This window comes from Mycobacterium sp. 852002-40037_SCH5390672, assembly GCF_001665875.1.
Lineage (GTDB): Bacteria > Actinomycetota > Actinomycetes > Mycobacteriales > Mycobacteriaceae > Mycobacterium.
In genome coordinates, this window is record NZ_LZTA01000140.1 from 1 (window position 1) to 57,671 (window position 57,671).

Consider the following 57,671-nt stretch of genomic DNA (forward strand, 5'->3'; position numbering starts at 1 on the left):
TCATCGCCACCCTGCTGTCGCGCTGCGGGCTCCCCGACTCCGGGGTCGGTTTGACCCAGTTCGTGGCCGCCGGCCCCCGCGTCACCGACATTGAGAGGCCGCCGGTAGAAGCTCTTGACCAGGTGAACGCCGTCGCCGGTGAGCAGCGGGCCTACCAGCCACGGCACGAACATCGGGTGCGGGTTGATCAGGTCGGAGTCGACGAACACCACGATGTCGCCGCAAGTGGCGGCCAGCGAGCGCCACAACGCCTCGCCTTTGCCGGGCCGGATCGGCACCTCGGGCAACGCCTGCTCGCGGCTGACGACGCGGGCGCCTGCGGCGACGGCCCGAATCTCGGTGTCGTCGGTGGAGCCGGAGTCCAGCACGATCAGCTCATCGACCAAGCCGTCGACCAGCGGTGAGATGCTCTCGATCACCGACTCGACGGTCTCTTCCTCGTCGAGGGCCGGCAGCACCACCGAGATGGTCCGCCCCGCCTTCGCCGCCTCCAACTCGGCGATGGTCCAGCTCGGCCGGTTCCAGCTGCGGTTGGCCAGCCAGGTGTCGCCGGGCCGGGCGGCGAGCATGCCGTCGTGGGCGAGATCGCCGGCGACCAGGTCCGATGTCGTCATGCCAACCCCCTCACCGTGCGCGTCGGCGGGCGGGTTCCCTGGATCGAGGCCACCATTTCCAGCACCCGGCGGGTGGCCGCGACCTGGTGTACGCGAAACATCCGGGCACCCGCGGCCGCCGCCAGCGCGGTGGCCGCCAACGTTCCCTCGAGCCGCTCGGTCAATTCCACACCCAGAGTCTCCCCGACGAAGTCCTTGTTACTCAAAGCCATCAGCACGGGCCACCCGGTATTAACAAGATCGTCCACGTGGCGCAACAGCAGCAGCCCATGGAAGGTGTTCTTGCCGAAGTCGTGGGTCGGATCGATCAGCACCCGGTCCCGCGCCACCCCGCACGCCACCGCCCGCTGGGCGGCCGTCGTGACCTGGGCGATGACGTCATCGACCACTGCGTGCGTGGTGGTTCCGTAGTTCACCCGAAACGGGCGAGTGCGCGGCAGCGCGTTGCCGGTGTGCGAACACACCAGGCCCGCCCCGAACTCCGCGGCCACCTCCGGCAGCGCCGGATCGATGCCGCCCCAGGTGTCGTTGATCAGGTCCGCACCGGCCGCACAGGCCACCTTGGCGACCTCGGAGCGCCAGGTATCGGCGCTGATCAGCTGGTCTGGGTAGGTATCGCGCAGCCACTCGATGAACGGCACCAGCCGGGCGATCTCGGTGTCGGCATCGACCTCTTGCCCGGGGCCGGCCTTGACGCCACCGACGTCGATCACATCGGCACCCTCGGCGACGGCCCGGTGCACCGCCGCCCTGGCAGCCTCGTCGCTGAAGGTCGCACCCTTGTCGTAGAACGAGTCCGGGGTGCGGTTGACGATCGCCATGATCAGCGCACGATCGCCTGCGACCGGGCGGCCGCACAGCGTCGAACGGCCGGCTGACGCCGGCGGTGTCGAACGGCCGGCTGACGCCGGCGGTGTCGAACGGCCGGCTGACGCCGGCGGTGTCGATTGCACACGTATATGGTGCCCGGTCGCCGCCACTCACGCGGCTTGGGGACCCTCGCGCACGCGAGTGCGCGGCCAGCCGCACACCTGAGGCCGAACATGCGGCCGCCGCGCACTCGGCGAAGCGACGCCGACTGGCCTTACGGGCGTTTGCCCTCGGCTACCTCGGCGGGGTACTCGTCGTAGAACGGCACGTAGCCCTCGTCGCGCCCGGCCAGCACATACAGCGGGTCCTTCACCTCGGGGCCGTAAGCCTGCTCACGCAGCTCCACCTTGCGGCTCTTGAAGGTCGTGGTCTGCTCGATCGACTCCACCACCCGCACGAACAGCGGCAGTGCATAGGCGGGGAGCTGGTCGTACACGGCACGGGACAACGATTGCCCGTCGAATTCGGCGCCGCCGCGCAGTTTGACCGCGGCCATTCCGGCGCGGCCACCGGTGCGCGGAACCTCGACCCCGAAGACCGTGCAGTCCTCGACGGAGTCGTCGGACGACAGCGCCGCCTCGACCTGTGTGGTGGCCACGTTCTCGCCCTTCCAGCGGAAGGTGTCGCCGAGCCGGTCGACGAACGCGGCGTGGCCCAGCCCCTGCGGGCTCATCACGTCGCCGGTGTTGAACCAGCAGTCACCCTCACGAAAAGCGTTGCGCACCAACTTCTTTTCGCTCGACTCCTGGTCGGTGTAGCCGTCGAAGGGCTGCAGCCGATTGACTGGGGTGAGCAACAAACCCGGCTCCCCCGCCGGCACGCGGCGCACCCGCCCGTTGTCGTCGCGCAGCGGGGCGCCGGTGTCGGGGTCGTACTCGACGTAGGCCAGCGGCATAGGAAAGACGCCGGTGGAGCGGGGCACGTTGAACACGTTGATGAACGCGGCGTTGCCTTCGCTGGAGGCGTAGAACTCGCAGACGCGGGCGATGCCGAATCGCTTGGTGAACTCGTCCCAGATCTCCGGGCGCAGGCCGTTGCCGGCGATCACCCGCACCTTGTGTGCGCGGTCGGTCGGCTTGGCCGGCTGGTTGAGCAGGTAGCGGCAGACCTCGCCGATGTAGATGAACGCCGTGGCGTCGTTGGCGATCACTTCGTCCCAGAACTTCGACGCCGAGAACGACTTGCCCAGCGCCAGCGTCGCCCCCGAATTGATCACCGACGACAGCGCCACCGTCAGCGCGTTGTTGTGGTACAGCGGCAGGCAGCAGTAGAGGGTGTCGGAACTCTTGAGCCGCAACCCGATTCCACCGAACGCCGCGAGCGCCTTCAGCCACCGCAGGTGCGTCATGACACTGGCCTTGGGGAATCCCGTTGTGCCCGAAGTGAAGATGTAGAACGCGGTATCCCTGGCATGCACGGCCGATGCCGTGGCGGGGTTGGTGGCCGGGGCGCTGACCGCGAACCGCTCCAGGTCCTCGACGGTCAAGGTCTCGGTGCTGCCCGAGCCGCCGCACTCGGCCACCGCGCTGACCAGATCGGCCTCGGCGATCAGCACCTTGGCGTCCAGCAGGCCGAGGCTGTGCGCGAGCACCTCGCCGCGCTGGTGGTAGTTGAGCATGCCGGCGACCGCGCCGCATTTGACCGCGGCGAGCATGGCCAGCACGGTGTTGGGCGAGTTACGCAGCATGATGGCCACCACGTCGCCCTGGCCGACGCCGCGCGCGGCCAGCACGGCGGCGTATCTATTGGCGGCGGCGTTGGCGTCGCGGTAGGTCAGTTGCTGATCGCCGAAGCGCAAGAAGATCCGGTCGCCATAGCGGGCGGCCCTGTCCTGGAACACCGTGCCGATCGATTTCTTGGAGCCCGGCTGGGCCAGCAACCCGGTCATCGCGCCGCGCACGATCACCGGCAGGTCGGCCAGCAGGGCCGGAGCCCGAAATGCGACATCGGTCAGTTTGACCGCCGTGCGCGCTCCCCCGTCACGATCGGACACGTGATCCCCTCGATTCGTTTCCAAAGTCAAGTTCGGCGGACAGCCTAGTAGGGCGGCAAACCCGGCGGCCTCAGGCGGGTGCGCACGCTTCCAGCGCCGCACTCACCTTGTCGACCAGCACCAGCCGGTCCATCGCCACCTGGGAGACGTAACCGCTGTCCAGCAGCCCGCACAACCAGGTCCACAGCCCTTCATAGTGGCCCAGCGGGTCCAGCAGCACGATCGGTTTGCCGTGCAACCCGAGGAAACCCGTCGTCCATGCGTCAAGCAACTCGTCGAGGGTGCCGATGCCGCCCGGCAACGCGATGAACGCGTCGGCGCGGTCTTCCATGATCTGCTTGCGCTCATGCATGGTGTCGCTGACGATCAGCTCGTCGGCGTCCGAGTCGGCGATCTCGCTGCGCATCAGGATCTTGGGGATGACGCCGACGGTGCGGCCCCCGCGGGCCCGCGCCGCGCCGGCCACCGCGCCCATCGCCGACACCCGGCCACCCCCCCACACCAGCGTCCAGCCGCGCTCGGCGATCCCCTCGCCGAGTTCTGCAGCGACACCGAGTAATTCGGGATGCTGTGGGCCGGATGCGCAGTACACACACACCGACCACTCGCCTGATGAATCGCGTTCGCCGGGCATATCCGCCAAAGGTAGACCAACCGCCTACGGCCCGTCATATCTGGGGCTTTCGCCCTGCCGCGCGCCTCGCGCACCATAAAATTCGGCAGTGCCGATTCGATGGAACGTCCCGCAACATGCGACGGCCTCAGAACGGCTGGAGGCGGCTTTGGCCGACGGCGCCCGGGGAGCGGTGGTGTTGGGACCCGACGGCGTCGGCAAATCCACGCTGGCTCGGGCGGCCGCCGAGCGTTTTGCCGAGCAGCACCCCCACACGCTGATCCGCTGGGTCACCGGGACCCCGACCGAACGCGCGGTCCCGTTCGGGGCGTTCAGCCATCTGGTGGAGATCGGCGACATCGGCAAGCCGGCCGCCCTGTTGCGGGCCGCCCGGGCATCGCTGGGCGGTGACGACCTGCTGCTCGTCGTCGACGACGCCCAACACCTGGACGTGCTGTCGGCCACGCTGGTCTACCAGCTGGCGCGGGACGGCGCGGGACGGCTCATCGTCACCGCCCGCGCCGACTCCCGGCCCGAGGCGATCGCGGCGCTGTGGAGCGATGGCCTGCTCACCCGGATCGACATCGACCCGTCCGGCGGTGCGACCGCGCCGGGAGGGATTGACACCTTCCTTTCCGAGCTACCCGCGGTGGCGCGGACGGTGCTGGAGTATCTCGCCGTCGCCGAGCCGCTGTCGGTCGCCGATCTGGCCGCGCTCGCCGGCGACGGCGCGGTCGCCGAGGCCGTGAAATGGGGTGCGGCCGAGACCCGGTCGCGGGGCGGGTCCTCCGACGACCCGGTCGTCTATACGGCCCACCCGCTGTTCGCCGAGCGGACGCGGGCCGCGCTCGATCCCGACGACGCCCGACAACGACGCACCGACCTGGTCAAGCTGCTGTCGCAGCGTCCGTGCGAACATCTCAGCGACCGGTTGCGGCTGGTGTCGCTGGCGTTGGACAGCGACGCTCCCCCGCGGGTTACCGACGTCGTCGCCGCCGCCCAGCAGGCGCTGCGGCTGGGCGACTTGGGGCTGGGTGAACGGCTCGCCCGATCGGCGCTGCAGCGGTCCGGCGGGTTGGCGGCGCGGCTCGCCGTGGCGCACGCGCTGGCGTGGCAGGGCCGTGGCCGCGAGGCCGACTCGGTGCTGGCCGACGTCGACTCCACCGCGTTGACCGAACCGGCACTGATGGACTGGGCTCTGCTGCGGGCGGCGAACCAGTTCTGGATGTTGAGCGAACCGGAGCGCGCCACCGCCTTCCTGCGGACCGTGCGTAGTCGCGTCACCGATACCGGCCCACGGACCACCCTGGACGCACTGAGCGCAACGTTCGCGATGAACGCGGGCAACGTCGGGCACGCGGTGAAGGTCGCGGGCGAAGTCCTCGCGTCGCCGGCGGCCGACGACCAGGCGGTGGCCTGGGCGGCCAGCGCTGCCGCATTGTGCTCGGCGCGCCAGGGCCGATTCGATGACGTCGAGCCGCTGGCGCAGCGCGCCTTGGGCGCCGAACATCCCGGGCTGCTGCGCTTCACGATCGGACTGGGCCAAACCACCGCGCTATTGATGGCCGGCCGGCCCGACCAAGCCCGCGAGCTCGCTCAGCAGTTCACCGACTTCGCCGAGCTGCAACAGCCGGGTCGCGCCATCGGCGAGGTGCTGCTGGCGCATGTGCTGCTGGCCGGTGGCGAATTTGCCTCTGCAGCAGCATTATTGGTCCCGGCGGCCGCCACCCTGGAGCGCACCGGTTACTCGTGGGGGCCGTTGTCGCTGACGCTGCTGGCCACCGCGCTGGCCCAGCAGGGTGACACCGCCGCCGCGGCAAAAGCGTTGAGCAGGGCCGAATCCCGGCACGGCACCAAGTCGGCACTGTTCGCGCCCGAGCTCGGTGTGGCGCGGGCATGGCGGCTGGCCTTGGTGCGTGAAACGCACGGCGCGGTGTCCGCCGCTCGCGACGCCGCCCGGATGGCCGAACGCGGCGGACAGCGGGGCGTGGCGCTGCGGGTCTGGCACGAGGCCGTGCGGCTGGGCGACATCCGGGCCGGGGACCCCCTGACCCGGCTCTGTGACGAGATCGACTGCGTCGCAGGCAGACTCGCACTGGCTCATGCCCGCGCACTGGCCGCCGGCGATGACGCGGCGCTGCGGACGGTTTCGGACGAGTTGACGTCGATCGGCATGCACGCGGCCGCCGCCGACGCCGCCGCGCAGGCGCAACGGTGCGGGGCCGGCAAGGCTTAGCCGCTCAGGTAGCCGCGCAGCACGTCCACGGCGGCGGTGATGTCGGCGACCGCGACCCGCTCGTCGCGCTTGTGCGCCAGATTGGGGTCACCGGGTCCGAAGTTGACCGCCGGTATGCCCAGGGCGGCGAAGCGTGCCACGTCGGTCCAGCCGTACTTGGCCCGGACATTGCCGCCGGCCGCCTCGACCAGGGCCTTGGCGGCGGGCTGGGACAGTCCGGGTAACGCGCCCGCCGCCGCGTCGGTCTGTTCGATGTGCACGTCGAGTCCGGCGAGCACGTCGTGCACGTGTTGCAGGGCGTCGGGCAGCGACCGGTCGGGGGCGAAACGGAAGTTGACCGTCACCGCGGCCGCGTCGGGAATGACGTTGCCCGCCACACCGCCGTCGATGCGCACGGCCGACAACCCCTCACGGTAGACGCAGCCGTCGATATCCACGCTGCGCGCCCGGTACGCGGCCAGCCGCTCCAGCACGGCACCGAGTTTGTGAATCGCGTTGTCTCCCAACCAAGATCGCGCCGAATGGGCACGCGTCCCGGTGGCGCTGACCACCACACGCAGGGTGCCCTGGCAGCCGGCTTCGATGTAGCCGCCGGTGGGCTCGCCCAAAATGGCCACGTCGGCGGACAGCCAGTCCGACAGCTCGCGCTCGATGCGGCCCAAGCCGTTTGCCGCGGCGTCGATCTCCTCGCAGTCGTACATCACCAGCGTGAGATCGTGCACCGGAGCGGCCACGGTGGCAGCGAGATGCAGAAAGACCGCGTCCCCGGATTTCATGTCCGCCGTGCCGCAGCCGTACAGGTCGCCGCCGTCGCGGCGACTGGGCAGGTTTCCGGCCACGGGCACGGTGTCCAGGTGCCCGGCCAGCAGTACCCGCGACGGCCGCTGGTGGTGTGTGCGTGCCAGCACGGCGTTCCCGTGGCGAATGATCTCGAACCCCGACGTCTGAGCCCGCAGCGCGGCCTCGACCTCGTCGGCCAGCCGCGCTTCGTCCCGCGATTCGCTGGGGATGTCCACCAGCGCCGCGGTGAGCGCGATCGGATCCCCGCGTAAGTCCAGCACGATCTCAGGGTAGTGGCGATCGCCAGCGCGGCGGAGCCGGGCGCAGCGGGTCGCCACCATCTGGCCCGCGATCGCCAGCGCGGCGGAGCCGGGCGCAGCGGGTCGCCACCATCTGACCCGCGATCGCCAGCGCGGCGGAGCCGGGTGCAGCGGGTCGCCACCATCTGGCCCGCGCTCACCGATCAAGGTGAGCCGCGCGGGGCACAGCTTGGGCTAGACGAGCAACCGCGTGGGCATCACCTTGGGCTTGACGCCGTAACGCGGTCCCATGCCGTAACCGCCCCGCCCCGCCGAGGCGACGGCCGGCATGCCGGACGCCCACGTGGTGTGCGCGTCTTCGGCGGGGGCGGTCCACCCCGTGCCCGCGACGGTCGTGGTGGGGACCCGGGGTGTGGCCGCCGACCACGCGGCGGGCGTTGACAATCCGCCGACCGGGGACGCCGAGCCCATGCTCGCCAGTACCGGTGCGGCACCGACGCCCGCGGCGCTGACCGGGGCCGCGGCGCTCACCAGGGCGCCGGAGCTGACCCCGCTGCCCAAATCGCCGGCCAGGCCGGCGGAAGCCGCCGTGTCGAGGGTGTGGTTATAGAGGATGTTGGACACGATGGTGTTGAACACATTCCACGACACCACGTCGAAACCGGCATTACCGACGTTGGACACCACGGGGTCGCCGAGCACGCTGTCCAATGCGCTCCCCGCCGCGCCCGCGCCCGGCAATGCGGCCGGCGCGGCGGCCGGTGCGGCGAACGACTGCACGGCGTTGGGCACGTTGGAGACAACTCCGCGGAGCCCGCTCGTCTGCGCAGCCGTGGCCGCCGTCTGCACGCCCGACCCGCCCGGGCTGTTGGTAGGCGCCGGTGACGTCAACGGGCTCAGCCGGGCCGCGGCGGCGGACGCCGCGGCGTAGCCGTACATCGCCGCGGCGTCCTGGGCCCACATCTCGCCGTACTGCGCCTCGGTGGCCGCGATGGCCGCGGTGTTCTGGCCCAGGACGTTGGTGGCCACCAGGGCCGCGAGCTGGGCCCGGTTGGCCGCGATCAGCGGCGGCGGCACCGTCATCGCGAAGGCCGCCTCATAGGCGGCGGCCGACGCCATGGCCTGGGCCGCGGCCTGTTGCAGCTGCCCGGCGGTGGTGTGCATCCACAGCACATACGGCTCGACGGCGGTGGCCATCGCGACCGAGGAGGGACCCATCCACTCCTCGCCGGTCAGATTCGAGATGGCCGACTGGCTGCCCGATGCGGTGGTACTCAGTTCGTCGGCCAGGCTGCTGAATGCCGCCGCCGCGGCCATCATCGGCCCGGCGCCTGCTCCGGTGTACATGCGGATGGAGTTGATCTCTGGCGGAAGTGCTCCGAAGTCGAAAGTCATTGCCTCGCTCCTGTTCTCTGGCGGCTGTTCGGGGTATTAGATGGCGGGCCTGGGCATCACGGTCGGCTTGACGCCATAGCGCGGGGCGCCAAGCCCGTAGCCGCCGCGTCCGGTGGTGGCCATTGAGGGCACGCCCCCCGGAATGGTGCTCACCGATGCGGTCTGGGGCGCGGCGCTGGTGAAGCCCGCGCCGACCAGCTGTGCCGGAGCGGGATTCACCACGGGCACACCGCTTGCCGCCCAACTGGGTGGCACCGACAATGCGCCGACCGAGGGCCCCCGGCCCATGCTGGCCAGCATCGGTGCCCCACCCACGGCCGCGGGCGCGGCCGGGGCGGGCGCGCTCGCCACGGTTGCCGCACCGACGTCACCCGTCAAATTCGGGATCCCGGCCGCGCCGGGGACGGGAGCGAATTGCCCCTCGCCCAAGGTGATGAAGTCGGACGCGGCCGAGCCGACGTTCTGACCCCACTCGATGGAGGTGCCGAGGGCGGCGTCCCCGGGCGGTGGGTCAGCCGCGGCCAGCGGTGCCGCTGCGGGCAACGCCGCGGCGCTGGTGGTCACCTGGTTGGCCGCTTCCGTCGTGCCATACGAACCGGCGTTGCTGTCCAAGTTGCTCACCAGTGTTTGATGAATCGCCTTCGCCTGTGCGCTGACCTGCTGATACCACGCGCCGTAGGCCGAGAATTGCGCGGCCTGCAGCGCGGAGACCTCATCGGCGGCCGCGGGAGCGATGCTCGTCGTGGGCGCTGCGGCGGCGGCATCCTGGGCGGCCATAGAAGTGCCGAGCCCTTCGAGTGTGCGCGCCGCGGCCAGCAGCGCCTCGGGCCGTGTGGTGACAAAGGACATGTTTTTTCTCCTCCGGCAATCAAGCGGCCGCTACGGACCGGTGACAACAAACCCCGCGACAAGGCCGGAAAGGACCTGCGGACCCCCGGAAGCTACGTACCCGAATCGGCGAAATTCACGCCGCTGACCTGCTAGGACCGGTCACCCGGCATCCTGCCGAACACCACGAATGCGCTAAACGCGCCCGGCAAGACGAATTGCGTTGCCCGCGTGGGTCTTTGAACATCAGACGGCCTGCCGGTTTCCGGTCCCCAGCAGGGCGGGCGGATCCGAGCCCAGCCCACGAAGTAACCTGACCGCCGTGACTGGAGCTGCAGGTATCGGGCTGGCAACGCTGGCCGCTGACGGATCGATCCTCGACACGTGGTTTCCCGCACCGGAACTGACCGAATCCGGCACCAGCGCGACGTCGCGGCTGGCGCTGTCCGACATCCCCCCCGAACTGACCGCGCTGATCGGCCGGGACGACGACCGCGGCACCGAGACCGTTGCCGTGCGCACGGTCATCGGCTCGCTGGACGACGTGGCCGCCGACGCCTACGACGCCTACCTGCGATTGCATCTGCTCTCGCACCGGCTGGTGGCGCCGCACGGACTGAACGCCGGCGGCTTATTCGGGGTGTTGACCAACGTGGTCTGGACTAATCGCGGACCGTGCGCCGTCGAAGGATTCGAGGCGGTCCGGGCCCGGCTGCGCCGCCACGGACCGGTGACGGTCTACGGCGTCGACAAGTTCCCGCGGATGGTCGACTACGTCCTGCCGACCGGGGTGCGCATCGCCGACGCCGACCGGGTACGTCTCGGCGCGCACCTGGCCGCGGGCACGACGGTGATGCATGAGGGCTTCGTCAACTACAACGCCGGCACCCTGGGGGCCTCGATGGTGGAGGGACGCATCTCCGCCGGCGTGGTGGTGGACGACGGCTCCGATATCGGCGGTGGAGCCTCGATCATGGGCACGCTGTCCGGCGGTGGCACGGAGGTCATTTCGATCGGCAAGCGCTGCCTGCTCGGCGCCAACGCGGGCCTGGGCATCTCACTGGGCGACGACTGCGTCGTCGAAGCGGGCCTCTATGTCACCGCGGGCACCAAAGTCATTACTCCCGAAGGCAAGACGATGAAGGCCCTCGAGCTGTCCGGTGGCAACAACCTGTTGTTCCGCCGCAATTCGGTGAGCGGGGCGGTCGAAGTGGTGGCCCACGGCGGTCAGGGCATCGCCCTCAACCAGGATCTGCACGCCAACTGAGGCGTGCACCTATGAGTCGATGGGGACCTTCTCGGCGGCCGGGGCGGCGCGAAGCGCGGTTCCCCTGGTTTCGGGCAGCAGGTAGACGGACACGAAACTGGCGACGACAAGGGTCGACATCATGAGCCCGATCGCCCAGCTGCCGTAGGTCGCCAGCAAGGTGCCCGCCAGCAGCGGCGGCACGGCGGCGCCGAGGATCCCGGCCAGATTCATCGCCACCGCGGCGCCGCTGTACCGGTAGCGCGTGGCGAACAATTCGGGAACGAAGGCCCCGGTGGGGCCGTTGGCCACCGCCGCGCAGGCGAACATGCCGAGGACTGCGACGGCGTACATGACGGGGTTGCCGGTATCCATCAACGGGATGACCACGAACGACCAGGGCAGACATGCGGCCAGCCCGCACAGCATCACTCGGCGACGCCCGACTCGATCGGACAGCCATGCCCCGAACGAGACGAACGCGATACTCGTAAGCCCGGCCAGCGCGCCGACGCCCCAGATGAAGCTGCGCGAATAGCCCAAATGGGAGTGGGCGTACATGACGAGGAATGTGTTGCCCAGGTAGACGAACCCCATGCCGCCCAGGAAACAGCCCGCGACCAGCACGATCTCCCGCCGCTGCAACCGCACCAGCTCGGCCAGCGGCGCTTTGGGCACCAGGTTGCGGGCCTTCTCCTCCACGAACAGCGGGGTCTCGTCGATGTTCAGCCGCACATAGAGGGCGATGGCGATCAGTCCGCTGCTGATCAGAAACGGCACCCGCCATCCCCATTCCATGAACGCGGGGCTGCTCTCGCCCATGGTGAGGCTGACGGCGAGGAAGGTCAGGCTGGCCAGAATCCCCGCCGTCCCGCCGCCCAGCGAGGTGAACATGCCGTACCAGCCACGTTTGCCGTCGGGGGCGTATTCGGCGCTCAGCAGGACGGACCCCGCCCATTCGCCGCCCACGGCGAACCCTTGTAGCAACCGCAGGACGATAAGGATCAACGGCGCGGCCATCCCGATCGACGCCGTGTTGGGGACCAGGCCCACGCTCACGGTCGAGGCGCCCATGATCAGCAGCGTGGCGACCAGCGTCTTTTTGCGGCCCAGCCGGTCCCCGAAGTATCCGAAGACCGCCGCCCCCAGCGGGCGAGACAGGAACGCCGTCGCGAACGTCGCCATCGAGGCGATGGTGGCCACCGTCGGGCCCAGGTGCGGGAAGAACACCGTGGGAAACACCAGTGCTGCCGCCGTCCCGTAGATCAGGAAGTCGTAGAACTCGATGGCCGAGCCCACCAGACACGCGAGCGCAATTCGTCGCATCGGGGTCGGCGCGGCAGGAGCCGGGGTCACGGCGACGGTGCCGACGGACCGAGCGGGCTCACCCACGTTGGCCGCTCACTGTCGGGCTGCTTCGATACACGGTTACGACGGTAGGTGAAGGTTCGCGGCCACGCTCGGCGCTGAAGCTGGCAAGTTGCTGCGTGTCTCGGCGCCCGGCTGACCGGGTGCTTACCGTGTTGAGCGGCGGCTCAGCCGTCGGTCAACAGCTGCTTTTTGAGGACCTTGCCCATGGCGTTGCGCGGCAGGGCGTCCACGATGCGCACCTCACGGGGCCGCTTGTGCACCGAAAGCTCTTGGGCGACATAGTCGATCAATTCGTCGCCGGCGGCCGATCCGACGACGAACGCGACGATGCGCTGGCCGAGGTCGGCATCGGGCATCCCGACGACCGCCGCCTCTTGGACGCCCGGATGTCCGAGTAGCACCGTTTCGATCTCTCCGGCGCCGACGCGGTATCCGCCGGACTTGATCAGGTCGACGGACTCGCGTCCGACGATGCGGTGCATCCCGTCGGCGTCGATCACCGCGACATCGCCGGTGCGATACCAGCCGTCGGCGTCGAAGGCGTCAGCGGTGGCTTCCGGCCGGTTCAAATAGCCGTCGAACATCATCGGCCCACGCACGTGCAGCTTTCCCACGGTCTCCCCGTCGTGCGGCACCAGGCCGCCGTCGTCGTCGAGCACCCGGGTCTGCACACCGGTGAGCGGCAGGCCCACCCACCCCGGACGGCGCTCGCCGTCGGCCCGCGTGGACAGGGTGATCAGGGATTCCGAGGCGCCGTAGCGTTCGATGGGCTGATGTCCGGTGAGTCCGTCCAGTCGGTCGAACACCGGCACCGGCAGCGGCGCGCTTCCGGAGACCAGTAGCCGCGCCGGGCGCAGCGCACGGGCGGCCGTCTCGTCGGCCACCACTCGCGACCACACCGTGGGCACCCCGAAAAACAGCGTGCCCCCGAAGTCGGTACCGGCCTGCGCGTAGCCCTGCGGCGTCGGTTTTCCGGTGTGGATGAAGCGATTCCCGATCCGCAAAGAGCCGAGCAGGCCCAGCACCAGGCCGTGCACGTGAAAGAGCGGCAAGCCGTGCACCAAGACGTCGTCGGCGCTCCACTGCCAGGCTTGCGCGAGGGCATCGAGGTCGGCCGCGATCGCCCGCCGGCTCAGCACCACGCCCTTGGGCAGCCCGGTGGTGCCCGAGGTGTAGATGATCATCGCGGTCGCGTCGGGCGACGGCTCGGCATAGCGGTGCCAGGAGCGGGCATGCAACCGCACCGGAATGTGCGGCAGCCCTTCGGGCTCGTCCGGCACCGGTCCGAGCCAGGCTTGCGCGCCGGAGTCGGTGAGCATGTGGCGGCGCTCGGCCGCGCCGACGTCGGAGGGCACCGGGACGAAGGGCACCCCGGCGATCAGGCACCCGGTGACGGCCAGCACCGTCGCGGCGGTCGGCGCGGCCAGGATCGCAACGCGGCCCGCGCCGCCCACCCGTTCGGCCACCGAGGTGGCGGCACCGACCAGGTCGCTGCGGCTGAGCACGGTGCCGTCGATGCGCACCGCGTCGGCGATATCGGTGGCGGTGAGGGCCGAGGGATCCAGCGACGTCAGCAGCACGTCAGCAGGCTACCCGCCGCCGGAAAACGTCAGTTTCGCTCGTCCCAGATCTTCATCAGGGTGGACAGGATCTCCTCGCCGCGGCCCAGCCCGGCGAGGTGACTTTCGCCGGGCAGCACGACCAGCTCGCAGTCGGGCAGCAGGGACACCACGTGCTCGCCGTGCGCGAACGGCACGATGTGGTCACTGTCGCCGTGCCACCAGCGGACCGGAACCTTGACCTCGTCGAGCCGGAATCCCCAGTCCTGGGTGAACAGAATGATGTCGTTGAAGGGCGCAGCCAGCTGCTTGCGGCTGCCGTTGAGCAGGTCGTCGAGGAACATGGCCCCGAACTCGGGCCGGGTGAGCAGGCGCCGATCGGCTTCGGGCGATACCGCGGCGTACAGGTACAGCGCGGTGTTCGCGACCGGACGGATGGCCCGGACCACCAGGCTCGCGCCGATCCGCAGTGGGTCACCGCCCAGCCGCAGCAGCGGCGCCATCCGCTTGCCCAGGTTCATCAGACCGCTGGTGATCCCCTCGTCGCCGAGGAATGGCGCGACGCCGCCGAGCACGCCGGCGGCGACGACACGATCGGACAGCACCGCCGCGGACGCGAGCGCGTACGGACCGCCTCCGGACAGGCCGATGACGGCCATTTTGCCGATGCCGAGCGTGTCCGCGATGTTCCGCAGGTCGTCGGCGAACGCCCTGATGTTCTCGTACCGATGCGGCGTCGACGAGCCGATCCCCGGCCGGTCCAGCCCGATCAGCCGGATCTTGTTGTTCTCGGCGTAGAGGCGGGCTTCGGTGGGAATCTGGCGGCGGGCGCCGGGGGTACCGTGCAGCCAGAAGACCGCCCGACCCTGCGGATCACCGAATTCGGCGAAGCCGATCTGGCGGTCCTCGCCGACGGCGACGTTTCCTTCGAGTTTGGGGCGGGCGATCTCGATGACCATGTCCAGAGCTTGGCATGTCAGGCGCGGTTACCAAAGGCCGGGCCAGGCGCTTCTCGCCCCCGCCGCCGGCGACTATGCGTTGAGGACCCGCTCACCGATGACCCGCTCGGTCCGCAGACTCGCGACCTCGGCCAGGGACAGGCCCAGCTCGCGCAGGATCTCGTCGTTGTGCTGGCCGAGGGTCGGCGGGACGGTGCGGTGGTGGCGCTGCGGCCCGGGCGTGATGCGAAAAGGCCAGCCGGGATAACGATGCGGTCCGGTGATCCGGTGTTCGAGTTCCTCGTAGTATCCGCGCGCGTCGAGCTGGGCTCCGATGAATGCGGGGTCATACATCTGGTCCCCGGTGATCACCCGCTCCGCCGCGATCCCCTGCGCCTGAAGGGTTTCGACGACCGCCGCGGCGGTCTGTGTGCGGGTCCAGGCGGTGACGAGCTCGTCGAACACGTCATGGTCGATCGGCTGATCGGGCACGGACAGCGCCACCCAGTGCTCCTCCTCGGAAGTCGGGTAGACGCCTTGCAGGTACCCGCGCCGGCGGTTGCCCTCGCGCGGGCGCACCACACCGTTCATCGAGTACTCGATTACCGGTTCGGCGGTCACCGCGGCGGCGACCTCGATCTGGGCTATCTCGATGAGTTGGCCGGCACCGGTGCGGTGCCGGTGCTCGAGCGCGGCCAGCAGCGCGATCCCGGCATGCACACCGACGATCGGATCGGCGGGGCCCTGCGGGTTGCACGGCGGGCCGTCGGCGTATCCGGTGGCCGCCGACATGCCCGACGTCTGCTCGAAGTTCAGCGCCCAGCCGACATAGTCACGCCATGGCCCGTGCAGGCCGTATCCGGGCATCCGCACCACGATCACGTCGGGCTTCAGCGCTACCAAGGAGTCGTAATCCAGACCGAACTGCTCGACCACCCGCGGCGAGAAGTTCTCCACCACCACGTCGGCTTGCGCGGCCAGCCGCCGGGCGATGCCGAGGCCGGGCCGCGAAGTCAGGTCGAGAGTGAGGTCGCGCTTGTTGAGGTTGGTGCCCTGCCAGATGGGGCTGCGCTCATACCAGTCGTCGCCCTCATAGGCGAAGGCTCCCGAATAGCGGTGCCCGTCGGGCCGCTGGATCGACTCGACCTTGACGATGTCGGCGCCGAACGCCCCGAGGTAGCAGGTCAGATACGCCCCGGCCCAAAACGTGGTCAAGTCCAGCACCCGCAGACCGGTGAACGGCAGCGGCCCTGCCGAATGCGCAAGCGATTTGCCGTCACTGGCCCACCGCGCGGTTCGCGTTCCCCGGGCGGGAGACGGGGTATGTTGTGCCACAGGTGTTTTCGAGAACCGGAAGGCCGGTCCGGGACGCCGAAACGACCATCCGGGGCCGCCGGCCGAGTGAAAGAACCCTCGCGTGGCGTATTGCGGACAATCGAGCACCGTGGCGCCGTCGTTGACCGGCGCGGCCGGAATGCGCAGAGCCTGAGCGAGTTCCACGATTTCGGCGACGGTCTGGCCGGCCAGCACGGGCTCGGCCTTGGCGAAGAAGTCGTCGCGCTCCGGCCCGCCCATCATGATCGCGATCTGATGCTCGCCGAACTCGGGCAGGCCGAGCATCGCGCAGACGTCGAGCCAGTGCTGACCCGTGAGGCAGTTGATGCCCACCCAGCCGTCGGCGGCCGGGACGACACCCAGCATGGGAGCCGATCGCAGATTGGCCGGCAAGCCGAGCCGTCGCATCCGCTGGGCCATCAACATCGGATAGGGCAACGTCGACAGCAACGATTCCAGCTGCGAGACATCCACTTCCGTGACCCGGCCGGCAACCCGCGACCGCAGGGCGGTGAGCGCGCCCAGCGCACCGTAGGCACCCGCGACGTACTCGGCGATCCGGGCGCCGACTTGAACCGGCGGGCGCTGCGGATCCCGGGAGCTGATCCAGCCCGATGCCGCCTGCATCGTCAGCGGCGTGGTCTGTCGATGACGCCACGGACCGCACCGACCGAACGCAGAGATGCGTAGCAGCACCAGGTTTGGGTTGATCCGCTGCAGGTCATCGAGCCCGAGACCCCATCCCTGCAGCGTTGCGGGTGCGAAATCCTCCACCAGCAGGTGTGCCTTCGTGATGAGCTCGCGCGCGATCGCCCGGTCGCGTGCGTCCGAGAGATCAAGTGTGGCACCGTCTTTGCTGGCGTTGAGGTACTCGAACAGACCGCAACGATCCGGGTCGACGACACCGGAGGGGAACGGCCCCCAGCGCCGCAGCGGATCTCCGGTCGGCGGCTCGATCTTGATGACCTCGGCGCCCAGGTCGACCAGAAGCTTCGCCGCGTAGGGACCGGAGATCTCGCTTGCGATTTCGACGACGTGCAGCCCCGTAAGGGGTCCCGTCACGCGGGAACCCCGATGGCCATCGGTTCCATGTACTGGTGCAACCCGCCGATTCCACCGCCCTCACGGCCCAGGCCGCTGAGCTTGAAGCCGCCGAACGGCGCGCCACCCGGGCTGATGCCGTTGACCGCGATCTGACCGGTACGGATCCGCCGGGCAACACCGACGGCGCGGTCCACATCCCCACCCCACACCGCACCGGACAGCCCGTATTGCGAGTTGTTCGCGATGGTGACCGCGTCGTCGTCGTCGCGGTAGCGCAGTACCGTCAACACCGGTCCGAACACTTCCTCTTGCGCGATAGTCGAATTCGGCTCCACGCCGGACAGGATCGTCGGCTCGAAGTAGAACCCGACGTCCAAACCGGCCGGCCGGCCGCCACCGGTCACCAACTTCGCCCCGTCGCTGCGCGCGCCGGCGACGTGCGCCTGGACCCGGTCTCGTTGCGCCGCACTGATCAGCGGACCCATCTGCACCTCGGGATCGGTCGGGTCGCCGACCTTGACCTCGCGGGCCAAGGTGGCGAGCCGATCCACGACGTCGTCGTGCAGCGAATCGGGCAGCAGCAGCCGGCTGTGCAGGATGCAAGCCTGTCCGGCGTGCAGTGAACAGGATTCGAAGAGCATCTGCCGCAGCATGTCGTCGGTGACTTGCGCGTCGTCGAGGACGATGCTGGCCGACTTGCCGCCCAGCTCGAGCAGGATCCGCTTCATCGTGTCCCCGGCGGCGGACATGACCTGGCGGCCGACCACCGAGCTGCCGGTGAAGCTCACCATGTCGATGCGCGGATCGGTGGTCAGCAACTTGGCCGCCTCGACACCCGAGGGCGTGACGACGTTGACGACCCCGGGCGGGATTTCGGTGTGCTCGTCGATGAGCCGCGCCAACGCCAGCCCTGCCAACGGTGTCAACGGAGAGGGCTTGAGCACGACGGTATTTCCCGCGGCCAGAGCATGATTCAGCTTCATGACGTTGAGGCAGTGCGGGAAGTTCCACGGCGTCAGCACCGATACGACCCCCAGCGGCGCATGCCGCAGCAACGTGGTTCCCGCGCTGATGCCCGTGACCTCCTGGTCGACCAGCTGGGTGGCGAGCTGGGCGGCATGCATGGACATGAACCCGGCGCCGTCGATCTGCATGATGCGCTCGTTGGCGATGCACCCCCACTCCGCCTGGGACAGCGCGAAGAAGTCGTCGGCGTGCTTGGTCAGCGCCTCGCCCAGCTGGTTCAAGCACCCGGCGCGCTGCTCGGCGGTCATCGTGCCCCACGGTCCGGTGTCGAAGGCGCGCCGCGCGGCCGCGATCGCCTCGGCAACCTGGGCCACGCTGGCGTCGGGCGCGGTGGCGATGACGGCCTCGGTGGAGGGGGACACGTCGTCGTAGCGGCCATCCTGCGGCTCGACCCAGTTTCCGTCGATGTAGAGCTGATACGCCTGGACAAGGGCGGGTGAATCGGCCATGTGCATCCTTCGGTCATCTGATCACTTGGTGTACACCTCTGTGCGTCCCTCGTCAATCACTAATTGAGTGAATACCATGGTGTTCCAATATTTTGGTGTCATATTGACAGCACACGACGGCACGGAGTAGACACAGTCCGCAAGACAGATTGCACGAATCTGTCGGATCGGGCGTCCTGCGAGAGGGGCTAGCCGTGCAGATCCATCCGCCGCTGCGCTCGCCGAGCTTCCCGCTGCACTCCCCCGACTTCTACGCGGGCGACCCCTATCCCGCCTACCGGGAGCTGCGCGCGACGGCGCCGGTGTGCTGGAACGACGTCACCAATTTCTGGGCGTTGTTGAAGTACGAGGACATCCGCTTCGTCTCGGGCAACCCGGCACTGTTCTCGTCGACGAAGGGCATCACGATTCCTGATCCGGCGATGCCGAGCCCCGTGCAGGAGGGCAACCTGATCTTCAGCGACCCGCCCCGGCACCGGCAGTTGCGCCAGCTGATCAACGCGGGCTTCACCAAGCGGCGGGTGGCCGTGCTCGAGCCGAAAATCCGCGAGATTGTGGGCGGAATTCTCGACGGCATCGAACCCGGCTCGGTGCACGAGTTCGCCGAGGAGATCGCCGCGCCGCTGCCCACCCGGATGATCGCCGAACTGATCGGCGCCCCGCCCGACGACTGGGAACAGTTCCGTGCCTGGTCGGATGCGGCCACCGGGAACGCCGACCCCGAAATCGAACTCGACTCGGTGGTGGCGATGGGCCAGCTGTTCGAGTACTTCCAGAAGCTGATCGCCGCACGCCGCGTGCAACCGCGCGACGACTTGTTGTCGGTCCTGGCCGAGGCCGAGATCGACGAACACCGACTCACCGATGACGACCTGCTCAACTTCGCCTTCCTGCTGCTGGTGGCCGGCAACGAAACCACCCGCAACCTCATCGCGCTGGGAACGTGCGCGTTGATCGCGCATCCCGACCAGTGCCGCCTGCTCGTCGAGGATCCCGCCCGCATCCCGCTCGCCGTCGAGGAGATGTTGCGGTGGAACAGTCCCGTGGTGCACATGGCCCGCACCGCGACCGCCGACGTCGAGATCCGCGGTCAGCGGATCCGGGCCGGCGAGGTGGTGGTGATGCTCTACGGGTCGGCCAACCGGGACGAGGACGTGTTCGGTCCCGACTCCGAGGAGTTCAACGTGACGCGGCACCCGAATCCGCACATCGCCTTCGGCTGCGGCGAACATTCCTGCGTAGGTGCGCAATTGGCGCGCCTGGAGGCGACGGTGCTCTTCGATGAGCTGTTGCGCCGCTTCCCCAGCATGGAGCTGGTGGGCGACGTCGACAGGATGCGGGCCACCATGGTGCCCGGGGTGAAGCGCATGCCGGTGCGGATGGGGGTCTGAGTCGATGGACCTCGAATACACGCCATCCCAAGAGCGGCTGCGCGCCGAGATGCGCGCGACATTGGAAACCGTGATGACGCCGGAACGCGTCGCCGCGGTAAGCGAGCGGATGGAGGGTGGGCCCGCGGTGCGCGAATGCGTCCGCGCCCTGGCCGCGGCCAATCTACTGGGCGTCGGCTGGCCTAAACAATATGGTGGGCAGGGGTTTTCGGCCATCGAGCAGTTCATTTTCTCCGAAGAGGCGCGCCGGGTCGGCGCGCCCATTCCGCTGGTGACGCTCAACACTGTCGGGCCGACGCTGATGCACTACGGCACCGACGAGCAGAAGCAGCAGTTTCTGCCGGCGATCTTGGATGGCACCGTGGAGTTCGCCATCGGCTACTCCGAGCCCGGCGCGGGCAGCGATCTGGCCTCGGTACGCACCACCGCGGTGCGCGACGGCGACGAATATGTGATCAACGGCCAAAAGATGTTCACCAGCGGTGCGGCCTACGCCGATTACATCTGGCTGGCCGTTCGCACCGACCCGGAAGCCAAGAAGCACAAGGGCATTTCCATCCTCATCGTGCCGACCTCGTCGCCCGGATTCTCCTGGCAGCCGCTGCACACCATGCCCGGCATCTCGACGTTCTACACGTTCTACGACGACGTCCGGGTGCCGGTCAGCGCGCTGGTGGGCGCGGAGAACCAGGGTTGGCAGCTGATCACCACGCAGTTGAACTTCGAACGCGCGGCCCTGGGCAACCTCGGCGCGCTCGAGCCGCTGTTCGAAAAGACCCTGGACTGGGCCGTCAGCACCGAACTCGACGGTGGCCGCGTCATCGATCAGCCCTGGGTGCAGCAGGCCCTGGCGCGGGTCGAAGCCCAAGTCGCCGCATACAAACTCGTCAATTCGCGGGTGAACGCGGCGATGACGAAGGGTGTGCTCAGCATGGGTGAAGCGTCAGCGGCCAAGGTGTTCGGCACCGAGCTCACGCAGCAGGTCGCCCGGGAACTGCTCGAGGTACTGGACGGCAACGGGGTGCGGCGCGGTACCGACGCGCCGCTTCGCGGCGCGCTGGAATCCGCCTACCGGCAGGCGGTCATCAATACCTTCGGGGGCGGAGCCAACGAGATTCAGCGTGACATCATCGCCATGGCCGGGTTGGGTATGCCCCGCGCCCCCCGCGACCTTCGGGCCGCGAAATAGTCAGGAGGACAGAACTCAGTGACCGATTCAGAAACCGTCAGCGCCAAGGTGCGGGCCCTCGTGGGCCAGCCGACCGGCGGCACCGGAAAGCCCTCACTGGCACCTGACCCGGTGAACCAGCCGATGATCCGGCACTGGGCGTACGCGATGGCCGACATGAACCCCGTCTACATCGACCCGGAGTTCGCCGCGTCGTCACGGTTCGGCGGCATCGTGTCACCGCCGGTGATGCTGCAGACCTGGACGATGCCGTCGCCGAAGCTGGAGGGAATCGGCGAGCGGGGTGGGGCGCCCGTCGAGATCACCGGCAACCCAACGGCATTCCTCGATGAGGCCGGCTACACCAGCACGGTGGCGACGAATTCGGAGTTCGAGATCGAGCGGTACCCGAGGCTGGGCGACGTGATCAGCGCGACGACGGTCTACGAGTCGGTCTCCGACGAGAAGAAGACGGCGCTGGGCACGGGATTCTTTCTGACCTGGCTCACGACCTACACCGATCAGAACGGCGAGGTGTTGGGGCGGCAGCGATTCCGGGTGCTGCGATTCAGGCCGGCGAGCTGATGGCGGCCCGGCTGGCTCCGGCGATCACCGGCGACACCGAATTCTTCTGGAACGGATTGCGGGAGAATAAGCTTCTGATCCAGCGGTGCAGTGGCTGTGGGCAGCTGCGCCACCCGCCCCGCCCGATGTGCCCGCACTGCCGCTCCCTGGAGTGGGAGGCGATCGAGGCGTCGGGCCGTGGCACCGTTTACAGCTACGTGATGCCGCACGAGCCGAAGTTTCCGTTCTTCGAGTACCCCTACGTCGTCGTCCTGGTGGAACTCGAGGAGGGGGTGCGGCTGGTGTCCAACCTGACCGGCATCGACCCGGCCGAGGTGACACCCGGGATGCCGGTCGAGGTCTACTACCAAGCTTTCGATAACGACCTGGTGTTGCACCAGTTCCGGCCGAGCGCATAGGCCTCTCATGGACTTCACCTTCACCGAAGAGCAGGAGACAATCGCCAAGCTGGCGCGCGATCTGTTCGAGCGCCGCGCCACGCCGGAGCGGCTGACCGAGCTGGAAGCCGGCGATGCGCGGTACGACGACTCGCTGTGGAAGGAGCTCGCGACGGCCGACCTGCTGGGCACCGCTCTGCCGGAATCGGTGGGCGGCAACGGCGGTGGCTTCGTGGAACTCGGCGTGCTGCTGGCCGAGGTCGGCTACAGCGTCGCCCCGGTGCCCGCCTACGCCACCCTGGTGCTGGGCGCCGACCCGATCGTCCGGCACGGCAACAACGAACAGCAACAACGGTTCCTGCCGGGCGTGGTCAGCGGATCCCGCATCCTGACAACGGGATTGACCGAGCCCGGCCGCTCGGATCCGACCAACCCGGTTACCACCGCACGCCGCGACGGCCCGAACTGGCGCCTCGATGGCGCCAAGGAGTTGGTGCCGGCGGCGCAACTCGCCGACACGGTGCTGATTCCCGCCTCTACGGATGACGGCGACGTGGACCTGTTCCTGCTGGCCAGCCACGCCACGGGCGTCGAGATCCGCCCGGTGTCCACCACCAACCGCGAACCACACGCGGACGTATTCCTGGACGGCGCAATCGCTTCCGCGCAGGACAGGATCGCCGGCGACGGGCTGGTCGAGTCGCTCTACATCCGCGCCCTGGTGGCGCTGTGCGCGATCCAGCTCGGTGTCACCGAACGGGCGCTGCGCATCGCCGCCGAATACACCACGGGGCGCGAGCAATTCGGGCGCCCGATCGGCAGCTTCCAGGCGGTGCAACAGCGCATGGCCGACGCCTTCATCGACGTCGAGGCGATCCGGTGGACCACCTGGCAGGCCGCCTGGCTGATCGCGCACGGGCGTCCCGCCGACCGGGCGGCGCGCATCGCGAAGTTCTGGGCCGCCGAGGCCGGCGGCCGTGTTGCCGCCACCGCCCAGCACGTCCACGGCGGCATCGGCATCGACGTCACCTATCCCCTGCACCGCTATTTCCTGTGGGCCAAGCACAACGAGCTGGCCCTCGGTCCGGCTTCGGCACAGCTGGCCCACCTCGGCGCAACCTATTCGGAAGGACCCGCATGACGACTACCGCGAGTCGCACCACGACCCTGCAATGGCGGGATATTTCGGTCGGCGACGAGGTCACGCCGCTCGAAATACCGATCACCACAACGATGATCGTCGCCGGCGCCATCGCCACCCGCGACTTCATGCCGGTGCACCACGACCGCGACTACGCCAAGCAGCAGGGCTCGCCCAACCTGTTCATGAACATCCTGACCACCAACGGCTACTGCGTGCGCTACCTCACCGACTGGGCCGGACCCGAAGCGATGGTGAAGAACCTGTCCATCCGTCTTGGGGTGCCATGCTTTCCGGACGACCCGTTGCGGTTCACCGGCAGCGTCACCGGCAAGACCGAAGGTTCGGGAGGCGAGAACTTTGTCGAGGTGACCTTCGCGGGGGCCAACAGCCTGGGCGACCATGTCTCGGGCACCGCCGTGCTCAGCCTGCTCGACGGGTCCTGCGAGACGAGGCAAGCATGAGCCGGACGCTGCCGGGCGCCGCGGCCATCGTCGGGATCGGCCAGACGGAGTTCTCGAAGGAATCCGGGCGCAGCGAGCTGCAATTGGCGTGCGAGGCGGTCAGCGCGGCACTCGACGACGCCGGACTGGCACCCAGCGACGTCGACGGCATGGTCACGTTCACCATGGATTCCAGCGACGAGATCGACATCGCGCGCAACGTGGGCATCGGCGATCTGAGCTTCTTTTCCCGCGTGCACCACGGCGGCGGCGCGGCCGCCGGAACCGTCGTACACGCGGCGATGGCCGTCGCCACCGGCGTCGCCGATGTCGTGGTGTGCTGGCGTGCCTTCAACGAACGGTCCGGCTTCCGGTTCGGCGGCAGCGGCCGCAGCATGGCCGAAACACCATTGTTCATGGCGCATTACGCTCCGTTCGGACTGCTCACTCCCGCGGCCTGGGTCGCGGTGCACGCCCAGCGTTACATGTCGACGTACGGCGTCACCAACGAGGACTTCGGCAGGATCGCGGTGGTCGACCGCAAACATGCGGCGACCAATCCCGAGGCTTGGTTCTACCAGCGCCCGATCACCCTGGAAGACCATCAGAATTCGCGTTGGATCGTCGAACCCGTGCTGCGCCTGCTGGATTGCTGCCAGGAGAGCGACGGCGGGGTCGCGCTGGTCATCACCAACGCGGAGCGCGCCCGAGACTTGCGGCAGCCACCGGCCATCATCACCGCGGCCGCCCAGGGCGCGGCCCATAACGGGGAGATGATGACCAGCTATTACCGCGACGAGATCACCGGGCTGCCCGAGATGGGCGTGGTGGGCCGGCAGCTGTGGCGCGATTCCGGCCTCAAGCCGCAAGACATCCAAACCGCCTTCATCTACGACCATTTCACACCGTTCGTGTTCGCCCAGCTCGAGGAGCTCGGGTTCTGCGGGCGCGGGGAGGCTAAGGACTTCGCGACCGTCGAGCGGCTGTCGCTGGGTGGCGAGTTTCCAATCAACACCAACGGCGGCCTGCTCGGCGAGGCCTACATCCACGGCATGAACGGCATCACCGAAGGGGTGCGCCAGGTGCGCGGCACGTCGCACAACCAGGTCGACAACGTCGAACACGTGCTGGTCACATCCGGTACCGGCGTGCCCACCAGTGGCCTGATTCTCGCACCGGCCGGCTGAGGGGACCGTCATGCCGAAGCTCGCGCTCCTGACCGCCCACGGCGGCCCCATCGAGCTGGCCGAATTCCCCTTGACCACACCGGCGCCGGGCACCGCGGCGCTGCGGCTGCGGATGGCCGGCATCTGCGGTTCCGACCTGCACATCTTCCGCGGCGAGCTGCCGCTGCCCTGCCCGTTCGCCATGGGTCACGAAATGGTCGGCGAGATAGCCGAACTCGGCAACGGCTTGACCTCCGACGCGACCGGTAAGCCGCTGGCCGTCGGTGATCGCGTGGTGGCGCCGTACTTTTGGTTCTGCGGCAGTTGTCACGCGTGTGCGCGGGGGCGGTCATATGCCTGCCAGAACCTGATGGCCGGCGAATACCGTACGCACGAACAGGCGCCGCACTTCGTCGCCGCCTACGGCGAGTACTACTACACCAGCCGCCGGCAACCGTTGTACAAAGTGCCCGCAGACCTGCCCGACGAGGCCGTCGCGCCGCTGAATTGCGCCCTCGCGCAAGTGCTCTTCGCGCTGCGCGACGTGCGGCTCGGCGACACCGTTGTCATTCAGGGCGCCGGCGGGCTGGGCATCAACGCCGCGGCCGTCGCTCGGACAGCGGGGGCCGCCGCGGTGATCGTCATCGACAAGATCGCCGAACGACTCGCTGTCGCCGCCGACTTCGGCGCCACCCACTGCATCGACGCCAGCGGGATCTCGGCCGCCGAGGTCACCGAGCAGGTGCATAAGCACACCGAGGGTATCGGCGCGGACTGGGTCCTCGAGGTTGTCGGTGTGCCCGGCGTCATCTTGGCGGGGATCGGTTTTCTCAATAACGGCGGAACCTTGCTCGAAGTCGGCAACGTCGGGATGGGACGCACCTTCGAGCTCGACCCCAGCGCGTTGGTCTACGGCAATAAATCCATGCGCGGCGTGATGCTGTACGACCCGGTCACCCTGGCCGCGGGCCTATCGTTCTTGCAGCACACCAGTTTTCCGTTCGAGCGGCTGATGCCCAAGCCTTACCATCTGGCCGACGTCAACGCCGCGTTCGCCTCGGCCGATGCCGGGCTCGTCCCTCGAGGGGCATTGATTCCGTGACGACTCAGGCTTCCGCCTTCAATCAGGCGACCGATACCCGCGAGCTCATCGTGGAGTCCGCGATCGCGTGTTTTGGCAAGCAGGGATTGCAGAAGGCAACCATCGTCGACATCGCCAAGCGGGCCGGCGTATCCCGCAGCACCATCTACGAATACTTTTCCGACAAGGCCTCGATCGTCGAGGCGTGCGCCGAACACGCGTCCGAGCGGTTCTACCGCGAGATGACCACGGCCATGGACCGTGGCGGCACGCTGGAAGACAAGCTATGTTCGGCAGCGGTGTTCGTCACCCAGGCGCGGCGGGTCATCGCGTCCGAGAAGTACTTCGACGAGGATGCCATCAGCCTGCTGCTGACCAAGGATGCCGCCGTGCTGCTGCGCGAATGCGTCGAATTCTTCGCCCCCTACCTGGCGGCCGCCCGGCTCACGGGTGAGGTGCGCAAGGACCTCGACATCGAGGCCGCCGGTGAATGGTTCGCGCGCATCCTGTTCTCGCTTTTCAGCACGCCGTCCTCGACGCTGGACATGGACGATCCCGACGTGGCAGCGGAGTTCGTTCGCGCCCACGTGGTGCGCGGCTTTGCCGCCGATCGACCGCGGCCGCGACGCGCTCAATGACGGCGTGCGCCCACGGCCTCGAGTGTGCGTCCACGTCGGGATTTGTGCGTTCACGGCGCCGTCAGCGCACACTCAACGGCGCTGCGCCAAAGCCCGCAGGAAAAACCCCAAATTCGCCGGCCGCTCGGCGATCCGCCGCATGAAGTAGCCGTACCACTGGGTGCCGAACGGCACGTATACCCGCAGCTGGTTTCCGGCCGCGACCAGACGCCGCTGCTCGTCGTCGCGAATGCCATACAGCATCTGGTATTCGAATTCACCGATGCCACGGCCTGATTCGCGCGCCATAGCGGGCACCGCGCTGATGATCTCCGGATCGTGGGAGGCCACCATCGGGTAGCCGGACCCGGTCATCAGCACCCGAAGGCAAGCCAGATAGGAGTCGGTGACCTCGGCGGGTTCCCGGTAGGCCACCGAGGCGGGTTCGTCGTAGGCGCCCTTGCACAGCCTGACCCGGGCACCGGAGCCGGCGAATTCCTCGCAATCATCCAGCGTGCGCCGCAGGTAAGCCTGCAAAACCAGGCCCAGCCAAGGAAACTCGGCCCGCAGGTCGCGCACGATGCGCAGCGTCGAATCGGTGGTGGTGTGGTGCTCGGCGTCCACCGTCACCCATACACCCGCCCGCCGGGCGGCGTCGCAAATCGACCACGCGTTCTCCCGCGCGATCTTGTGCCCGTCGCGCTCCAGCGACTGACCCAGCGCCGACAGCTTGACCGAGACTTCCAGCGGCCGCACAGCGTCGCCCGCACCATCGAGGCCGCCCAATGTGTCGATCAGATCCAGGTAGGTCCGCACGGCCGCTTCGGCGTCGTCAATATCGGCGACGTCCTCGCCCAGATGGTCGACGCTGACGAAGCGGCCCGACAAACGAAGGGAAGCAACACTATTGCAGACGGAACCGATCGTCTCCCCGGGGACGAAGCGCCGCACCACCTTGCGGGTGACCGACAGCCGTTCGGCGGTGCGGCGCAACCCTTCGCGCCGGCCGGCGGCCATGATCGCCGGGCGCAGCGTGGCGGCGAACAGTCCGGCCATCAGTCGGCGCCCATATGCGGGTACGTGTGATCGGTTGCCGGGATGAACGTCTCCTTGATGGTGCGAGCCGACGTCCAGCGCAACATGTTCAGCATCGATCCGGCCTTGTCGTTGGTGCCCGAGCCTCGGGATCCCCCGAACGGCTGGCGCCCGACGACCGCGCCGGTCGGTTTGTCGTTGATGTAGAAGTTCCCGGCGGCGAACCGCAGCCGATGCTGGGCGGTCAGCACGGCGGCGCGGTCGTCGGCGATGACCGCGCCGGTCAGCGCGTACCGGGATCCGGTGTCGACGACGTCGAGGATCCGCTCGTAATCGTCGTCGGGATACACGTGCACCGACAGCAGCGGGCCGAAGTATTCCGTCGCGAATGACTCGTCGAACGGGTCGTCGGACAGCAGCACCGTAGGTCGCACGAAATAGCCCTCGCTGTCGTCGTATTCACCACCGACGGCGATGGTGACGCGCGCCGCGCCCTTCGCCCGCTCGATGGCGTCCACGTTCTTGATGAAGGCGCGCCGGTCGATCAGTGCTCCCCCGTAATTGGTCAGATCGGTGACGTCGCCGTAGCGCAGCGCGGCGGACTTCCCCAGGAAGTCGTCACCCATGCGGCGCCACACCGACTGCGCAATGAACGCCCGCGAGGCGGCCGAGCATTTCTGGCCCTGGTAGTCGAATGCGCCGCGAATCAGCGCCGTGCACAACACGTCCGGCCGCGCCGAGGCATGCGCGACGACGAAGTCCTTACCACCGGTCTCGCCGACCAGCCGCGGATAGCTCTGGTAGCGGCCGATGTTGGCACCCACCCGTTGCCACAAATGCTGGAAGGTGGCCGTCGACCCGGTGAAGTGGATCCCGGCGAGCCGCGGGTCGGCCAGTGCCACATCGGAGACCGCGAGGCCGTCGCCGGTCACCAGGTTGATCACCCCTGGTGGCAACCCCGCTGCCTCGAGCAATTGCATGGTCAGATACGCCGACAGTGTTTGGGTGATCGACGGCTTCCACACCACGGTGTTGCCCATCAGCGCCGGCGCGGTCGGCAGATTGCCGGCAATGGAGGTGAAGTTGAACGGCGTGATCGCGTACACGAAGCCGTCCAGCGGCCGGTATTCGCTGCGGTTCCACTCGCCGGGCCCGCTGATCGGCTGCTGCGCCAGGATCTGTTGCGCGAACGCCACGTTGAATCGCCAGAAGTCGATCTGCTCACACGGCGAATCGATCTCGGCCTGGTAGACCGACTTGGATTGGCCGAGCATCGTCGCGGCGGCGATTTTCTCGCGCCACGGCCCGGCCAGCAGGTCGGCGGCGCGCAGGAAGATCGCCGCCCGATCGTCGAACGGCAGTCCCGCCCAAGCGTTTTTTGCGGCCATCGCAGCTTCGATCGCCGCCACCGCGTCCGTGTGCCCCGCGTTGGTCAGGGTGCCCAGCTTTGCGGAGTGCCGGTGCGGCTGGACGACGTCGATGCGCTCACCGTCGCCCATCCGGTGGGTAGCGCCGATGACGTGCGGGAGGTCGATCGGATGATCGGCCAGCGCGGCCAGCGCGGTGACAAGGCGGGCGCGCTCCGGAGAGTGCGGCGCGTAGTCGTGGGCCGGCTCGTTGACCGGCAGCGGGACCTGGGTTATCGCGTCCATGCTGCCAAGGGTCCTCGCGATCCTCCCGCATAGAATTAGCCGATCGGACAATACCGGATGGTGTTCGTAGTAACATCGAACAACATGGCCGGTGTGGGGCTGGGGCAGCTGCTGCTGGCGCTGGACGCGACCCTGGTGAGCCTGGTCGACGCGCCTCGGGGCCTGGACCTGCCGGTGGCGTCGACGGCGCTGATCGACTCCGACGACGTGCGGTTGGGGCTGGCGGCCGCGGCGGGCTCCGCCGACGTCTTCTTCCTGTTGGGGATCGCCGACGACGAGGCGCTGCGGTGGATGGACAAGCAGGCGCGCGACCGTGTGCCGGTGGCCATCTTCGTCAAAGGGCCGTCGACTGCCTTGGTGGCCACGGCCGTTGCGGCCGGCTCGGCCATGGTGGCCGTCGACCCACGGGCCCGCTGGGAGCGGCTCTATCAGCTGGTGAACCACGTGCTGGAGCATCACGGGGACCGCGCGGATGCGATGGATGATTCGGGCACCGACCTGTTCGGGTTGGCGCAGTCGCTCGCCGACCGCATCCACGGCATGGTCAGCATCGAAAACGCTCAATCACACGTCTTGGCCTATTCGGCCTCCAACGATGAAGCCGACGAGCTGCGCCGCCTTTCCATCCTGGGCAGGGCCGGCCCGCCCGAGCATCTCGAGTGGATCGGCCAATGGGGCATCTTCGACGCGTTGCGGTCGGGCGGCGAGGTGGTCCGCGTCGCCGAGCGGCCCGAGTTAGGGCTGCGTCCGCGACTGGCCGTCGGGGTGTACCAGCCCGCGCCCGATGCGCGGCGACCGCCGGTGTTCGCCGGAACCATCTGGGTACAGCAAGGCTCGCAACCACTGGCCGACGATGCCGAGGAGATGCTGCGGGGCGCCGCCGTGCTGGCCGCCCGGATCATGTCGCGGCTGGCGGCCCGGCCCTCCGGCCACACCCGGCGGGTGCAGCAACTTCTCGGCCTCGCTGACGCGGAAACCCTCGCGCACGTCGACGTGGCCGCTGTTGCCCGCGAACTCGGCATTGCCGCCGACGGTGACGCGGCTTTGATCGGTTGGGACGCGGTGGACGGTTCACCCCGTCACGCTCGTCTCGCCGATGTCATTGCCCTGAGCGCCAGCGCTTTTCGTCGCGACGCCCAGGTCGCCTCGGCCGGCTCGCGAACGTATGTGCTTGTCCCCCAGACCCATAACCGGTCGGTCACCTCGTGGGTGCGCGGCACCATCGGCGCCATGCGTGCCGAACTCGGAGTGCGGCTACGGGCGGCCATCGCCGCGCCGGTCGCGGGCCTTGCCGGGGTCGCCGCGGCGCGCATCGAAGTGGATCGCGTGCTGGACAGCGCTGAGCGGCACCCGATTTCGTTCGGTCAGGTGACGTCGCTAGCCGAAGCGCGTACCACCGTGCTGCTCGACGAAATCGTGGCCCTGGTCGGCAGCGACGAGCGCTTGATCGATCCGCGGATGGTGGCGCTGCGCGACGACGATCCGGTGCTGGCCGAGACGTTGCGGACCTACCTGGATACCTTCGGCGACATCGCTGCGGCCGCCCAATCGTTGCGAGTGCACCCGAATACGGTCCGTTATCGGGTGCGCCGGATCGAGAAGTTGTTGTCGACCTCGCTGGCCGATCCCGAGGTGCGGCTGGTGTTTTCGCTGGGATTACGGGTGCTGGAAAGTCATTGCCGCCCTCCCTTGCCCCGACGTCGCGGCCGCCACGCGTGACGATGTTGAAGCGGTAACCTAGCGCCCATGCAAAATTCGTCGGTTGTCTCCCTGCTGCGGGAACGCGCCGGCCTGCAGCCCGACGACTTGGCGTTCCGGTATACCGACTACGAGCAGGACTGGGCGGGCGTCACCGAGACTCTGACGTGGGCGCAGCTGTATCAGCGAACGCTCAACGTTGCGCACGAGGTCAAGCGGCATGGCACCACCGGCGACCGGGCCGTCATCCTCGCCCCCCAGGGCCTCCCCTACATCGTGGCCTTCCTCGGCGCGATACAGGCCGGGCGTATCGCGGTCCCGCTCTCGGTTCCGCAGCCGGGTTCGCACGATGAACGTGTGGCCGCGGTCCTGGCGGACACCACACCCACCGTCGTTCTCACCACGTCGGCGGCCGCCGCGACCGTCGACGACTACCTGCGCCGCCCGGACTCGGGTACCCCGGACCCCGCCCCGGCCGTCATCGCCGTCGACGCGCTGGATCCGGACCAACCGAATTCGTCGAGCATCGGGATCAGTGGAGCCCCGGAGATCGCGTACCTGCAGTACACGTCGGGCTCCACGCGCCTTCCGGCCGGGGTGATGGTCTCGCACCGCAACCTTCGTGTGAATTTCCAGCAATTGATGGCCGCGTACTTTCCCGACATCAACGGGGTGGCCCCGCCTGACACCGTCTGCGTGTCGTGGCTGCCGTTCTACCACGACATGGGTTTGGTTCAAGGCGTCATCGCTCCGATCCTGGGCGGGTATCTCGGCGATGTGACGAGCCCGGTCGCGTTTTTGCAACGCCCGGCCCGCTGGATCCACGCGATGTCCCAACCCAATCCGGTCTTCTCCGCCGCGCCGAACTTCGCCTTCGAGCTCGCGGTCCGCAAGACAACGGAGGCGGACATGACCGGAGTCGATCTGGGCAACGTCATCAGCATCGTCAGTGGTGCCGAACGGATCCATCCCGCCACGCTCGACCGCTTCTGTAAACGGTTTGCCACGTATAACTTTCGCGCACACGTGATGCGACCCTCGTACGGCCTGGCCGAAGCGACCGTCTATGTCACCAGCCGCGCCGAGCCCGGCGCTCCGCAGGTCGTCCACTTCGAATCGGAGCGGCTGTCGGAGGGCAGCGCGCAGCGGTGCTCGGCCGAGACCGGGTCGCCGCTGCTGAGCTACGGCACGCCGACGTCGCCGACGGTGCGGATCGTCGACCCCGACACCAGCACGCAGTGCCCGGCCGGAACGGTCGGCGAAATCTGGGTCAACGGCCAGAACGTGGCCGGCGGCTACTGGCAAAAGCCCGAAGAAACACAGCGCACCTTCGGCGGCATCCTGGCCGACCCGTCACCCGGCACGCCCGAGGGTCCGTGGCTGCGCACCGGCGACCTCGGCTTCGTCTTCGAGGACGAGATTTTCATCGTGGGCAGGATGAAAGATCTGCTGATCGTCTACGGCCGCAATCACTATCCCGAGGACATCGAATCGACGGTGCACCGGATCACCGGCGGCCGGGTCGCGGCGATCTCGGTGCCGGTGGACGAGACCGAAAAGCTGGTGGTCATCGTCGAACTCAAGAAGCACGGCGATTCCGATGTCGACGCGCTGCACAAGCTGGACATAGTCAAGAACGACGTCACCGCGGCGATATCGACCTCGCACGGGCTCAACGTCGCCGATCTGGTCCTGGTGGCACCGGGATCGATCCCCACCACGACCAGCGGCAAGATCCGGCGTGCCGCTTGTGTCGAGCAGTACCGCCACCAACGGTTCACCCGGTTGGACTCCTGAGCGGTTCCGCCGTGCCACAACCGTTTTGCGCGACGGCGTCCCCCCTATTGGCTATTCGCCGTCTGGGCTTCCCCAAGAAAGTGACCCACCACGTCGGGGCCGGTGGAGTGCATCTTGATGGAGAGCTCGAGCAGCCTGTCCTTGACCAGCTTCGGCAGTAGCTCGATCGAGCGCGTTGTGGCGGAGTCGTACTTAGCCCCGGGAAACCGCTGCAGGAGAACATCTTTCTGCTCCTCGGTGGCGTAGATCTCGAGCAGCTTCATACCGGCGAAAGCCTCGTTCGCCAGGTCCGCCATTCCGGCATTCGCCAGCGCTTCCAATCGTTCCTCGTTGATCCAGACGTTGACCTTGATCTTCTTCTCGCCACTGCTCATGAGTTCTCCAATTGGTTCAGCGTAAAGACCGGCAACCTGTCTTTCAGATACTCCTCGGTGACGAACGGCGAACCCTGGCCGTACTTCGCGGCGCTGTCCATCACCACTTCGAACACCTCGTGCCGCATCACCATTTGGGTCGGCTTGACCTCGTCGGTCAGAATGCTTCGAATCAGGCTGCCGCTGAAGCTTTGTGATTGATCGTCATGGCCACACAGGGCCGAATTGGTGACCTCCTGGCACACCGGGCAGTACCAGTTCTCCCGCAGGAACACGGATTTGATCTCCAGCTCGCTCCGGTGTTGCTTGAGGATGTTCTGTGAATCGTATGGGTGGTAGAAATCCCCCACGCCCGCGTGGTCCCGTCCGAACATGTGATGCGTGCAGCCGAGGTTCGTCCGCAGAATCGCGTGGAAGATGGCCTCCCGGGGCCCCGCGTAGCGCATGTCCCACAGCGTGAACGACACCAGGTGGACGTCCTCGCGGAAATACCCGCTGGTTCGCAATTCGTTCTGCGCCAACAGGATTGCCTCGTCAATGTAGTCCCCGACGCGCTTCTGGCCGATGATGGCGTTGACGAGCACGCCCGTGTTCAGGTTGTCGACGGGCTGGTCCTCGTTCGCCGCCAACCACGCCTGCTTCATCAGGGCCTCGTGGCCGGTGTGCGGAACGTTTCGGGTCTGGTGGGCGACGGCACGCTTCCAGTTCTTTGCCGCCAGGGCATCCTTGTGCTGCCTCGGCGTCAGCCAGAAGCTTTTGAAGGGTTCGTTGAACACCGGTTCGTTGATGAGCGTGATGTCGCCGCCGATGAAACGATCCGCATAGGCCAGCATCTTCTTGACCCCCGGGTGCCGGGGGTCGGTGGTGCCATAGGTCTTTTCGGCCATGCGCTCCAAGTCGTATTCGTAGATCTCGGAGACCTCAAAGAGCGCCATCGGGGCGTCGAGATATTCGAGGACGACGCTGTGGCCCTCTTTCACCCCGAGCTTCTCGACGTCTTCCGCGGAAAGATCGAAGACGATCGGGATGCTCCACAGCGTGCCGTCGGGCAGCTGGAATTTGTCCAGCGTGCCCTCCACTTCGCGCCGGCCCATGAACCCGGTCAGCGGAGTGAAGAAACCGTAGGAAAGGCTGATCACCTCGTGAGCGGTGCCTTTCGAGATCGGGACGCGCGGCAACCCGTCGATCTGACTCACCGCGTTTTCGGTGGACACCCGTTCCACGATCGGCTTGCCGTTATGACCTTGGTAGCTCATGAAAGTGACCTCGTTTCGGTAATCGGCGGTTGCCTGTGCGGTGAACGGCTCCCGAAGCCGTCGTCGCCGAGGCTGCCCGCTAAGCGTCTCGCCGGACCGGGACGGAGATGACGCCTACCTGCTCGAGATGGGCGATCACCTCCTCGGCCAGCGTGTCGGCTTCCTTGTTGCCGCCTTCGAGCCTCAGCTCGGGCCGCGCGGGCGCCTCGTAGGGATCGTCGATTCCGGTGAATCCCTTGATCTCGCCAGCCCGGGCTTTCTTATAGAGGCCCTTGGGATCGCGCTGCTCGCAAATCTCAATCGGGGTGTCGATGAAGATCTCGTGGAAATCGCCGTCGTTCAGGGTGGCCCGAATTGCGTCACGATCACGAACGTAAGGACTGATGAAGGCCGTCAACGCGATGACGCCGGACTCGCAGAACAGCTTCGCGACCGCGCCGATACGGCGGATGTTCTCCTCGCGATCCTGGGCGGAGAATCCCAGGCCGAACCGCTTCGCGAACTCGAGTCCGTGACGCTCTTCGAGCAGTTCCGGGCCGGCATTGAGCCCATAGCGGACGTTGTCTCCGTCCAGCAGAAAGCTGCGTATGCCCCGCGCGTAGAGCTTCTGCTCGACGACGTTGGCCACCGTGCTCTTGCCGCTGCCGCTCAGTCCGGTGAACCAGATGACGCAGCCTTTGTGCCCGTTGAGGCTCTCGCGCTCGGCGCGGCTTATCTGATGTTCGTGCCAGGTGATGTTGTTGGCCATGTCCAGCTCCTGTTCACAACGCGTCAGTCGCGCATGGACGTGCGCACGAGGCGGGATTGACCGTCTCAATTACCGGTAGTGACGAAACGTCAACGGCCACTTACCATCCTCCGCATCACCGGTCGCGGTACTGGTGGCCGGCCGGGCATCGCATCCGCCCGACAGGAATCCACGTGCCTGCCGACACCGATGTCGCGCTTCGGCACGGCGAACTCGTCGCATCGATCCTGGCCACATACCTTCACCATATTGTTTATCAATGAATCCGGGTTAGAACCAGTCCACAAGTAAAGATGGCCAATTTACGGGGGTTTATATTGTGCCGCTGCGCGTTGACCCCTCCCCCATCGAGCCCGTTCGCGAACCTGCCCGGTAATCGCGCGGCGGGGCCTCGACGGCATGCGCGGGTCAGGATGCTGACGGTGCGGCTTGCAGATCAGACAGCTCGTCACACAAGTGGTCCGCCAGACCGCGAACGGTGGTGATTTTGGCGGGGCTGATGCGCACACCAGTCTCGGTTTCGAGGCGGGTGCGCAGCTCCAAGTTTCCCAGCGAATCCAAACCGTAGTCGGACAGGGGCCGATCGGGATCGATTGTGCGACGGAGCAATAGGCTGATCTGACCGGATACCAACCGGCGAATGGCCGACGGCCACTCCTCGCGCGGCAACGCCCGCAATTCGGCGAGGAACTTGCCGGTGTCCGGTTTGCCTTGGCCCATCGAGCCGAAAGCCTCGGCGAACCGGCTGCGTTGCGCGAAGGATGTCAACCATCGCGTCCCCATGATCGGCGCGTAGCCGGAGTACGGGCGGTCGTAGCGCAGCAGCGTTTCGAATGCGCGGAAGCCCTCGGCCGGATTGATCGCGACGCCGGCGTCCTCGGCCAGGGCCGCGGCGCGGCCAACCTCGGACCACGCCCCCCACCCGATCGAGGTGCCCGGCAGCCCGTGGGCGCGACGCCAGTAAGCGAACGCGTCCAGCCAGCTGTTGGCCGCGGCGTACGCACCCTGCCCGGGCGAGCCCACCAACGCGGCGGCAGACGAGAAGCAGCAGAACCAGTCCAGCGGCTGCCCGGTTTTTTCCTCCTGCAGGGCTTGATGAATGTTCCACGCGCCGTAGACCTTTGGCGCCCAGCACCGGTCGATGAGTTCGTCGGTGACATTCGCCACCGTGGCGTCCTCGACCACCGCCGCCGCGTGCAGCACTCCCCGAACCGGCAGTCCGGTGGCGGTGGCGCACGCCACCAGCCGCTCGGCCGTCTGGGGCTCGGCGATGTCCCCGCACTGCACCGCGATGTCGGCGCCCGCGGTGCGAAGTCGCTCGATGGCTTCGCGCGCTTGCTCGTTGGGTTGCGAGCGGGAGTTGAGCACGATCCGCCCGCAGCCCGCCGCCACCATTTCACCGGCCAGGAACAAGCCCAGCCCGCCGATGCCGCCGGTGATGATGTACGCACCGTCGGCGCGGAACGGCCGCACCTTTTCCGGCGTCACGGCGGCCACACTGCTTCCCGCGCGCGACACGTGCAGCACCACCTTGCCGGTGTGCCCCGCGCCGGCGACCAGACGCACCGCAGCGGCCGCGTCGTGAATCGGATAGTGCGTGGTGCGCGGCAACGGCAGTTCGCCGGCGGCGGTGCGCTGGTACACGGTGGTCAACAGGCGCCGAACCGTGTGCGGATGGCTGAATGTGAGCAGCGCGAGATCGACGGCGAACAGCGACAGATTGCGACGGAACGGAAACAGCCCCAGGTGGGTGTCGCGGTAGATGTCACGCTTGCCCAGCTCGATGAAGCGTCCGCCCAGGGCCAGCAGTTCGATTCCCGCCCGTTGCGCGGCGCCGGGTAGCGAGTTGAGCACCACGTCGACGCCGTATCCGTCTGTGTCCCGGCGGATTTGATCGGCGAACTCCGTGCCGCGCGAGTCGTAGACGTGCTCGATACCCATGTCGCGCAGCAGTTGCCGGCGCTGCGGGCTACCCGCGGTCGCGAAGATCTCACAACCCACGGCCCGGGCGATCGCGATGGCCGCCTGCCCGACGCCACCGGTCCCGGAATGGATCAGCACCTTGTCGGTCGGTGAGATGCGGGCCAGATCGTGCAGGCTGTACCACGCGGTCGCGGACGCGGTCGGCACCGCGGCGGCGTCTTCGACCGGCACCTCGGGCGGCAGCGTGACAGCGTGCCGGGCGTCGGCGATGACGAAAGTGCCCCAGCATCCGTTGCGGGACATCCCGCCGACGTGGTCGCCGACCTTGTGCTCGGTGACGTCCGGTCCGACGGCGGTCACCACGCCGGCGAAGTCGCCGCCCAGCTGTTGCTGGTAACCCTCGAAGGTGGGATAGCGCCCGAAGGCGACAAGGACATCCGCGAAGTTGATGGTCGACGCGGTCACCGCCACTTCGATCTCCCCCGGCCCGGGCGGCACCCGGTCGAAGGCGGTGAACTCCAGCGATTCGAGGTCACCGGGTGTGCGGATCTGCAGGCGCATGCCGTCACGCTCGTGATCGACGACGGTGGTTCGCCGCTCGGCCGGGCGAAGCGGCCCGGGCCGCAGGCGCGCGGCGTACCACTGGTCGCCTCGCCAGGCGGTCTCGTCTTCTTCCGATCCGCTTTTCAGTTGCAGCGCAACATGTTCGGGGTCGGTCGTGTCGTTGACATCGATCTGGGTGGCGCTCAGATGCGGATGCTCGGAGTCGATCACCCGCATCAGCCCGCGCAGCCCGCCCTGCGCCAGGTTCGCCACATCACCGGCGGTCACGCGTGCGGCAGTCCGGGTCACCACGTACAGCCGCGGCGACTCGCCGGGCAGCTCCGAGAGCTCACGGGCGACGGCCGCCAGATGCGACACGTAATCCCGGCCGCGTCGCGGTGCGCGCGGGTCGCCCGCGGGGCCATCGGGCGCCGCGGTCACCACGACGACGCCGTTCAGCCCCTTCAACGGCCCGTGACCGTTGCGGGCGCTCTGGCCGGCGGCGGACAGCAGCGACCGCAGCTGTGCGGTATCCACGGCGCCGAGGGGTACGGACACCGTGCTGCATTGCGCGCCATCGGAACTCAAGGCCTCTGCGAGTCGCGCCGTCCACGGGTCGTGGGGGTCGGCATCGGCGTCGGACGCGGCGAGCAGTACCCAGCAGCCGGGCTGACTGTGCGCCGTCTCGGGCAGTTCCCGGGGCTCCCAGTCGATGGTCAACAACCGGTCGTTGAGCAGCCGATGGGCGTGGTCGTGTTCGGAGGTGCCGCCGGCCAGCCGTAGTCCCTCGACGGTCAACAGCACCGTCCCGGACTTGTCCAACACGTCGAGGTCGACCTCGCATTCGCCGGGGCGCGAGGACGTGACCCGGGCCAGGCAGTATTGCGCGTTGCGCGTCGAATGATAGCTGCGCAACCTGCGCACCCCGGCCGGCAGCAGCAGACCGCCGGCCCCGGCATTCTGCACCTCCGGCGATACGACGACCGACTGGAAGCACGCGTCGAGCAAGGCCGGGTGTGCGGTGTAGGCCGACTGCTGCGAGCGGATGGGGCCCGGCAGTGCGACTTCGGCAAGCAGCGTGGTGATCTCCCCGGCGGGGGCCAGCACCGCGGACAGACCCGAAAACGCCGGACCGTAGTGAATTCCCGCGGCGTCGAAAGCCCTTCGCAATTCCGCGCCGTCCATGCGGGACGGATGGTTGGCGATCAGCGTTGCCAGGTCGTGAGCGGACGGCTGCCGCGGTACGGCTGAGTCGGCGTCGTCTCCGGCGAACGCATGCAGGACCGCGCTTGCCCGGCGGATGCGTTCGCCGTCCTCGTGGGTGTCCACGGTGAACTCGAGAACACCGGGCGCGGTGACCCTCGCCACCGAGGACGCCGGCGTCTCGTCGCCCAGCAGCAGTGTCTGCTCGAACTTGACGTCGCGCACCTCGGCCCACTCACCCAGGGCCGCATGAGCGGCCGCTAGCGCCATCTCGCAATAGGCTGCGCCGGGAAACGCAGCGACACTGTAGATTTGGTGATCGGCAAGCCACGGATGTGCGCCGATGCCGACCTCGCCCTGCCAGACGTGGCGCTCGGGTTCCTCCTGCAGATGCACGTGAGCGCCGAGCAGGGGGTGTACGGCCTGGACAGTGGCTCCGTGTGCGTGCTCTGTTGCCTCGCGGCTGAGCATCAGTCGGCGGTGGGTCCACGTCGGCAGCGGGGCATCCACCAAACGCCCTGTCGGGTATTGGACGGAGAAGTCCACGTGCGCCCCGGCGCTGTGTACGTCGGCGACGAAGCCGCGCAAGCCAACTGGCAGCTCCTGGTCGCGGCGCACGGCCGCCCGGGCGGCGATGGGCATGTCCAGACTCCCGGCGTTCTGCTCAACGGCGTGAGTCAGCAGCGGATGCGGCGCCAGCTCGCCGAAAACTCGGAACCCGTCCTTGAGGGCGGCCTGCACGGCGGCCGCGAATCGCACCGTGCAACGCAGGTTTTCGGCCCAGTAGTCGCCGGTGAACGACGGCCGCTCGCGCGGGTTCCACAGCGTCGCGGAATAGTACGGCACCGCGGGCGCCATCGGTTGCAGATCGGCGAGGACCTCGACCAGCTCGTCGAGGATCGGCTCCACCTGCGGTGAATGCGAGGCGACGTCCACCGCCACCTCGCGCGCCATCACGTCCTGTTCCTGCCAGGCCGCGACCAGTTCGCGAATGGTCTGGGTGTCACCGCCGACGACGGTCGATGTCGGCGATGCGACCACGGAGAGCACGGCGTCGGAGATACCGCGAATCGACAGTTCCGACAGCACTTGTTGTCCCGGCAGTTCCACCGACGCCATCGCGCCACTGCCCGCGATCCGCGCCATCAGCTTAGAGCGACGGCAGATGACGCGCACACCATCGGCGACCGATAACCCGCCGGCGACGACGGCCGCCGCGGATTCGCCGAGCGAATGCCCGATGACGGCACCGGGACGCACCCCGTAGGACTTCATCGTCTCGGCGAGCGCGACCTGCATCGCGAAGATCGTCGGCTGCACCTTGTCGATGCCGCTCACCACCGCCGGCGCCGACATGGCCTCGGTCACCGAAAAGCGCGATTCCGCGGCGATCAACGGCTCGATGGCCGCGATCGTCGCGGCGAAAACCGGCTCCTTGGCCAGCAGTTCAACGCCCATCCGCGACCACTGCGAGCCCTGCCCGGAGAACACCCACACCGGGCCTCGGTCGTCTTGTCCCACCGCGGGCTCATACGGGACGTCGCTGTCGGCGACCGCGCGCAGCTCCGTGCCCAACTCGCCGAAAGTGCTCGCCGAGACCACGGTCCGCACCGGTCGGTACGCGCGCCGGCGCGACAGTGTGTAGCCGAGGTCCCTTAAGCCTGGGGCATTTTCGCCGTTACCCGCAACGCTGTCGTGCTCGTCGAGCCAGGCCGCCAGCCGCGCGGCGGTGACACGCAGCTGCTCGGCGGACGTGGCCGACAAGGGAAACAAAAGCGGTCCCCCGACGGAGGGTGCGCCCGATTCTGGCGCTGGTGCTTGTACCGGGGCCTGTTCCAGGATGGCGTGCACGTTGGTGCCGGACATCCCGTACGACGACACCGCGGCGCGGCGCGGGTGATGTCCGTTGCTGGGCCACGGCGTATTGCTCTGCGGCACGAAGAGATCCGTCTTGATCCGGGCCATCTCGTCGGGGAACCGGGTGAAGTGCAGGTTCTGCGGCACCACGGCGTGCTGCAGCGCCAGGATCGCCTTCATCAACCCCAGCGGCCCCGACGTCGACTGCAGGTGACCGAAGTTGGTCTTCACCGATCCCAGGGCGCAGGGGCCGCCGGTGCCGTACACGGCGGCCAGGCTGGCGAATTCGATCGGATCGCCGACCGGGGTGCCGGTGCCGTGCGCCTCGACCAATCCGACCGTGGCCGCGTCGACGTCGGCGAGCTCCAGGGCCTTCCGGTAAACGGCGACCTGAGCCGTTTCCGAGGGCGCCGCGATGTTCACGGTCCGGCCATCCTGATTGGCCGCGGTGCCGCGCAGCACCGCCAGGATGCGATCGCCGTCGCGTTGCGCGTCGTCGAGCCGCTTGAGCAGCAGCATGACGCAGCCCTCGCCGGACACGAATCCGTCGGCCCGGACGTCGAAGGCGTGGCAGCGGCCGGTCGGGGACAACATGCCCTGCAGCGAACCCGAAACGGACTTGCGCGGTTCCAAGGTCACCACGACGCCACCGGCCAGGGTGAGGTCGGATTCGCCGCCGCCGAGGCTGCCGCACGCCTGGTGGACGGCCATCAACCCCGACGAGCACGCGGTGTCGATGGTCACCGCCGGGCCGTGCAGCCCGAGCGTGTAGGCGACTCGCCCGGACGCGAAGCTGTTGCTGGTGCCGGTGAATCCGTACGGCCCTTCGGCCGCGCCGCAGTCGGCGGACAGCAGTTCGTAGTCACCGTGGGTCAGACCGACGAACACACCGGTCTGCGATTGAACCAAAGACGCCGGGTCGAGGCCGGCGTGCTCGACCGCATCCCATGACGTTTCCAGCAGCAGGCGGTGTTGCGGGTCGATCGCGGTGGCCTCGCGCTCGGTCATGCCGAAGAAGTCGCAGTCAAAGCCGCCGACGTCGTCGAGGAACGCGCCCCACCGAGTTACCGATCGGCCGGGGACGCCGGGCTCGGGATCGTAGAACAGGTCCGCATCCCACCGGTCGGCGGGAATTTCGCCAACGAAGTCGTCACCGCGCAGCAGCGCCTCCCAGAGGCGTTGCGGGGAGTCGATCCCGCCGGGAAGTCGGCAGGCCATCCCGATGACGGCAACGGGTGTGGCGTTTGCGGCACGCAACGTGCAAGTCCCCTATCCTCGCCCGATCACTCGGGCATTCGATAGCCGTGCGCAAGCGCGGGGAGCCCGTGAGCATCGGCGCGCACCGTCATCTCTCCCGTGTTTCAGGCCTTATTATGCAGGTGTCAGTTTACAGTCGAACCCGGTCGGGTCGGCGGGAGTAGACAATTTCGGCTCGGTCTTACCGATAACGCACCAACGACACCGGGGTGTCACGAAACCCGCGCCGTGCCTGCGTAACCCCGTCAATCCTGACCCCGCCGGTGGCCCACGACCCCCGAGGCAGGCCCACTATGCCCAGGCGGGGAAACCAGCGGCCGAAAATGCTCTATCTTCAAGGCAATTCGTACGTCCCCGGCCTGACCTGCGGCCGCTGGGACGTGCGGCTATGTGTCGCTGGTTTGTTCGGAGTCTTCGGACTCGGCGTCCTTCGCGGGATCCTCGATGACGTGATACGCCGGATCGACCATCGATATGGGCCGGTTGCCGGTCTGCCTGGGCTTGCCCGTGATCCGCAGAACCTGACCGGGCGCTATGTCGGCCCCACCGTGCCCGGAACGGAACGTGACGCTGATTTCGCCGCTGCTGTCGCCGACGACGACCTGGCGCCGAGTCCGCCTGCCTTCTTTGATGTCCTCGACTTGGTTCACCCGTCCTTCAAAGGTCGCGCGCTGGCCCGGTATCAAACCCGACACCGTGATCAGCGCTGGCCCGCGGTCGGGGTGCTCATAGGCTTCGACGTTGTGCTCTTGATCCTCGTTGATCCACGCTTCCACCTTGTCGAGCTCGCGGGCGATCCGTTGCTCGAAGTTGTCCGGGAAAGCCTGCTGGATCCGGGTCTGCACGTCGTAGGGCACGATCGTCGCCGCGGCGTCCGGTATCAGGCTGACCGCGCGGGAGACTTTGTCCGCGGTGCGGTCGTGCAGCAGCCGACCCAGTATCGGTGCGTACGTGCGGCGGGGTAGCAACACCGTGACGTTGGTGTTCCGCTGCTCATCGCGGGCCTTGGCGACCAACACCTGCGCGGCCCGGGTGATCCGCCGGTCCGGGCAGTCCACCACTCGCAACGGGGTGTCGAGTTCAAAGTGGTCCCAACGCTTTCGGATCAACTGGGCATGGGCTTCATCAACCATGAAGTGCACCGCGACCAGCTCGTCGGCCCGTAATCCCCTGCCGTAGCGCAGAGCTTCGATGACAGCGAGGTCAACCGAGTTCACAAACACGAAGACCTTGTGCCGGGCATACTTCACCAATTCCGGGCGGTCGGTGCGGAACATCTCGAGAATGGCCGCCTCGGCGCGGTATTCGCGGTTGAGCCGCATCAGCACGAACACCAGCAGCGGAAAGACGACGACCACCAACCACGCGCCCTCGGTGAACTTCGCCACCGCGAAGATGCCGACGATGACCGTCGAAAGGATGCCCGCAGACAGGTTGATCGCCAGCCGGCGTCGCCAACCCGGCTCTCGGTGGGTCAGATGGTGTTTGGTCATTCCGTAACCGGCCATCGAGAAACCGGTGAACACGCCGATCGCGTAGAACGGAACCAGCGCGTTGACCGAACCGCCGGTCGCTACCAGCAGTCCCACCGACAGCGCCGTCAGCGCGATGATGCCATTGGAGAACACCAGGCGGTGCCCGCGTTTCGTCAACTGCCGCGGCAGGAAGCGGTCCTCCGCGACGAAACTGGCCAGCGCCGGGAATCCGTTGAAACTGGTGTTCGCACCCGTGAAGAGGATGGCGGCGGTAGACGTCTGAACCAAGACGTACAAGACGTCGCCGAGTAAGCCGTGTCCGAAGACCGCACGGCCGATCTGCGACAAGACCGAGGGATACTCGCTCAGATACGGCGTGGCGTGGGTGACGTGCGCGAGATAGGCGACGCCTGCCAGTAAGAAGCCGAGGATGACGGCCATAGCGGTGAGTACCCGGCGTGCGTTGCGGCCCTGCGGTTTTCGGAAGAGGTCGACGGTGTTCGAGATCGCTTCGACGCCGGTCAGTGACGAACCCCCGTTTGCGAATGCGCGCAATAACACCAGGATCGTCGCGCCCATCACCAGGCCGTTGCCCTGGTGAACCGGCACTGTTCCGGCCATGTGGGCCGGGTCGTAGACCGGCAGATCGCCGAACAACACTCGCAGCACACCGACGATGATTGTCAGGCCGACCATAACCACGAAGAAGTAAGTCGCGAAAGCGAATTGCCACCCCGCCTCCTTCAACCCTCGCAGGTTCGCATAGCAGATAAAAAGAACCACACCGACGGTGATTTCCAGGCTGTGCGGGCCCAGGGCCGGGATCGCCGACACCACCGCAACTGTCCCGGCCGCCGACTGCACGGCGACGGTGACCACGTAGTCGATCAACAGTGCCGCGGCGGCGACCTGCGCCACCCGGGGCCCGAAATTCTCCCGCGCGACGATGTAGGACCCGCCCGCTCGGGTGTAGGCCACCACGACCTGCCGATACGACGCCGTCACCAGTAGCAGAATCAGCAAGATGACGCCGGTGAGGGGGAGCAACAATGCAAACGCGGCCAGCCCGGCCTTCGGCAACAGCTCGATCAGGATCTGCTCGGTGCCGTAGGCGGTGGACGAGATCGCGTCCGGCGAAAGGGCCCCCAGGGCAACCGGATTCGACAATTTCTCGGACGCCAGTTCCTCGGTGATCAGAGGCTTTCCAAGAAAGACACGCTTGGTTATGTCGCCAAGCGACGTCGGGATGCGCAGCTTGCCGGTCGCACTGGTCACGAGCACCGTCCTTACCCGAGGTTGAGAACCGTGGAACGCCTCCGATGCATTGTGCACGGTTGCCCGTCTCGGGGCCGCCAGGCGGTGCGGGCCGGGCTAGGAGAGCCGCTGCACCGCGGCGGCGATCCGCTCGTCGCTGGCGGTCAGCGCAACCCGCACATGCTGCGCACCCCGCGGTCCGTAGAAATCACCCGGCGCCACCAGGATGCCGCGCTGCGCCAGCCAGGCGACGCTGTCGTGGCACGGCTCACCGCGGGTGGCCCACAGGTAGAGGCCGGCTTCGGAATGGTCGACGGTAAAGCCGGCCGAACGCAGTGCGGGCAGCAGCGCCGCGCGGCGCCGCTCGTAGCGTTCCCGCTGCGCCAGCTCGTGGGCGTCATCGTCCAGGGCGGCGATCATGGCCGCCTGCACCGGCGCCGGCACCATCATCCCGGCGTGCTTGCGCACCGCCAGCAGCTCGGCGACCAGCTCGGGGTCTCCCGCGACCAAACCGGCCCGGTACCCGGCGAGCGACGAGCTCTTCGACAGGGAGTGGATCGCGAGCAGGCCGGTATGGTCGCCGTCGCAGACCGCGGGGTGCAGGATCGACAGCGGCTGGTCGTCCCAGCCCAACCCCAGATAGCACTCGTCGGAGGCCACCAGGCAGCCCCTGTCGCGGGCCCAGCCGACCACCTTGCGCAGGTGATCGCAGCCCAGGACACGTCCCGTCGGATTGCTCGGCGAGTTGAGGTAGTACAGCGACGGCGACTGCGGACCCAGCTGCGTCAGCGAATCCGCCCGCAGCACCCGCGCTCCGGCCAGCCGGGCCCCGACGTCATAGGTCGGATAGGCCAGCTCGGGCACCACGATCACGTCCGCGGGGCCCAGGCCCAGCAGCGTGGGCAGCCAGGCGATCAGCTCCTTGCTGCCGATCACGGGGAGCACGGCCGCCTCGGGCACCGCGGTGATGCCGAACCGGCGGTCCAGCGCGGCGACCGCCGATTCGCGCAGCCGGGCGGTACCGGCGGTCGCGGGATATCCCGACGCCGACGCGGCGGCGGCCAGCGCCTCCTGGATCACCGGAGCGACGGGGTCGACCGGGGTGCCGACGGACAGGTCGACGATCCCGTCCCGATGGGCGCCGGCCAGCGCCTTCGCGTCGGCCAGCGTGTCCCAGGGGAACTCCGGCAGGGTCGCCGACACTGCCGGTCGGCGCTTTTTGAGCTGGTATGGCACCGGGCCGCTCAGTCGCCCTCGCCCTGCGGAGGCAGATCCTTGACCACTTGCGGGTCGTTCTCGGTCATGCCGACCTTGGCCGCACCGCCGGGCGATCCCAGCTCGGCGAAGAAGTCGGCGTTGATCTGCGTGTACTGGCTCCACTGGTCCGGCACATCGTCTTCGTAGTAGATCGCTTCCACGGGGCACACCGGCTCGCATGCCCCGCAGTCGACGCATTCGTCGGGATGGATGTAGAGCATCCGCGTGCCTTCATAGATGCAATCGACCGGGCACTCCTCGATACAGGCTTTGTCCTTGATGTCGACACAGGGTTCGGCGATCGTGTACGTCACAGACGTCTCCTCCATGTACTAGGCCATCTACTGGGCTCAAATGTGGGCTGCTGCTCAGCTCGCACCGGCGCGTCGGACCGCTCGGTGAAGCTTTCGGTTACTGATACTAGACGTCGCAGATACAGGTCAACCATTTGGCGCGCCTGTCGAAATACCGATTTAAGACCGACAGTCTCGGAGCCTGCGACCGGGCCCCGTTTCGCCGATGGCGAACACCGCTGACAAGCCGCTGACCTGCATAGAGTAACTCCCCGGTAGTGGCCTGCGATATCCGTTGCGTTGCAAGCACGCTCGCGGGGCCTGGTAATCTCAACCGAAGGACGGCAACCGCTGGGCAGATGTTCTCGCCGGTAATAGCGGTGCATTAACTGGGGAAGGTGTCCACACATGAGGCTGTCGTTGAGCAAATTGGGCGTTGCTGTTGGCAGCGCGGCGGTGGCGTTGACCGCCACGGCCGGGGTCGCATCCGCTGACCCCACGGACGCGATCATCAACACCACCTGCAACTACGGGCAGGTCATTGCGGCGCTGAACGCGACCGACCCGGCGGCTGCCCAACAGCTGAACTCGTCGCCGGTGGCGCAGTCCTACATCCGCAACTTCCTGGCCTCGCCGCCGCCGAAGCGCCAGCAGATGGCTCAGCAGATCCAGAGCATGCCGTCGGCGCAGAAGTACTACGACGACATCAACCAGGTCGCGGTCACCTGTAACAACTACTGAGCCGATCGCTTCGCGCGAAGCGGTTCAGTAGCCGCCGAGCAGGCGGCGCACGCGCCCCAGGGTTTCCGGCCCGACGCGGCTGCGAATGCGTGATGGGTCGGCGGGCCTACGGCCCCAGAGCAGCAGCACCCGCGCGGCGGCGTCGGTTTCCAGGGTGGCCGGGCCTTCCGGCTCGGCAAGCCCGATGGTGATCTGATCCGGGTCGGCGGCCAGGACGACGTCGTCGGTGCCGTCGGCTCGCAGCCGGGCTTCGATGCGCTCACCCGGCCGGAGCTGCTTGGCCCCCTTCACCAATAGCGGCCTGCCGACCGCGCGGACGCTGTGCGTGGTCATCCACGGCTCGGCCAGCCGGGCCTGGGCCTCCGGTTCGTCCCCGGTGATGTCCCAGCTGTGCAGGACGAGCTCTTCGCGCATGTGCTCGGCGAACCAGGGCACCTTCATGGTGCGGCCCGTCCAGGCGACATCGGTGTCCGCGGGGAGTCCTTCGGCCGCTACCGCGACGTCGTTGAGGGTGGCCATCCGGTCCAGCAGCGCGTCCCACAGGTCCGCGTCGTTCAAGGCGCGCAGCGGGCTTTCACGTTCCTCGAAGTTGCGGGTGGCGACGGGTTGACCGTGCAGGTGAGCGCCGAGCACCCGCGCGAGTTCTTCGGCGTTTCCGGCTTGATGGACGACGATGTCGCGCACCGTCCAGGCCTCACACCAGGTGCCGGCGTCGGGACCGTGCCGGCGCACCGCATCCGCGAACGGCCGCCACTCGGGGAATCGGTCCTCGTCGATTTGTCGGTTCACGGCCTCCGGTATACCCGACGCCTCCGACAAGCAAGCGAACTACGCGGCCAGGGTCGTGTAGTCGGTGGTGCGTTGCCGCGCCGGGCGGCCGATGCCTTCGGCGATCGCCGTCAGCTCCGCCACCGTCTTGGCCGAACCGTGTTCCGAACCGGCCATCCGGGAGATGGTCTCCTCCATCAACGTGCCGCCCAGATCGTTGGCGCCGCCGTTGAGCATTACCTGCGTGCGCTCCACACCAAGCTTGACCCAGCTGGTCTGGATCTGGGAAATGCGGCCGTGCAACATGATTCGTGCCAGCGCGTGGACCGCCCGGTTGTCGCGATGGGTGGGCCCCGGGCGCGACGCTCCGGCCAGATACAACGGTGAGCTCTGGTGCACGAACGGCAGCGGCACGAACTCGGTGAAACCGCCGGTGCGGTCCTGGATGTCACGCAGCACGTTGAGATGGCCAACCCAGTGCCGCGGGCTGTCGACGTGGCCGTACATCATGGTCGACGACGACCGCAGCCCCACCTCGTGTGCGGTGCTGACGATTTCGATCCACAGCGACGTCGGCAACTTGCCCTTGGTGAGCACCCAGCGCACCTCGTCGTCCAGTATCTCGGCGGCGGTGCCGGGGATGGTGTCCAGGCCCGCTTCCCGCAGGCCGATCAGCCACTCGCGAATGCTCAACCCGCTCTTGGTCACTCCGTTGGCGATCTCCATCGGTGAAAACGCGTGCACGTGCATCGACGGCACCCGAGCTTTGACGGCGCGGACCAGGTCGGCGTAGCCAGTGACCGGCAGCTCGGGATCGATGCCGCCCTGCATGCACACCTCGGTGGCGCCTTGGACGTGCGCCTCCCAGGCGCGGTCGGCCACCTCGTCGGTGGACAGCGAGTACGCGTCGGCGTCGCCCTTGCGCTGCGCGAACGCACAGAACCGGCAGCCGGTGTAGCAGATGTTGGTGAAGTTGATGTTGCGGTTCACCACGAACGTCACGTCCTCGCCGACCGTCTCGCGCCGCAGCGTATCCGCTAGGGCGACAACCGCTTCCAGTGCGGGACCGTCGGCGGTCGCCAGCGATAGGTACTCGCTGTCGGAGCAGCCGGCGGGGTCGCGTTCGGCGGAGCGCAACGCTGCGAGCACATCGGTGTCGATGCGCTCGGGAGCACGGGCGGCCAGCTCGTGGACGTGTGCACGGATCGATTCCCAGTCGCCGAAGGCACTGTCGATGTCGCTGCGCGTTTCGGTGTTGCGGCCCTCGCTGTCGATCGCCGCGTTGAGGTCGACGCGGCCCGAGGAGCCGACGTCGTCGGGCTCCTGCCAGGGCAGCCCTACCGGGTTGACGTCGCGAGCCAGCCCGGTCGCCGGATCGGCCAGCGCCCTCACGTGTCCGGACACCCGCGGGTCGATCCAGGCCGCGCCGGCCTGCACGTATCTGGGCTGTGCGGTCAGCCGCTGGACCAGCTCGTAACCGGCTTCGGCGGTGACGGCGGCCAATTCGTCCAGGGCCGGCCACGGCCGCTCCGGGTTGACGTGGTCGGGCGTCAGCGGTGAAACACCGCCCCAGTCGTCGACTCCGGCGCCGAGCAGCGCCAGGCATTCGTCGCGCGACACCAGGTTGGGTGGCGCCTGAATGCGCATCCCGGGACCGAGCACCAACCGCGCAACCGCCACCGTCGCCAGGTAATCCTCGATGCCCGCATCGGGAACCGCGGCCATCGCGGTGTGTTCCTTGGCCCGGAAGTTCTGCACGATCACTTCTTGCACATGACCGAACTCCTTGTGCGACTTGCGAATCGCATGCAAGGTGTCGGCGCGTTCGGCCAGTGTCTCGCCGATGCCCACCAGCAGCCCGGTGGTGAACGGAATCGACAACCTGCCCGCATCGGTCAAAGTGCGCAGGCGGACGGCCGGATCTTTGTCCGGGCTGCCATAGTGCGCAAGCCCTTTCGTCTCGAACAGCCGCCGTGACGTCGTCTCGAGCATCATGCCCATCGACGGCGCCACCGGCTTGAGCCGCGCCATCTCCGACCAACTCATCACGCCGGGGTTCAAGTGCGGCAACAGCCCGGTCTCTTCGAGCACCCGGATCGCCATCGCCCGCACATAGGACAGCGTGGAATCGTAGCCACGCGCCTCTAACCACTCACGCGCCTCCGGCCAGCGGTCCTCGGGCCGGTCACCGAGGGTGAATAGCGCTTCCTTGCAACCGAGTTCGGCACCGCGGCGGGCAACATCGAGAATCTCGTCGGGTTCGAGATACATGCCGGCGCCCTGGGCGCGCAGCTTGCCGGGGACGGTGACGAAGGTGCAGTAATGACAGCTGTCCCGGCACAGGTGGGTGACCGGGATAAAAACCTTGCGTGAGTAGGTGATCGGCAGCCCGCCGCCCGGGCCGCGCCGTGCGGCCGACTCCAGACCCGCATCGCGTACCCGCGCCGCACTGGCGCACAGATCCGCGAGGTCTGCACCCCGCGCGGTCATGGCGAGCGCCGCCTCGTCGATGTTCAGCGCGACACCATCTCGAGCCCGTCGCAATACCCGTCGCAGGGCCGACGCACTGACCGTCGGCGAGGCCCCCGAAGAGCCTTCAGCCTTCGACGGGGTTTCCGGAGAAACCTTGGCCGGAACCACAGGGTTGGGCAGAGCGGTAGGTTCCTCGCCCGGAGTCAACAGCACCTTGGTGTAACTTCCCCACGATCGAATTTCATCCGTGCGTCCCAACATGTGAAATCGTGGCACCCGCTGGCGGGTGCCGTATGGGCAACAGTCAACAGTAGCGGCACACCCGCGGCGGCCAGCGGGCGACATCCCGGCCGGACGTCAGGCACCCCGCCCACGCCGCCACAGCACCCAGACCGGCGGTCCGACCCCCAGGACCAGCAGTAATAGGGCCCCGTAGGCCATCAGGCCGCGGCCACCCAGGATGACGTCGTCGGCGGGGCCACCCATGCTGATCACCGCCACGGTCAACAACCACGTCCACAACGGCAACGCCGCCAGCCGCGGTGAGCGGGTCCAGCGCCCGGCGGCCCACACCAGCGCCGCGTTGACCAGTCCAGAAATCAGTCCGCTGATGGGGAAGGGAACCGTCCCGAGATATAGAGGCAGCAGCAGAGCTCCGGCGAGTGCGGAGAGCACCCCGTCGACCGCCAAGAGGGCCAACACAACGAAACGGATCGCGGGGTCGGTCGCGCCGCTGTCGTCAACGGACACGACCCGTGGCTTGGTTTCGGTCAGGTCGGGACGCTGTCGAAGTTGGACATAATCGAGCCGATAACCCACTGTAGGCTGTCCAGCCGGTCCTGCCAGTGCTGCAGATTAGGGTCCAGGTCGGGGTCCATGCGAATTCCTTCCGTGGCTGCCTGATTGGCAGCCTACCGCGTCCGGGCGGCGGGGAAACCAAGCCCCGCGAGCAGGTCCGTTTCCCAGCCCCGCTCGTCGCGCTCTCCCGCGTCGCCGGCGGCCAAGACGTAGTGCTCCTGACCCACTATCGGGATCGCCGCGTTGTTGGAGAGGGCGCAGGCCCGCCCGGTAGGACCGACCACCACTTGCGTGGCGTGGGCGGCGAGCGCCGCCCGCTTGGCGGCCAAAGCCTCCGGGGCGGTCTCGACGACGGCGTCGATGTCGTCGTCGGCGTAGCCGAAAGAGAACTCTTCCTTCGGCGGGATCGACCATTCGGGCCGCAGATCCTCGGGCGTCAGTGCGTCCATGGCCGCCTCGAATGCGCGGGTCGAGAAGACCGACCAGTAGAACTTCGGCACGCCCCAGGGCTCGCCGGGGAAATCGGCCCCGCCGGCTCCCGGCCCGGCCGCCGCCAGGGCGGCAACCGTCACCCGGTGCGCGTGGATGTGGTCGGGATGGCCGTAGCCGCCGTCCGGGTCATAGGTCACGACGACGTGGGGACGCTGTTCGCGAATGATGGCCACCAGCGCGCCGACGGTCTCGCGCTCGTCGGCGTCGATGAAGCGTTGCCGGTGGCGCGTTGGCGTGCCGCGCATGCCCGAATCGCGCCACCGGCCGGCGCCACCGAGATAGCGCGGTTCGCTGATGCCCAGCGCCTGCAGCGCGGCGGTCAGTTCGCCGATCCGGTAGCCGCCGAGTTGGTCCGCGCGGTCGACGGCGAGTTCGGCCCAGCGATCGCCGATCACCTCGCCCTCTTCGCCCAGCGTGCACGTGACGACGCGGACATCCGCCCCGCGGGCGGTGTAGTGGGCGATGGTTGCGCCGGTGCCGAGGCTTTCGTCGTCGGGGTGCGCGTGGACGAACAGCAGCCGCGGCGTCTCAGGCATGGACGGCACCCTACCGGCAAAGGCGACGAGATCGGCAGTCAGGTTAGTGACCGGCACCGTTTCTTATGGTCGTCGCCGGGCGGCCGCGTCGCCGGGACCCAGCGGATAGGAACGCGCACGGCTACTATCAAGGGGTGCCCCAGCTCACGGACGCAGACCACACCGGCAGCCGAAGCCGCCGGCGAGGTGAGGTCCTCGAACGCGCGCTCTACGAGGCCACCCTGGCCGAGCTGACCGAAGTCGGTTACGGGGGCCTGACCATGGAGGGGATCGCGGCGCGCGCCCACACCGGCAAGGCCGCGCTCTACCGGCGCTGGGACACCAAATGCGAGCTGGTGCACGCGGCGTTGGTTTTCGCCCTACCGCCGATGCCCGAGCCGCGCCCCGGTCGTTCGGCCCGGGAGAATTTACTGACGATGTTCACCGCCCACCGTGACGTCCTGGCCGGAAAGACCGGCTTTCCGGGAATTCACGTTGTCCATCAGCTGCTGCACGAACCCGAAATGCGGGCCATCTTCGCCGACGCGGTGGTGTGCCCACGGCTGAGCCTCGTCGAAACGATCCTGGCGGCTGCGGTAGAAGAAGGCGCTCTCGATCCGGCCAAGATGACACCGCTCACCGCGCACATCGGACCGGCCTTGATCAACCAGCACTTCCTGCTGAACGGATCGCCACCGAACCGGCGCGAGCTGGCGCTCATCGTCGACACCGTGATCCCGCCGCGGGCAGCGCAACCCGCCGGCTGACGACGCCGGCGCTAGGGCCCGGTCTTGATCCATTGGCCGGCGTCGCCGACGATGCCGACCGGAACCGCACCGGACAGGCTGACGTTCTCCACGCTCGGGCCGGCCCCGACGATCGTGGTGTCCTGCAGGATCGGCAGCACGGTGGACATGTTCCACAATCGCGGTTCGACCGCGGTGATCACGTCGTTGATGTTCTTGGTGCCGTTGAGGGCGGCGTCGATGTTCGACTGGATGCTGCGATCACAGATCCCGGTGAGATTCGACGGCGCCTGCACCAGGGCGTTGGGATCGGCCGGGCGGCTGGGCGGCGGCGTCGTGGTCGGTGTCGTCGACGTGGCGGCCGGCCCATTGGAAATCGGGACCTGGGTCGATTCCAGTGCGCGACAGCCGTACCGGGAGGCGAGCCGGGTCGCCAGGTTTCCGCCCGCCTGATGCCAGCCGACGATCGCGTCCACGCGGTTGTCGTTCAGCGCGTCGTGGTAGAGGGTGACGGGGTCCAGCGCCAGCACGGTCGCGGCTATGCCGACGTTGCGCAAGCGGTCGGCGGCGGTGTTGGCCACCGCGACCGCGGTCGGGTCGTTGGCGGCCACCCCGATGACCAGTGAGAGCTGTTGGCCGTCCTTGCTGATCCGGCCCCGGATGACCTCGGGCGGACCGGTGTTCGGCGGGGTCGGCGCCGGCGATGCCGAGGAGTTGGGTTCCACCTTGTATCCGGCCCCCTCCAGCAACGCCAGCGCCGCGGGCGTCGTCATCGCCGGTGGCGCGGTCGGCTCGTAGCCCGGGTCGCTCGGCGCGCGGATCTGCGCCTGATCCAGGGTGACGGTGTTGTCGCTGCCCGCGCCCACGGCCGCGAGCAGATCGACGTCGAGCAGCCCCAGGATCGCCTTACGGACTTGGGTGTCAGACAGTTTCGGCTCGGTGGCCCGCAGCGTGAGCTGCATGACCCGCGGCGTCACGATCCGGGCGGTCCGGACATCGGGAATGGCGGACAGCTGCGCGAAGGCGGCCGAGCCGCCATGCACCTGCGCCACCTGGGTGTCGCCGTTGCGCACGGAATCGGCCAGCGCGGCCGGCGCACCGGCTCGCCGGAAAAGAATGAGCGCGGGTTTGGCCGGCGGTCCCCAGTAGCGGTCGTTGCGGGCCACCAGGATCTCGTCGCGCTGCGGGTCGATGCTTTCCACCCGGAACTGCCCGCCCGTGACCGGAAGCGCCCGGGCCAGGCCCGCCGCGAAACCCCCGGGCACGTCCTTGACGATGTGCGCCGGAAGGATGTTGCTGAACAACTCTTTCCAGGACGGATACGGTTCGGCGAAGGTCACCACCGCCTGCTTGCCCCCCTCCAGGGACTGCACGCCGGTGATGAGGTCATACCCGGCCGGGTCCACGACGCCGGGCTGGCTGACCATCTGGTGCCACAGGTACCAGAAGTCGTCGGCGGCGATCGGCGCGTTGTCCGTCCACTGCGCCTCCGGGCGAATCTTGTACGTCACCGTGAATGGGTTCTGACCGGTCACCTCGGCCGACACCAGCAGGGTGGGGTCCATCTCCCAGCGTGAGCCGGTCGGCGTGTTGGGGTCGGGGACCGGCCGAAAGGCGCTCGGCAACACCAGCGCGCTGATCGCCGCGTTCACCGGGGACAGGTCGGACAGCAGGTGCGGATTGAAGCCGGCCCCGATCGAGTCGATGCCCATGATGATCTCGCTGACCCGGGGCGGCGGCGGCACCGAGTTGTGCGGCGTATCGGTGCTCTGCGGCGCCGGCGGCGGGTTGACCGTGCAGGCCGAGAGCACGAGTCCGACCAAGGAGACCAGGCCGCCCAGCACCATGAACCAGCGGCGAACTCGTCTCGGCACGCTGATCAGGGTATCGAGCAGCTGCACAGCGGCCCCTCCCGGCCACCCGGCGTTAACCCCGGGCCTTGGCGCGCGACCGGCTGCGGGCTCGGGAGGTGGCGTCCAGCTCGACCTTGCGCACCCGCACGATCTCCGGGGTCACCTCGACGCATTCGTCGGCCGCACAGAATTCCATGGCCTGCTCGAGATCGAGCTCGAGCGGCCTGGCCAACGTCTCGATGACATCGGCGGTCGACGACCGCATGTTGGTCAGCTTCTTCTCGCGGGTGACGTTGATGTCGAGATCCTCGGCGCGCGGGTTGATTCCGACGACCATGCCTTCGTAGGTGTCCTGGCCGGGTTCGACGAAGAACTGGCCCCGGTCGGCGAGCTGAATCAGCGCGAACGGCGTGATGGTGCCGGCGCGGTCGGAGACCAGCGACCCGGTGTGGCGAGCCCGGATCTCCCCCGCCCACGGCCGGTAGCCGTCGAACACGGCGTTGGCGATGCCGGTGCCGCGCGTGATGGTGAGGAAGTCGGTGCGGAAGCCGATCAGGCCGCGGCTGGGCACGATGAAGTCCATCCGGACCCAGCCCGCCGCGTGGTTGGCCATCTCCTCCATGCGGCCCTTGCGGGCGGCCATCAGCTGGGTGATCGCGCCGACGAATTCCTCGGGGCAGTCGATCGTCATCGCCTCGAACGGCTCGTGCAGCTTCCCGTCGATGGTCTGCGTGACCACCTGCGGCTTGCCGACCGTGAGTTCGAAACCCTCGCGACGCATCTGCTCGACGAGCACCGCCAGCGCGAGCTCGCCGCGGCCCTGCACCTCCCAGGCGTCGGGCCGGTCGATGTCGACGACCTTGATGGAGACGTTGCCGACGAGTTCGGCGTCGAGCCGCGACTTCACCATGCGAGCGGTCAGCTTGTGCCCCTTCACCTTGCCCGCCAGCGGCGAGGTGTTGGTGCCGATCGTCACCGAGATCGCCGGTTCGTCGACGGTGATGCGCGGCAGCGCGTGGGCGTGGTCGGGATCGGCCAGCGTGTCCCCGATCATGATCTCGGGCAGCCCGGCCACCGCGACGATGTCCCCGGCGATCGCCTCCTCGGTGGGCGTCCGTTCCACCCCCTCGGTCACCAGCAGTTCGGTGATCTTCGCGTTCGTGATGACGGGATGCCCGTCCACCTCGCGCATCCAGGCGACCTGCTGACCCTTACGGATCCGGCCCTTGTAGATGCGGATCAGCGCGAGTCGGCCGAGAAAGGCCGAGGCGTCGAGGTTGGTCACCAGTGCCTGCAGCGGTGCCTCGGGATCGCCCTGGGGCGGCGGGATGTGCTCGAGCAGAACGTCGAACAGTGGATCGAGGTTGTCGCCCGCGGGGTTCTCACCATTGGACGGTTCCGTCGTGCTGGCGATGCCTGCGCGGCCCGAGGCGTACAGGGTCGGCAGGTCGAGGGCGTGCTCGGCGGCCTTCTGTGCGTCCTCGTCGAGGTCCGACGCAACGTCGAGCAGCAGGTCGTGACTCTCCGAGACGACCTCGGAGATCCGGGCGTCCGGCCGGTCCGTCTTGTTGACGACCAGGATCACCGGAAGGTGGGCGGCCAGGGCCTTGCGCAGCACGAACCGGGTCTGCGGCAGCGGACCCTCGGAGGCGTCGACCAGCAGGAGCACCCCGTCGACCATCGACAGCCCGCGCTCCACCTCACCGCCGAAGTCGGCGTGGCCCGGGGTGTCGATGACGTTGATGACGATCGTCGTTCCGTCCGCATGCTTGCGATGCACGGCCGTGTTCTTGGCCAGGATCGTGATGCCCTTTTCTTTCTCCAGGTCCCCGGAGTCCATGAGGCGCTCGACCGTGTCGTCACCCCGGTGGTGCAGCGCGCCCGATTGCCGCAGCATCGCGTCAACCAGGGTGGTCTTTCCGTGGTCGACGTGGGCGACGATGGCGACGTTGCGAAATAGCACGTCGGTGATTGTGGCAGCGGGGGCCACGGATAGCGAACCGGCTGGTGGCCGGGCGCCCTCCGCCGGTCCGCTACCAGCCCCGCCGACGCGGTGCTGTACCGACGAGTTGACCCTTGCCCGCCGCCTCGCGGCTGCGGTAGACGATGTAGGGCCGGAACAGGTAGACGATCGGGGCGCTGAACGCATGCACCAGGCGGGTGAACGGCCACAGCGTGAACAGCACCATGCCGATCAGGGCGTGCAGCTGGTAGTCCAGCGGGGCGTTGATCATCACCTCGCCGTGCGGCTGAAATATCCAGATCCGGCGGAACCACAAACCGACCGTGTAGCGATAGTGGAACTCCCCGCCGTGCGGACCGGTACCGATCAGGTCGCAGTACAGGCCCACCACGATCGCCAGCACCAGCACCACATACATCACCTTGTCGCTGCGGCTGGTGGCCATGGACACCGCCGGGCGGGTGAATCGCCGGTAGATCAGCAAGCCGATGCCAATCAGCGTCGCGATGCCGGCCACCGACCCGCCGATGACCGCCTGCAGGTGGTAGGCATAGTCGCTCACCTTCAACATGTGAGTCACCCGCGGCGGGACGAACAACCCCATCACGTGCCCGGCGAAAACCGCCAGGATGCCGAAATGAAAGATGGGGCTGCCGATGCTCAGCAGTCGCGACTCGTAGACCTGTGACGACCGCGAGGTCCAGCCGAATTTGTCGTACCGGTAGCGCCACCAGGTGCCCACGATCAGCACCGACAGCGTGACGTAGGGCGCGATGTCCCAGAACAGGACGTTGCTAAACACTTGGCGTTCCTTTACTTCGGTGGCACGGTCAAGGTAAACGGTTGCAGGCCAACGGCTTCCGCCGGTGGCCCGGCTTTCGCCAGGCGCTCGGCGCGGCGCACTTCCTGATCGGTCGCGGCGGGCAGGGTCTCGCAGACCGCCGCCACCGTCGGCTCGTACGGCGACTTGGAGTCGGCCAGGGCCGCGCGCAGCACGTCGATCGGCACGCGGTGCTGGTTCAGCAGACGCCGTCCGGCTTCTGGATCCACGGTGGCGGCGAATTCGAGCACCACGGTCAGGTGATCGGGCGCCTCGGCGCGCGGCGGCTGCACGCCGGCCTCCCGATAGGCGGTGGCGAACGCCAACATCTCCCGGCCGCGGTTGCGGGTGTCCC

General features: G+C 67.9%; 43 protein-coding genes and 1 pseudogene (1 of these 44 running past the window's edge). 15 read left to right on the forward strand and 29 right to left on the reverse strand.

Annotation, left to right across the window (positions count from 1 at the left end; genetic code table 11):
* From A5782_RS24700 to A5782_RS24715, 4 genes are all read right to left on the reverse strand, one after another.
* Positions 1 to 614, reverse strand: a 614-nt coding sequence (locus A5782_RS24700; RefSeq protein ID WP_231986780.1) for a glycosyltransferase, incomplete at its 3' end; no start/stop codon positions are given.
* Complete coding sequence (gene folP / locus A5782_RS24705) at positions 611 to 1,567, reverse strand: dihydropteroate synthase (RefSeq protein WP_156624102.1); 957 nt, start codon at positions 1,565 to 1,567, stop codon at positions 611 to 613. The genes A5782_RS24700 and folP, both read right to left, overlap by 4 nt.
* 131 nt (positions 1,568 to 1,698) lie before the next feature.
* Positions 1,699 to 3,477, reverse strand: coding sequence for a long-chain-acyl-CoA synthetase FadD6 (gene fadD6 / locus A5782_RS24710; RefSeq protein WP_067104954.1), 1,779 nt, complete (start codon positions 3,475 to 3,477; stop codon positions 1,699 to 1,701).
* 70 nt (positions 3,478 to 3,547) lie between these two features.
* A complete protein-coding gene (locus A5782_RS24715) occupies positions 3,548 to 4,111 on the reverse strand; it encodes a TIGR00730 family Rossman fold protein (RefSeq protein ID WP_067104956.1) in 564 nt (187 codons plus the stop codon).
* 88 nt (positions 4,112 to 4,199) lie between these two features.
* Between A5782_RS24715 and A5782_RS24720 the strand changes: the two genes are divergently transcribed.
* The gene (locus A5782_RS24720) at positions 4,200 to 6,326 is read left to right on the forward strand and encodes an AAA family ATPase (RefSeq protein WP_067104964.1); all 2,127 of its coding nucleotides are present in this window, start codon (positions 4,200 to 4,202) and stop codon (positions 6,324 to 6,326) included.
* Here the strand turns inward: A5782_RS24720 and dapE are convergent.
* The 3 genes from dapE to A5782_RS24735 form a co-directional block, all read right to left on the reverse strand.
* The gene (gene dapE / locus A5782_RS24725; RefSeq protein WP_067105056.1) at positions 6,323 to 7,387 is read right to left on the reverse strand and encodes a succinyl-diaminopimelate desuccinylase; all 1,065 of its coding nucleotides are present in this window, start codon (positions 7,385 to 7,387) and stop codon (positions 6,323 to 6,325) included. The genes A5782_RS24720 and dapE overlap by 4 nt on opposite strands.
* Before the next feature lie 213 nt (positions 7,388 to 7,600).
* Positions 7,601 to 8,761: a PPE family protein gene (locus A5782_RS24730; protein ID WP_067104965.1), complete on the reverse strand. Its 1,161-nt coding sequence runs from the start codon at positions 8,759 to 8,761 to the stop codon at positions 7,601 to 7,603.
* Between the two features lie 36 nt (positions 8,762 to 8,797).
* Positions 8,798 to 9,610: a PE domain-containing protein gene (locus tag A5782_RS24735; RefSeq protein ID WP_067104966.1), complete on the reverse strand. Its 813-nt coding sequence runs from the start codon at positions 9,608 to 9,610 to the stop codon at positions 8,798 to 8,800.
* Between the two features lie 292 nt (positions 9,611 to 9,902).
* Between A5782_RS24735 and dapD the strand changes: the two genes are divergently transcribed.
* Positions 9,903 to 10,856, forward strand: a complete 954-nt coding sequence (gene dapD / locus A5782_RS24740; protein ID WP_156624104.1) for a 2,3,4,5-tetrahydropyridine-2,6-dicarboxylate N-succinyltransferase — start codon at positions 9,903 to 9,905, stop codon at positions 10,854 to 10,856.
* A 9-nt stretch (positions 10,857 to 10,865) separates the two neighbouring features.
* Here dapD and A5782_RS24745 read toward each other — a convergent pair whose 3' ends face one another.
* From A5782_RS24745 to A5782_RS24765, 5 genes are all read right to left on the reverse strand, one after another.
* Positions 10,866 to 12,161, reverse strand: coding sequence for an MFS transporter (locus A5782_RS24745; protein WP_067105058.1), 1,296 nt, complete (start codon positions 12,159 to 12,161; stop codon positions 10,866 to 10,868).
* Positions 12,162 to 12,370: 209 nt separating this feature from the next.
* Positions 12,371 to 13,786: an acyl-CoA synthetase gene (locus A5782_RS24750; protein ID WP_067104975.1), complete on the reverse strand. Its 1,416-nt coding sequence runs from the start codon at positions 13,784 to 13,786 to the stop codon at positions 12,371 to 12,373.
* Between the two features lie 29 nt (positions 13,787 to 13,815).
* Entirely contained in the window at positions 13,816 to 14,724 is a 909-nt protein-coding gene (locus tag A5782_RS24755) for an alpha/beta fold hydrolase (RefSeq protein ID WP_067104977.1), read from the reverse strand.
* A gap of 72 nt (positions 14,725 to 14,796) precedes the next feature.
* Entirely contained in the window at positions 14,797 to 17,100 is a 2,304-nt protein-coding gene (locus A5782_RS24760; protein WP_067104979.1) for a CaiB/BaiF CoA-transferase family protein, read from the reverse strand.
* The gene (locus A5782_RS24765) at positions 17,097 to 18,557 is read right to left on the reverse strand and encodes an aldehyde dehydrogenase family protein (protein WP_067105059.1); all 1,461 of its coding nucleotides are present in this window, start codon (positions 18,555 to 18,557) and stop codon (positions 17,097 to 17,099) included. The genes A5782_RS24760 and A5782_RS24765 overlap by 4 nt, the downstream gene beginning before the upstream one ends.
* 194 nt (positions 18,558 to 18,751) lie before the next feature.
* On the opposite strand from A5782_RS24765, the gene A5782_RS24770 reads away from it, so the two are divergent.
* The 9 genes from A5782_RS24770 to A5782_RS24810 are packed head-to-tail and all read left to right on the forward strand — an operon-like array spanning position 18,752 to position 26,547.
* The gene (locus A5782_RS24770) at positions 18,752 to 19,948 is read left to right on the forward strand and encodes a cytochrome P450 (RefSeq protein WP_067104981.1); all 1,197 of its coding nucleotides are present in this window, start codon (positions 18,752 to 18,754) and stop codon (positions 19,946 to 19,948) included.
* A gap of 4 nt (positions 19,949 to 19,952) precedes the next feature.
* Positions 19,953 to 21,137 (forward strand): acyl-CoA dehydrogenase family protein, encoded by a 1,185-nt coding sequence (locus tag A5782_RS24775; protein ID WP_067104983.1) that lies wholly within the window; start codon positions 19,953 to 19,955, stop codon positions 21,135 to 21,137.
* Positions 21,138 to 21,155: 18 nt separating this feature from the next.
* Positions 21,156 to 21,701 carry a MaoC family dehydratase N-terminal domain-containing protein gene (locus A5782_RS24780; RefSeq protein WP_067104985.1) on the forward strand — a complete coding sequence of 182 codons (546 nt, stop codon included), beginning with the start codon at positions 21,156 to 21,158 and terminating at the stop codon, positions 21,699 to 21,701.
* Complete coding sequence (locus A5782_RS24785; RefSeq protein ID WP_067104987.1) at positions 21,701 to 22,099, forward strand: Zn-ribbon domain-containing OB-fold protein; 399 nt, start codon at positions 21,701 to 21,703, stop codon at positions 22,097 to 22,099. Before A5782_RS24780 ends, A5782_RS24785 begins: the two co-directional genes overlap by 1 nt.
* A 7-nt stretch (positions 22,100 to 22,106) precedes the next feature.
* Entirely contained in the window at positions 22,107 to 23,219 is a 1,113-nt protein-coding gene (locus A5782_RS24790; RefSeq protein ID WP_067104989.1) for an acyl-CoA dehydrogenase family protein, read from the forward strand.
* The gene (locus A5782_RS24795; protein WP_067104991.1) at positions 23,216 to 23,683 is read left to right on the forward strand and encodes a MaoC family dehydratase; all 468 of its coding nucleotides are present in this window, start codon (positions 23,216 to 23,218) and stop codon (positions 23,681 to 23,683) included. Before A5782_RS24790 ends, A5782_RS24795 begins: the two co-directional genes overlap by 4 nt.
* The gene (locus A5782_RS24800) at positions 23,680 to 24,849 is read left to right on the forward strand and encodes a lipid-transfer protein (protein WP_067104992.1); all 1,170 of its coding nucleotides are present in this window, start codon (positions 23,680 to 23,682) and stop codon (positions 24,847 to 24,849) included. Before A5782_RS24795 ends, A5782_RS24800 begins: the two co-directional genes overlap by 4 nt.
* Positions 24,850 to 24,859: 10 nt before the next feature.
* Positions 24,860 to 25,930: a zinc-binding dehydrogenase gene (locus tag A5782_RS24805; RefSeq protein ID WP_067104993.1), complete on the forward strand. Its 1,071-nt coding sequence runs from the start codon at positions 24,860 to 24,862 to the stop codon at positions 25,928 to 25,930.
* Positions 25,927 to 26,547, forward strand: a complete 621-nt coding sequence (locus A5782_RS24810) for a TetR/AcrR family transcriptional regulator (protein ID WP_067104995.1) — start codon at positions 25,927 to 25,929, stop codon at positions 26,545 to 26,547. The genes A5782_RS24805 and A5782_RS24810 overlap by 4 nt, the downstream gene beginning before the upstream one ends.
* Positions 26,548 to 26,619: 72 nt before the next feature.
* On the opposite strand, the gene A5782_RS24815 is transcribed toward A5782_RS24810, so the two are convergent.
* Positions 26,620 to 27,582 carry a proline dehydrogenase family protein gene (locus A5782_RS24815; RefSeq protein WP_067104996.1) on the reverse strand — a complete coding sequence of 321 codons (963 nt, stop codon included), beginning with the start codon at positions 27,580 to 27,582 and terminating at the stop codon, positions 26,620 to 26,622.
* On the reverse strand, positions 27,582 to 29,213 hold the full coding sequence (gene pruA, locus A5782_RS24820; RefSeq protein ID WP_067104997.1) for an L-glutamate gamma-semialdehyde dehydrogenase: 1,632 nt from the start codon (positions 29,211 to 29,213) through the stop codon (positions 27,582 to 27,584). Before pruA ends, A5782_RS24815 begins: the two co-directional genes overlap by 1 nt.
* 84 nt (positions 29,214 to 29,297) lie before the next feature.
* Here pruA and A5782_RS24825 point away from each other — a divergent pair, with 84 nt between their 5' ends.
* Positions 29,298 to 30,932 (forward strand): CdaR family transcriptional regulator, encoded by a 1,635-nt coding sequence (locus A5782_RS24825; protein ID WP_067104998.1) that lies wholly within the window; start codon positions 29,298 to 29,300, stop codon positions 30,930 to 30,932.
* Between the two features lie 27 nt (positions 30,933 to 30,959).
* The gene (gene fadD21 / locus A5782_RS24830; protein ID WP_067104999.1) at positions 30,960 to 32,708 is read left to right on the forward strand and encodes a fatty-acid--AMP ligase FAAL21/FadD21; all 1,749 of its coding nucleotides are present in this window, start codon (positions 30,960 to 30,962) and stop codon (positions 32,706 to 32,708) included.
* Positions 32,709 to 32,752: 44 nt separating this feature from the next.
* On the opposite strand, the gene A5782_RS24835 is transcribed toward fadD21, so the two are convergent.
* The 7 genes from A5782_RS24835 to fdxA all read right to left on the reverse strand — a co-directional run bounded on the left by A5782_RS24835 (position 32,753) and on the right by fdxA (position 46,169).
* Positions 32,753 to 33,082, reverse strand: coding sequence for a hypothetical protein (locus A5782_RS24835; RefSeq protein ID WP_067105000.1), 330 nt, complete (start codon positions 33,080 to 33,082; stop codon positions 32,753 to 32,755).
* Positions 33,079 to 34,338, reverse strand: a complete 1,260-nt coding sequence (gene sat, locus A5782_RS24840; RefSeq protein ID WP_067105001.1) for a sulfate adenylyltransferase — start codon at positions 34,336 to 34,338, stop codon at positions 33,079 to 33,081. The genes A5782_RS24835 and sat overlap by 4 nt, the downstream gene beginning before the upstream one ends.
* A 79-nt stretch (positions 34,339 to 34,417) precedes the next feature.
* On the reverse strand, positions 34,418 to 35,086 hold the full coding sequence (cysC, locus tag A5782_RS24845; RefSeq protein ID WP_067105003.1) for an adenylyl-sulfate kinase: 669 nt from the start codon (positions 35,084 to 35,086) through the stop codon (positions 34,418 to 34,420).
* Positions 35,087 to 35,494: 408 nt separating this feature from the next.
* On the reverse strand, positions 35,495 to 41,869 hold the full coding sequence (pks2, locus tag A5782_RS24850; RefSeq protein WP_067105004.1) for a type I polyketide synthase: 6,375 nt from the start codon (positions 41,867 to 41,869) through the stop codon (positions 35,495 to 35,497).
* 386 nt (positions 41,870 to 42,255) lie between these two features.
* Positions 42,256 to 44,619 carry an amino acid permease gene (locus A5782_RS24855; protein WP_067105060.1) on the reverse strand — a complete coding sequence of 788 codons (2,364 nt, stop codon included), beginning with the start codon at positions 44,617 to 44,619 and terminating at the stop codon, positions 42,256 to 42,258.
* Positions 44,620 to 44,715: 96 nt separating this feature from the next.
* Entirely contained in the window at positions 44,716 to 45,801 is a 1,086-nt protein-coding gene (gene dapC / locus A5782_RS24860; protein WP_156624105.1) for a succinyldiaminopimelate transaminase, read from the reverse strand.
* A gap of 41 nt (positions 45,802 to 45,842) precedes the next feature.
* A complete protein-coding gene (gene fdxA, locus A5782_RS24865) occupies positions 45,843 to 46,169 on the reverse strand; it encodes a ferredoxin (protein ID WP_067105062.1) in 327 nt (108 codons plus the stop codon).
* A 387-nt stretch (positions 46,170 to 46,556) separates the two neighbouring features.
* Here fdxA and A5782_RS24870 point away from each other — a divergent pair, with 387 nt between their 5' ends.
* Positions 46,557 to 46,889, forward strand: a complete 333-nt coding sequence (locus tag A5782_RS24870; RefSeq protein ID WP_067105006.1) for a hemophore-related protein — start codon at positions 46,557 to 46,559, stop codon at positions 46,887 to 46,889.
* A gap of 24 nt (positions 46,890 to 46,913) precedes the next feature.
* Here A5782_RS24870 and A5782_RS24875 read toward each other — a convergent pair whose 3' ends face one another.
* The 4 genes from A5782_RS24875 to mshB form a co-directional block, all read right to left on the reverse strand.
* Positions 46,914 to 47,678 carry a maleylpyruvate isomerase N-terminal domain-containing protein gene (locus A5782_RS24875; protein WP_067105008.1) on the reverse strand — a complete coding sequence of 255 codons (765 nt, stop codon included), beginning with the start codon at positions 47,676 to 47,678 and terminating at the stop codon, positions 46,914 to 46,916.
* 39 nt (positions 47,679 to 47,717) lie between these two features.
* Positions 47,718 to 50,390: a bifunctional FO biosynthesis protein CofGH gene (locus A5782_RS24880; RefSeq protein ID WP_067105063.1), complete on the reverse strand. Its 2,673-nt coding sequence runs from the start codon at positions 50,388 to 50,390 to the stop codon at positions 47,718 to 47,720.
* Positions 50,391 to 50,486: 96 nt separating this feature from the next.
* Positions 50,487 to 50,948: a hypothetical protein gene (locus A5782_RS24885; protein WP_067105010.1), complete on the reverse strand. Its 462-nt coding sequence runs from the start codon at positions 50,946 to 50,948 to the stop codon at positions 50,487 to 50,489.
* A 92-nt stretch (positions 50,949 to 51,040) separates the two neighbouring features.
* Complete coding sequence (gene mshB / locus A5782_RS24890) at positions 51,041 to 51,955, reverse strand: N-acetyl-1-D-myo-inositol-2-amino-2-deoxy-alpha-D-glucopyranoside deacetylase (RefSeq protein ID WP_067105012.1); 915 nt, start codon at positions 51,953 to 51,955, stop codon at positions 51,041 to 51,043.
* Between the two features lie 134 nt (positions 51,956 to 52,089).
* On the opposite strand from mshB, the gene A5782_RS24895 reads away from it, so the two are divergent.
* Positions 52,090 to 52,701, forward strand: a complete 612-nt coding sequence (locus A5782_RS24895; RefSeq protein ID WP_067105065.1) for a TetR/AcrR family transcriptional regulator — start codon at positions 52,090 to 52,092, stop codon at positions 52,699 to 52,701.
* Positions 52,702 to 52,712: 11 nt separating this feature from the next.
* On the opposite strand, the gene A5782_RS24900 is transcribed toward A5782_RS24895, so the two are convergent.
* The 4 genes and pseudogenes from A5782_RS24900 to narJ all read right to left on the reverse strand — a co-directional run.
* Positions 52,713 to 54,560 carry an ABC transporter family substrate-binding protein gene (locus A5782_RS24900; protein WP_197694343.1) on the reverse strand — a complete coding sequence of 616 codons (1,848 nt, stop codon included), beginning with the start codon at positions 54,558 to 54,560 and terminating at the stop codon, positions 52,713 to 52,715.
* Positions 54,561 to 54,606: 46 nt separating this feature from the next.
* Positions 54,607 to 56,496, reverse strand: coding sequence for a translational GTPase TypA (gene typA, locus A5782_RS24905; protein WP_067105067.1), 1,890 nt, complete (start codon positions 56,494 to 56,496; stop codon positions 54,607 to 54,609).
* A 70-nt stretch (positions 56,497 to 56,566) separates the two neighbouring features.
* The gene (narI, locus tag A5782_RS24910) at positions 56,567 to 57,298 is read right to left on the reverse strand and encodes a respiratory nitrate reductase subunit gamma (RefSeq protein WP_067105016.1); all 732 of its coding nucleotides are present in this window, start codon (positions 57,296 to 57,298) and stop codon (positions 56,567 to 56,569) included.
* Positions 57,291 to 57,671: pseudogene (gene narJ, locus A5782_RS24915) on the reverse strand (nitrate reductase molybdenum cofactor assembly chaperone); it runs 289 nt beyond the window's last position. Before narJ ends, narI begins: the two are co-directional and overlap by 8 nt.

Coding starts and splice junctions, on each gene's coding strand:
- A5782_RS24715 (WP_067104956.1), bottom strand. CDS start 4,111: ATGCCCGGCGAACGCGATTCATCAGGCGAGTGGTCGGTGTGTGTGTAC.
- A5782_RS24730 (WP_067104965.1), bottom strand. CDS start 8,761: ATGACTTTCGACTTCGGAGCACTTCCGCCAGAGATCAACTCCATCCGC.
- A5782_RS24735 (WP_067104966.1), bottom strand. CDS start 9,610: ATGTCCTTTGTCACCACACGGCCCGAGGCGCTGCTGGCCGCGGCGCGC.
- A5782_RS24745 (WP_067105058.1), bottom strand. CDS start 12,161: ATGCGACGAATTGCGCTCGCGTGTCTGGTGGGCTCGGCCATCGAGTTC.
- A5782_RS24755 (WP_067104977.1), bottom strand. CDS start 14,724: ATGGTCATCGAGATCGCCCGCCCCAAACTCGAAGGAAACGTCGCCGTC.
- A5782_RS24765 (WP_067105059.1), bottom strand. CDS start 18,557: ATGGCCGATTCACCCGCCCTTGTCCAGGCGTATCAGCTCTACATCGAC.
- A5782_RS24775 (WP_067104983.1), top strand. CDS start 19,953: ATGGACCTCGAATACACGCCATCCCAAGAGCGGCTGCGCGCCGAGATG.
- A5782_RS24785 (WP_067104987.1), top strand. CDS start 21,701: ATGGCGGCCCGGCTGGCTCCGGCGATCACCGGCGACACCGAATTCTTC.
- A5782_RS24790 (WP_067104989.1), top strand. CDS start 22,107: ATGGACTTCACCTTCACCGAAGAGCAGGAGACAATCGCCAAGCTGGCG.
- A5782_RS24795 (WP_067104991.1), top strand. CDS start 23,216: ATGACGACTACCGCGAGTCGCACCACGACCCTGCAATGGCGGGATATT.
- A5782_RS24800 (WP_067104992.1), top strand. CDS start 23,680: ATGAGCCGGACGCTGCCGGGCGCCGCGGCCATCGTCGGGATCGGCCAG.
- A5782_RS24805 (WP_067104993.1), top strand. CDS start 24,860: ATGCCGAAGCTCGCGCTCCTGACCGCCCACGGCGGCCCCATCGAGCTG.
- A5782_RS24815 (WP_067104996.1), bottom strand. CDS start 27,582: ATGGCCGGACTGTTCGCCGCCACGCTGCGCCCGGCGATCATGGCCGCC.
- pruA (WP_067104997.1), bottom strand. CDS start 29,213: ATGGACGCGATAACCCAGGTCCCGCTGCCGGTCAACGAGCCGGCCCAC.
- A5782_RS24825 (WP_067104998.1), top strand. CDS start 29,298: ATGGCCGGTGTGGGGCTGGGGCAGCTGCTGCTGGCGCTGGACGCGACC.
- fadD21 (WP_067104999.1), top strand. CDS start 30,960: ATGCAAAATTCGTCGGTTGTCTCCCTGCTGCGGGAACGCGCCGGCCTG.
- A5782_RS24835 (WP_067105000.1), bottom strand. CDS start 33,082: ATGAGCAGTGGCGAGAAGAAGATCAAGGTCAACGTCTGGATCAACGAG.
- sat (WP_067105001.1), bottom strand. CDS start 34,338: ATGAGCTACCAAGGTCATAACGGCAAGCCGATCGTGGAACGGGTGTCC.
- cysC (WP_067105003.1), bottom strand. CDS start 35,086: ATGGCCAACAACATCACCTGGCACGAACATCAGATAAGCCGCGCCGAG.
- A5782_RS24870 (WP_067105006.1), top strand. CDS start 46,557: ATGAGGCTGTCGTTGAGCAAATTGGGCGTTGCTGTTGGCAGCGCGGCG.
- A5782_RS24880 (WP_067105063.1), bottom strand. CDS start 50,390: ATGTTGGGACGCACGGATGAAATTCGATCGTGGGGAAGTTACACCAAG.
- mshB (WP_067105012.1), bottom strand. CDS start 51,955: ATGCCTGAGACGCCGCGGCTGCTGTTCGTCCACGCGCACCCCGACGAC.